This is a genomic window from Nonomuraea sp. NPDC051941, assembly GCF_044593615.1.
This window is the reverse complement of the sequence record NZ_JBIUCF010000009.1, coordinates 226,463-283,621: the sequence shown is the minus strand read 5'-3', so window position 1 is coordinate 283,621 and position 57,159 is coordinate 226,463. Positions and strand designations below refer to the sequence as shown.

The 57,159-nt window shown below is 69.4% G+C and carries 48 protein-coding genes (1 of these 48 running past the window's edge); 37 read left to right on the top strand and 11 right to left on the bottom strand.

What is annotated here, in order from left to right; genetic code table 11:
* Window positions 1–124: 124 nt before the first annotated feature.
* Window positions 125–1,375: an MFS transporter gene (locus tag ACIHFD_RS18395; protein ID WP_397367926.1), complete on the top strand. Its 1,251-nt coding sequence runs from the start codon at window positions 125–127 to the stop codon at window positions 1,373–1,375.
* Window positions 1,376–1,390: 15 nt separating this feature from the next.
* On the opposite strand, the gene ACIHFD_RS18390 is transcribed toward ACIHFD_RS18395, so the two are convergent.
* Window positions 1,391–2,785, bottom strand: a complete 1,395-nt coding sequence (locus ACIHFD_RS18390; RefSeq protein WP_397367919.1) for an FAD-binding oxidoreductase — start codon at window positions 2,783–2,785, stop codon at window positions 1,391–1,393.
* Between the two features lie 142 nt (window positions 2,786–2,927).
* Between ACIHFD_RS18390 and ACIHFD_RS18385 the strand changes: the two genes are divergently transcribed.
* The 5 genes from ACIHFD_RS18385 (at window position 2,928) to ACIHFD_RS18365 (ending at window position 9,833) form a co-directional block, all read left to right on the top strand.
* Entirely contained in the window at window positions 2,928–3,374 is a 447-nt protein-coding gene (locus ACIHFD_RS18385; protein ID WP_397367918.1) for a MarR family winged helix-turn-helix transcriptional regulator, read from the top strand.
* Window positions 3,375–3,548: 174 nt separating this feature from the next.
* Window positions 3,549–6,107, top strand: a complete 2,559-nt coding sequence (gene lanKC, locus ACIHFD_RS18380; protein WP_397367917.1) for a class III lanthionine synthetase LanKC — start codon at window positions 3,549–3,551, stop codon at window positions 6,105–6,107.
* Window positions 6,108–6,184: 77 nt separating this feature from the next.
* Window positions 6,185–6,283 (top strand): class III lanthipeptide, encoded by a 99-nt coding sequence (locus tag ACIHFD_RS18375; RefSeq protein WP_350730711.1) that lies wholly within the window; start codon window positions 6,185–6,187, stop codon window positions 6,281–6,283.
* A gap of 176 nt (window positions 6,284–6,459) precedes the next feature.
* Window positions 6,460–7,746 carry an MFS transporter gene (locus ACIHFD_RS18370; RefSeq protein WP_397367916.1) on the top strand — a complete coding sequence of 429 codons (1,287 nt, stop codon included), beginning with the start codon at window positions 6,460–6,462 and terminating at the stop codon, window positions 7,744–7,746.
* Window positions 7,743–9,833 carry a prolyl oligopeptidase family serine peptidase gene (locus tag ACIHFD_RS18365; RefSeq protein ID WP_397367915.1) on the top strand — a complete coding sequence of 697 codons (2,091 nt, stop codon included), beginning with the start codon at window positions 7,743–7,745 and terminating at the stop codon, window positions 9,831–9,833. The genes ACIHFD_RS18370 and ACIHFD_RS18365 overlap by 4 nt, the downstream gene beginning before the upstream one ends.
* Here the strand turns inward: ACIHFD_RS18365 and ACIHFD_RS18360 are convergent.
* Window positions 9,817–10,668, bottom strand: coding sequence for a BTAD domain-containing putative transcriptional regulator (locus ACIHFD_RS18360; RefSeq protein ID WP_397367914.1), 852 nt, complete (start codon window positions 10,666–10,668; stop codon window positions 9,817–9,819). The genes ACIHFD_RS18365 and ACIHFD_RS18360 overlap by 17 nt on opposite strands.
* Window positions 10,669–10,971: 303 nt before the next feature.
* Here ACIHFD_RS18360 and ACIHFD_RS18355 point away from each other — a divergent pair, with 303 nt between their 5' ends.
* The 3 genes from ACIHFD_RS18355 to ACIHFD_RS18345 are packed head-to-tail and all read left to right on the top strand — an operon-like array spanning window position 10,972 to window position 14,780.
* The gene (locus tag ACIHFD_RS18355) at window positions 10,972–11,289 is read left to right on the top strand and encodes a hypothetical protein (protein ID WP_397367913.1); all 318 of its coding nucleotides are present in this window, start codon (window positions 10,972–10,974) and stop codon (window positions 11,287–11,289) included.
* A 3-nt stretch (window positions 11,290–11,292) separates the two neighbouring features.
* Window positions 11,293–11,571 (top strand): hypothetical protein, encoded by a 279-nt coding sequence (locus ACIHFD_RS18350; RefSeq protein ID WP_397367912.1) that lies wholly within the window; start codon window positions 11,293–11,295, stop codon window positions 11,569–11,571.
* Window positions 11,544–14,780, top strand: coding sequence for an AAA family ATPase (locus tag ACIHFD_RS18345; RefSeq protein ID WP_397367911.1), 3,237 nt, complete (start codon window positions 11,544–11,546; stop codon window positions 14,778–14,780). Before ACIHFD_RS18350 ends, ACIHFD_RS18345 begins: the two co-directional genes overlap by 28 nt.
* 262 nt (window positions 14,781–15,042) lie before the next feature.
* Here ACIHFD_RS18345 and ACIHFD_RS18340 read toward each other — a convergent pair whose 3' ends face one another.
* Window positions 15,043–15,645 carry a dihydrofolate reductase family protein gene (locus tag ACIHFD_RS18340; protein WP_397367910.1) on the bottom strand — a complete coding sequence of 201 codons (603 nt, stop codon included), beginning with the start codon at window positions 15,643–15,645 and terminating at the stop codon, window positions 15,043–15,045.
* A gap of 536 nt (window positions 15,646–16,181) precedes the next feature.
* Here ACIHFD_RS18340 and ACIHFD_RS18335 point away from each other — a divergent pair.
* From ACIHFD_RS18335 to ACIHFD_RS18325, 3 genes are all read left to right on the top strand, one after another.
* Window positions 16,182–16,946, top strand: a complete 765-nt coding sequence (locus ACIHFD_RS18335) for a class I SAM-dependent methyltransferase (protein ID WP_397367909.1) — start codon at window positions 16,182–16,184, stop codon at window positions 16,944–16,946.
* Window positions 16,947–17,320: 374 nt separating this feature from the next.
* Window positions 17,321–18,094 carry a TIGR03084 family metal-binding protein gene (locus tag ACIHFD_RS18330; RefSeq protein ID WP_397367908.1) on the top strand — a complete coding sequence of 258 codons (774 nt, stop codon included), beginning with the start codon at window positions 17,321–17,323 and terminating at the stop codon, window positions 18,092–18,094.
* Window positions 18,095–18,394: 300 nt separating this feature from the next.
* A complete protein-coding gene (locus tag ACIHFD_RS18325; RefSeq protein ID WP_397367907.1) occupies window positions 18,395–19,654 on the top strand; it encodes an SMI1/KNR4 family protein in 1,260 nt (419 codons plus the stop codon).
* Here the strand turns inward: ACIHFD_RS18325 and ACIHFD_RS18320 are convergent.
* On the bottom strand, window positions 19,624–19,821 hold the full coding sequence (locus tag ACIHFD_RS18320) for a hypothetical protein (protein ID WP_397367906.1): 198 nt from the start codon (window positions 19,819–19,821) through the stop codon (window positions 19,624–19,626). The genes ACIHFD_RS18325 and ACIHFD_RS18320 overlap by 31 nt on opposite strands.
* A gap of 217 nt (window positions 19,822–20,038) precedes the next feature.
* Here ACIHFD_RS18320 and ACIHFD_RS18315 point away from each other — a divergent pair, with 217 nt between their 5' ends.
* The 3 genes from ACIHFD_RS18315 to ACIHFD_RS18305 all read left to right on the top strand — a co-directional run bounded on the left by ACIHFD_RS18315 (window position 20,039) and on the right by ACIHFD_RS18305 (window position 24,601).
* Window positions 20,039–20,614, top strand: coding sequence for a GntR family transcriptional regulator (locus ACIHFD_RS18315; protein WP_397367905.1), 576 nt, complete (start codon window positions 20,039–20,041; stop codon window positions 20,612–20,614).
* A 14-nt stretch (window positions 20,615–20,628) separates the two neighbouring features.
* Entirely contained in the window at window positions 20,629–22,101 is a 1,473-nt protein-coding gene (locus tag ACIHFD_RS18310) for a DUF4127 family protein (protein ID WP_397367904.1), read from the top strand.
* Window positions 22,102–22,171: 70 nt separating this feature from the next.
* A complete protein-coding gene (locus ACIHFD_RS18305; protein ID WP_397367903.1) occupies window positions 22,172–24,601 on the top strand; it encodes a pentapeptide repeat-containing protein in 2,430 nt (809 codons plus the stop codon).
* A gap of 136 nt (window positions 24,602–24,737) precedes the next feature.
* Here the strand turns inward: ACIHFD_RS18305 and ACIHFD_RS18300 are convergent, their stop codons facing one another.
* Entirely contained in the window at window positions 24,738–25,988 is a 1,251-nt protein-coding gene (locus tag ACIHFD_RS18300; protein ID WP_397367902.1) for a tyrosine-type recombinase/integrase, read from the bottom strand.
* Window positions 25,989–26,269: 281 nt separating this feature from the next.
* On the opposite strand from ACIHFD_RS18300, the gene ACIHFD_RS18295 reads away from it, so the two are divergent.
* From ACIHFD_RS18295 to ACIHFD_RS18285, 3 genes are all read left to right on the top strand, one after another.
* A complete protein-coding gene (locus tag ACIHFD_RS18295) occupies window positions 26,270–27,754 on the top strand; it encodes an alpha/beta fold hydrolase (RefSeq protein ID WP_397367901.1) in 1,485 nt (494 codons plus the stop codon).
* A 29-nt stretch (window positions 27,755–27,783) separates the two neighbouring features.
* A complete protein-coding gene (locus ACIHFD_RS18290) occupies window positions 27,784–28,275 on the top strand; it encodes a hypothetical protein (RefSeq protein ID WP_397367900.1) in 492 nt (163 codons plus the stop codon).
* Between the two features lie 117 nt (window positions 28,276–28,392).
* Entirely contained in the window at window positions 28,393–30,123 is a 1,731-nt protein-coding gene (locus ACIHFD_RS18285) for a tachylectin-related carbohydrate-binding protein (RefSeq protein ID WP_397367899.1), read from the top strand.
* A 13-nt stretch (window positions 30,124–30,136) separates the two neighbouring features.
* Here ACIHFD_RS18285 and ACIHFD_RS18280 read toward each other — a convergent pair whose 3' ends face one another.
* Together ACIHFD_RS18280 and ACIHFD_RS18275 are read right to left on the bottom strand one after the other, a co-directional pair.
* Entirely contained in the window at window positions 30,137–30,733 is a 597-nt protein-coding gene (locus ACIHFD_RS18280; protein WP_397367898.1) for an HAD family hydrolase, read from the bottom strand.
* Between the two features lie 90 nt (window positions 30,734–30,823).
* Complete coding sequence (locus ACIHFD_RS18275; protein ID WP_397367897.1) at window positions 30,824–34,909, bottom strand: glycosyl hydrolase 115 family protein; 4,086 nt, start codon at window positions 34,907–34,909, stop codon at window positions 30,824–30,826.
* 148 nt (window positions 34,910–35,057) lie between these two features.
* Here ACIHFD_RS18275 and ACIHFD_RS18270 point away from each other — a divergent pair, with 148 nt between their 5' ends.
* The 3 genes from ACIHFD_RS18270 (at window position 35,058) to ACIHFD_RS18260 (ending at window position 38,523) form a co-directional block, all read left to right on the top strand.
* Entirely contained in the window at window positions 35,058–36,050 is a 993-nt protein-coding gene (locus ACIHFD_RS18270) for a LacI family DNA-binding transcriptional regulator (protein ID WP_397367896.1), read from the top strand.
* Window positions 36,051–36,987: 937 nt separating this feature from the next.
* Window positions 36,988–37,392 (top strand): YybH family protein, encoded by a 405-nt coding sequence (locus ACIHFD_RS18265; RefSeq protein WP_397367895.1) that lies wholly within the window; start codon window positions 36,988–36,990, stop codon window positions 37,390–37,392.
* A 735-nt stretch (window positions 37,393–38,127) separates the two neighbouring features.
* Window positions 38,128–38,523, top strand: coding sequence for a hypothetical protein (locus ACIHFD_RS18260; protein ID WP_397367894.1), 396 nt, complete (start codon window positions 38,128–38,130; stop codon window positions 38,521–38,523).
* Between the two features lie 195 nt (window positions 38,524–38,718).
* On the opposite strand, the gene ACIHFD_RS18255 is transcribed toward ACIHFD_RS18260, so the two are convergent.
* A complete protein-coding gene (locus ACIHFD_RS18255) occupies window positions 38,719–38,964 on the bottom strand; it encodes a hypothetical protein (RefSeq protein WP_397367893.1) in 246 nt (81 codons plus the stop codon).
* A gap of 299 nt (window positions 38,965–39,263) precedes the next feature.
* Here ACIHFD_RS18255 and ACIHFD_RS18250 point away from each other — a divergent pair, with 299 nt between their 5' ends.
* From ACIHFD_RS18250 to ACIHFD_RS18220, 7 genes are all read left to right on the top strand, one after another.
* Window positions 39,264–40,400, top strand: coding sequence for a hypothetical protein (locus ACIHFD_RS18250; RefSeq protein ID WP_397367892.1), 1,137 nt, complete (start codon window positions 39,264–39,266; stop codon window positions 40,398–40,400).
* 542 nt (window positions 40,401–40,942) lie between these two features.
* The gene (locus ACIHFD_RS18245) at window positions 40,943–42,181 is read left to right on the top strand and encodes a glycosyltransferase (protein ID WP_397367891.1); all 1,239 of its coding nucleotides are present in this window, start codon (window positions 40,943–40,945) and stop codon (window positions 42,179–42,181) included.
* 496 nt (window positions 42,182–42,677) lie between these two features.
* Window positions 42,678–43,001, top strand: coding sequence for a YciI family protein (locus tag ACIHFD_RS18240; protein ID WP_397367890.1), 324 nt, complete (start codon window positions 42,678–42,680; stop codon window positions 42,999–43,001).
* A gap of 412 nt (window positions 43,002–43,413) precedes the next feature.
* Complete coding sequence (locus ACIHFD_RS18235) at window positions 43,414–44,019, top strand: DUF6596 domain-containing protein (RefSeq protein ID WP_397367889.1); 606 nt, start codon at window positions 43,414–43,416, stop codon at window positions 44,017–44,019.
* 116 nt (window positions 44,020–44,135) lie between these two features.
* Window positions 44,136–44,447: a DUF6069 family protein gene (locus ACIHFD_RS18230; protein WP_397367925.1), complete on the top strand. Its 312-nt coding sequence runs from the start codon at window positions 44,136–44,138 to the stop codon at window positions 44,445–44,447.
* 158 nt (window positions 44,448–44,605) lie between these two features.
* Window positions 44,606–46,036 (top strand): MFS transporter, encoded by a 1,431-nt coding sequence (locus ACIHFD_RS18225; protein WP_397367888.1) that lies wholly within the window; start codon window positions 44,606–44,608, stop codon window positions 46,034–46,036.
* 147 nt (window positions 46,037–46,183) lie between these two features.
* Window positions 46,184–46,468 (top strand): hypothetical protein, encoded by a 285-nt coding sequence (locus ACIHFD_RS18220; protein ID WP_397367887.1) that lies wholly within the window; start codon window positions 46,184–46,186, stop codon window positions 46,466–46,468.
* Between the two features lie 22 nt (window positions 46,469–46,490).
* Here the strand turns inward: ACIHFD_RS18220 and ACIHFD_RS18215 are convergent, their stop codons facing one another.
* Together ACIHFD_RS18215 and ACIHFD_RS18210 are read right to left on the bottom strand one after the other, a co-directional pair.
* Complete coding sequence (locus ACIHFD_RS18215; protein WP_397367886.1) at window positions 46,491–47,084, bottom strand: pyridoxamine 5'-phosphate oxidase family protein; 594 nt, start codon at window positions 47,082–47,084, stop codon at window positions 46,491–46,493.
* Window positions 47,085–47,133: 49 nt separating this feature from the next.
* Window positions 47,134–47,583 carry a VOC family protein gene (locus ACIHFD_RS18210; RefSeq protein ID WP_397367885.1) on the bottom strand — a complete coding sequence of 150 codons (450 nt, stop codon included), beginning with the start codon at window positions 47,581–47,583 and terminating at the stop codon, window positions 47,134–47,136.
* A gap of 180 nt (window positions 47,584–47,763) precedes the next feature.
* Here ACIHFD_RS18210 and ACIHFD_RS18205 point away from each other — a divergent pair, with 180 nt between their 5' ends.
* Together ACIHFD_RS18205 and ACIHFD_RS18200 are read left to right on the top strand one after the other, a co-directional pair.
* Window positions 47,764–48,057, top strand: coding sequence for a hypothetical protein (locus ACIHFD_RS18205; protein WP_397367884.1), 294 nt, complete (start codon window positions 47,764–47,766; stop codon window positions 48,055–48,057).
* A 37-nt stretch (window positions 48,058–48,094) separates the two neighbouring features.
* A complete protein-coding gene (locus ACIHFD_RS18200) occupies window positions 48,095–48,346 on the top strand; it encodes a phosphopantetheine-binding protein (RefSeq protein ID WP_397367883.1) in 252 nt (83 codons plus the stop codon).
* 37 nt (window positions 48,347–48,383) lie between these two features.
* Here the strand turns inward: ACIHFD_RS18200 and ACIHFD_RS18195 are convergent, their stop codons facing one another.
* Window positions 48,384–49,358, bottom strand: a complete 975-nt coding sequence (locus ACIHFD_RS18195) for an acyl-CoA desaturase (RefSeq protein ID WP_397367882.1) — start codon at window positions 49,356–49,358, stop codon at window positions 48,384–48,386.
* A 217-nt stretch (window positions 49,359–49,575) separates the two neighbouring features.
* Between ACIHFD_RS18195 and ACIHFD_RS18190 the strand changes: the two genes are divergently transcribed.
* From ACIHFD_RS18190 to ACIHFD_RS18160, 7 genes are all read left to right on the top strand, one after another.
* The gene (locus ACIHFD_RS18190; RefSeq protein WP_397367881.1) at window positions 49,576–50,907 is read left to right on the top strand and encodes a cytochrome P450; all 1,332 of its coding nucleotides are present in this window, start codon (window positions 49,576–49,578) and stop codon (window positions 50,905–50,907) included.
* A gap of 2 nt (window positions 50,908–50,909) precedes the next feature.
* Window positions 50,910–52,496 carry a peroxidase family protein gene (locus ACIHFD_RS18185; RefSeq protein ID WP_397367880.1) on the top strand — a complete coding sequence of 529 codons (1,587 nt, stop codon included), beginning with the start codon at window positions 50,910–50,912 and terminating at the stop codon, window positions 52,494–52,496.
* Window positions 52,493–54,658, top strand: coding sequence for a hypothetical protein (locus tag ACIHFD_RS18180; RefSeq protein WP_397367879.1), 2,166 nt, complete (start codon window positions 52,493–52,495; stop codon window positions 54,656–54,658). Before ACIHFD_RS18185 ends, ACIHFD_RS18180 begins: the two co-directional genes overlap by 4 nt.
* Before the next feature lie 10 nt (window positions 54,659–54,668).
* Window positions 54,669–54,911: a hypothetical protein gene (locus ACIHFD_RS18175; RefSeq protein ID WP_397367878.1), complete on the top strand. Its 243-nt coding sequence runs from the start codon at window positions 54,669–54,671 to the stop codon at window positions 54,909–54,911.
* A gap of 259 nt (window positions 54,912–55,170) precedes the next feature.
* The gene (locus ACIHFD_RS18170; protein ID WP_397367924.1) at window positions 55,171–55,644 is read left to right on the top strand and encodes a GntR family transcriptional regulator; all 474 of its coding nucleotides are present in this window, start codon (window positions 55,171–55,173) and stop codon (window positions 55,642–55,644) included.
* Window positions 55,645–55,943: 299 nt separating this feature from the next.
* Window positions 55,944–56,450, top strand: coding sequence for a pyridoxamine 5'-phosphate oxidase family protein (locus ACIHFD_RS18165; RefSeq protein WP_397367877.1), 507 nt, complete (start codon window positions 55,944–55,946; stop codon window positions 56,448–56,450).
* A 235-nt stretch (window positions 56,451–56,685) separates the two neighbouring features.
* Window positions 56,686–57,159: the 5' portion of an SDR family NAD(P)-dependent oxidoreductase gene (locus ACIHFD_RS18160; protein ID WP_397367876.1), read on the top strand. 435 nt of this gene lie beyond the right edge of the window; only the first 474 of its 909 coding nucleotides appear in the window; it begins with the start codon at window positions 56,686–56,688; its stop codon lies beyond the right edge, outside the window.

Sequence of the window (57,159 nt, the reverse complement as noted above, 5' to 3'; positions counted from 1 at the left end):
CGCCGTATTGCAGAGGACACAATCCGCTATGTCGGATCAATCACCTCTGTTGCCGATCGCGGCAAATGTGCAGCTCAAAGGTTAAACCTCAAGCTCAGGGCAGCTCGCCAAGCCGGGAAGCGGCCTGGAGATCACTCAGGCGCAGGTCGCGGGCCTGGCCGCGGCCCTTTACGTCGCGGGCGCCTGCTCGGGTGCGCTGTTCTTCGGCTGGCTGACCGACAGGTTCGGCAGGAAGAAGCTCTTCCTCATCACGCTGGTCGTCTACCTGGCGGCGACCCTGATGACCGCGTTCTCCTTCCACGCGTGGTGGTTCTTCCTGTTCAGGTTCATGACGGGGTTCGGGATCGGCGGCGAGTACGCGGCCATCAACTCCGCCATCGACGAGCTCATCCCGAGCCACCACCGGGGGCGCATCGACATCATCATCAACGGCAGCTACTGGCTCGGCGCCGCCGGCGGCGCGTTGCTGACCGTGCCGCTGCTGAGCGGCCTGCCGGTGAACATCGGCTGGCGCGTCGCGTTCGGCCTGGGCGTGGTGCTGGGCCTGGCGATCCTGCTGGTACGGCGGCACGTACCGGAGAGCCCGCGCTGGCTGTTCATCCACGGCAAGGAGAAGGAGGCCGAGGAGATCGTCGGCGGCATCGAGCGGCAGATCGGCGCCGACCTGCCGGAGCCGAAGGAGTCGGTGACCGTGCACCAGCGCAAGTCCATCGGTTTCGTCCGGATCGCCCACACGATGGTGGCGCTCTATCCCCAACGTACGATCCTCGGCCTGTCGCTCTTCATCGGCCAGGCGTTCCTCTACAACGCGATCACCTTCGGGTACGCGCAGATCCTGGCCACCTTCTTCAAGATCGACACGAATGCCGGCTACTACTTCGCCGTCATCGCGGTCGGGAACTTCCTCGGCCCGCTCCTGCTCGGCCGCCTCTTCGACACCGTGGGCAGGATCCCGATGATCTCGGCCACGTACATCGGGTCCGGGCTGCTCCTGCTGGGCACGGCCTGGCTGTTCAACCAGGGCCTGCTGAACGCCGTGACGCTGACCGCGTGCTGGTCCGTGGTGCTCTTCGTGGCCTCGGCCGGGGCCAGTTCGGCGTACCTGACCGTCAGCGAGATCTTCCCCATGGAGACCAGGGCCCTGGCCATCGCGTTCTTCTTCGCGATCGGCACCGCCGCCGGTGGCATCGCCGGCCCGCTGGTCTTCGCCTCCCTTGTCGAGACCGGGGTGCCCGGGGACACGGCGCTCGCGTTCTCCATCGGCGGCATCGTGATGATCGTGGCGGGGCTGGTCGAGCTGCTGTTCGGGGTCAAGGCCGAGCGCAAGGGCCTGGAGGCCATCGCGACGCCGCTCACCGCGGCGCCGACCGCGTGATCGATGTACGGCCGATCAGTCCGTCGAGGCGCTCGACGGCGGGATGTTGTGGTTGATCCGGAAAAGCTGGTCCGGGTCGTATGTCGCTTTCAGCGCGGCCAGCCGCCGGTAGTCCGCCTCGGTGTAGGCCCGCCTGACCCGCTCGGGAGCCGAGTCGTGGTCGAACAGGAACCCCGGAAGCGCGGCGCCGGTGTCCCACCGCCGCAGCCGCTCCAGCGCCTCGTCGGCGGCCTTGCGCACCGCGTCGGCCTGCTCGGCCGGAGCCGGCATCCGCATCCACAGGTGGAAGGCCGCGCCCTGGGTGCTGACCGCGTGCGGGCGGCCGGGCGGCCGGTTCAGCGCCCCGCCCAGGTGACGTAGCTCGATGCCGGGGAACGGGCCCCCGGGCTTCGACGGATCGATGAACGAGACCAGCTCTTCCACGGCCTCGTCGTCCAGTTCGTGCAACAACGCGCTGCGCAGGTGCGCCATGACCGGGTTCTTGGGGTCCTGGTAGATCTCGGTGATCTGCGTGTACGGCCTGGCGTCGCAGGTGTCCTTCTCCGGGCCGAGCGCGCGCAACGGCTCCACCAGCCGCGCACCCTGCTCCTCGTCCCCCATGTGGACCACCCGGACCTGCACGAACGAACGGCCACGGAACTCCTCGGGCAACTGCGGCACGTCAGGGAAGCGCAGCAACGTCACAGAGGACGACATCTCCTCCGGCTGCTCCTTGGCCCAGGCCAGGTAGGAGCCGAGCACGTGGGCAGCGTGCCTGCGATCCTCGACCGGGTAGTAGAGCTCACCACCGTAGACGGTACGCAGCGGCAGCAGCTCGATCTCGGCCGCGACCACGGCGCCGAAGTTGCTCTTGCCGCCCCGTACCGCCCAGAACAGGTCGGGCTCCTGGGTCGGCGAGACGGTGCGGAGCAGTCCGTCGGCGGTGACGATGTCGAGCGAGCAGACGTAGTCGGCGGCGAAGCCGTACGTACGGCCGGCCAGCGGGAGCCCGCCGCCGGTCAGATAGCCCATCACCCCGACCTGGCCGGAGGAGCCGCACAGCGGCGCGAGACCGTGCTCGGCCGCCGCGGTGAGCACCTCACCCCACCGCAACCCGGCTCCGATCCTCGCGGTGCCGGCACGCGGGTCCACCGACAGCTCGCGCAGCTCCCCGGTGGCGATGAACACGGCTCCCTCCGCGGGCACCGACTTACCGTGCCCGGTCGACTGCACCGCGACCGGGCGTCCTGCCTCGGCCGCGAACCGGACGGCTGCGGCCACGTCATCGGCGTCGGCGGCGACCACGACCACCTCGGGCCGGTGCTCGACCGTCAGCAACCAGCCGGAGCAGGCCTCCTCAAAGCCCTCGTCGCCGGGGTAGAGCGTGCGCCCCCGGATCGACGCGCCCACTGCGGAATTCGTCGTCGGCATGTCAGTTATCCGCCTTTCCAGCATGTCAGTTGTGCGCCTTCTCGAAGGCCCACAGCGACGAGAATGTTGGTTAGACCAACGTTGGTGCAGCCAACAGTACACCTAATCGTGGGTGCGGCCAACAATTTGCTAGATTGTCCCCGTGGACACGCCAGAGGGGCCGCCGCCGCAGCGGCTGCGTACGCTGCCGAGCAGGCTGACCAACCATGCGGCGCAGATCGCCAACCGGATCGTGGACCAAGCGCTCGGCCAAGCCGGCCTTCGGCGCTACCATTACGCCCTGCTCGCCGCGCTGGAGGAGTACGGCCCGGCCAGCCAGGCCGCCCTCGGCCGCCGTACCGGCATCGACCGCAGCGACATGGTGGCGACCGTCAACGACCTCGCCGAACGGCAACTCCTCGAGCGCGCACCCGACCCGGACGACCGCCGGCGCAACATCATCACCATCACCGCGGCAGGCCGAAGCCAACTCACCCACCTCGACCGGCTGCTCGCCGCCGCCCAGGACGAGTTCCTCTCCCCGCTCCCCCCGGCCGACCGGCAGAACCTGATCGACCTGCTCACCCGCCTCGTCGAGCATCACGGCTGAGGCCGTTCCTGCCTCTGCGGCACATGGCGGTTTCCCGCGCGGCCCGCAGCGGCCCTTGTGCCCCTGCCCGTGTCCCCAACCGCCTCCACCTGCGTGGCAACGGCCCGGCAACACCCCCCGGATACCAAGGACCCAGCGACGTACCGGTCGGGTCAGTGAAACGGGGACATACCAATGCTCGGCTTCCACAGTTACGCGCAGGCGGATCCTGAGTTCTACGCGCCGCTGTCCTGGCTGCCGGACCCAGGGAGGCGTTTCGCCCCCAGGTCCGTCTCCGACGGCTGGACCTCCGCCACGCATGACGTGTGGACCAGGTGGACCCATCCCGACGTGGTCACGCCGGACCAGGGGTGGAAGGTGCACGTCTCCGCCCGCCTCGAACGCGCCGACCTCGTACTGGACACGGTCGCCCGCGCCTGCCACGCGGAGCGGGTGGCCTTCAAGCACCTGTCGGCCGAGGTGTTCTTCCTGTTCATGCACCACAAGCACGGACCGAGGCCGCAGGCCGGCAAGTTCTGCGCCCTGTACCCCGACGAGCGGAGCGCCCTGCGCCTGATGGAACGGCTGGCCGGCGAACTCGCCGGGGAGGAGGGGCCCTACGTCCTGTCCGACCGCCGTTTCCGCGACTCGCGCACGGTGTACTACCGCTACGGCGCGTTCGAGGCGCGCGGCGGGCTGCGGGCGGACGGCGGCCGGGAGAGCCTGGTACGGGACGGCTACGGCCGCGACGTGACCGATTCCAGAGGCGTCTCCTTCACGCTGCCCCCAGGCATCGGCGACCCCTTCGCGAAGCCGGCCGGGCGGCCGCGCAACGGCCCGCCGGTGATCCACGGCTACGAGATCGTGCAGGTCCTCCAGCCCAGCAACGCCGGTGGCGCCTACGAGGCCAAGGACACCCGGACGGGCCGCACCGTGTTCATCAAGGAGGCACGCGCGCACAACGGCCTGTACTGGGATCGCAGCACGGCCGTCGAACGGCTGCGCCGGGAGCACGGCGTGCTCACCGAGGTGTACCAGGCCGCGCCGGACGCCTGCCCGCAGCCGCTCGACTACTTCCAGGAGTGGGAGCACGAGTTCCTGGTGACGGAGTTCGTCGCCGGAACACCGCTGCACACGTGGGCGGCGCTGCACTCGCCGCTGATCCAGGCCGGCAGGACATCGGCCGACTTCGACGCCTACTACGGCGAATGCGAGAGGGTGCTCGCCGAGCTGGACCAGGCGCTCGCCCGGCTCCACGGAGCCGGGTTCCGCTTCGGCGACCTCAACCCGCGCAACGTGATGGTGACCCCCGACGGCGTCAGGCTGGTCGACTTCGAGTCGTGCACCCACCGCGACGCCCCTCTCATCCCCATGGGGGCGGACGGCTACGCGCCACCGGCCGGCTTCCCCCTGTCCGGCCCGTTCGCCTGGGACGAGTACGGGCTTTCCGCCATCGCGCTGCTGCTGGTCATGCCGATGCACGCGGTGGTCCGGCGCAGCCCCGGCAACCTGCGCTGGCTGCGCCGGGACGTCGGCAAGCACGCCCCTGTCCCCGCCGCGTTGTGGCGGCGTGCGACACGCTTCCACGACGAGCGGGACACGGCGCGGACCGGCTCGCTGCCCGCTCCCGGAGAGCTCGACGAACGGCCACGGGAGAGTCTCGCCCGGTTCGCCGACGAGGTCCGGCTGGGGCTCATGGACATGATCGACGCCGAACGGCTCGACCGGAACTTCCCCACCGTGCCACGGGGATTCGAGACGAATCTGCTCTGCGTCGCCTACGGCCTGGCCGGCATCCTGCACGCCCTGCACGTCACGGGCTCCGCGATCCCTGCCGGGCTGGCCGAGCGCCTTCGTACCCGGGCCGTGGACCACGCGGGCGACCTTCCGCCGGGCCTGCACACCGGGACGGCCGGCGTCGCCTGGGTCCTCGCCGACCTCGGCCTGCACGACGAGGCCGGTGACGTGCTCGCGCACGCTGCCCGCCACCCGATCCTGGAGAGGACGACGACCCTCGGCGAGGGGCGGGCCGGCGTCGGCATGGCCGCCCTGCGCATGCACCGCGGCACCGATCAGGCGCGCTTCCTGGACCTGGCGGTGACGGCGGGCGAGGCCATCGTCCGCACCGATGACCTGCGTCCCACCCTGGGGCCGGGCAACGCCCGCGGGCTGCTGCACGGCCGGGCGGGCATCGCCCTCTTCCTGCACCGGCTGAGCGCGGCGACCGGGAACGACCGCTACGCGCACGCCGGCAGGCGCCTGCTGCACGAGGAGCTCGACCTGGCGATCGAACTACCGGACGGCGCGCTCTCCTTCAGCGACAGCGACCAGACCCATCGCGGCCTGCCCTACCTGTTCAGCGGCTCGGCGGGGGTCGCGCTGGCGTTGAGCCGGTACGCGGCGGGCCCGGACGACTTCGGCGACGCCCGGATCACGACGGCGCTGCCACGCGTCCTCAGCGACGTCCGCAAGAACTGCTGCGCCTTCCCCGGGCTGTACTGCGGTCTGGCGGGCCTGGCGTTCGCGCTGGCGGATCACGCGGAGCTCATGGACGATCCACGCTCGGCGGACGCCGCGCTCGACGTCGCCACCGGCCTCGTCAAGTACGCCGTCGGCGGCCGGCGGGGCGTGCGTTTCCTCGGCGAGGGCTCGCTGCGGTTCAGCGGGGAGCTCTGGAGCGGCGGGGCGGGCATCCTGCTGGCCCTGCACCGGGTGCTGAACCGTCCAGCCGGCCATTTCCTGCTGCTGGACTGACCTGCCCCACCCTGAGCTTCCGGCCGGCGACCGCCGGCCGGAGAAGGTGTCGAGAGAAGGAAGGAGGTGTGTGACCCATGTCGGAAGTTCTGGCCCTTCAGGAGCTTGACGTCGAGCTTGCGGAGGATGCTCCCTGGAGCACGCTGAGCCTGTTCAACTGCAACAACACCAACTGATGCCGCCATCGAGGCGGATGAACGCGGGGCGTCCGATCTGACGCCGCGCCGAACGCGAGCGGCCGGCACCGAGACCAGCGGATGCCGGCCGTCTTGCTTCCCGGTCCCGCGTTCCCAGCGTTCGCACCGGTCTGCCGCCCACGCTCGCCGGCCGGCCTGAAACTTCGGAGAATGGCATGACACGAGATTTCCGGCTCTTCCAGGGCGGCCAGGTCGCCTCGGCTTTCGGCTCGGTGTTCACGGTGATCGCGGTCCCCCTGGTGGCGGTGCAATATCTTGGCGCCTCACCCGCGGAGACGGGTTTCCTGGTCGCGGCGGGGAGCCTTCCCCTACCGCTCCTCGGGTTGTTCATCAGCAGCCTGGTCGACCGGCTGAGCTCCCGGCGGCGGGTGCTCATCGCGTGCGACCTCACGGTCGCCGTGGCCCTCGGCCTGACCATCGTGTCGATGCTCACCGGCAGGCTCAGCATCTGGGCGCTGGGCGCGCTGGTGTTCGTGATCGGCACGGTCGGCGTGATGGTGGAGACCCTGTACCTGATCTATCTCAAGACCATCGTGGGCACCGGCGACATCGTCAAGGCCAGGGCCCGGCTCAATCGCGGCGAGTACGTCGGCGGGACGCTCGGCAGGGCGCTGGCCGGCCCGGCGGCGGCGCTCGGCCCCGTCGTCCCCTTCGTGGTGGACACGGTCTCGCGCCTGATCAGCGCGGGCACCACCGCTCTGATCAGGACACCGGAGCGGCCGGCCCAGCAGGCACGGCAGGAACGCTCCTTCGCCCACGAGCTCGGCGCCGGGTTCAGGTCACTGTGGGGGCAGCCCTTCCTGCGCGCGCTCGTCCCCTTCCTCGTGGGCCAGCAGCTCGTCATGGGGATGACCCTCGCGCTGGTCGCGCCGTACGTGTTGAAGGTCCTGCACGTCCCGGCGCAGTGGTACGGCCTGCTGTTCGTGCTCCTCGGCGTCGCCGGGGTGACGGGGACGTTCCTCAGCGAGCTGCTCTCGCGGCGGCTGAACACCGAACGGCTCACGATGGTGGGCCTGATCGGCGGCGCGATCGGCACCGTGGCGCTTCCGCTGGCGGGCGGGCCCGTGCTCGTGGCGGCGATCACGGCGGGCCTGGGCATCGGGCTCCCGTACCTGTTCGGCGCGATCGCGAACGTCGGGCTGCTCGGCTTCGTCACGATCCGGATTCCCGAAGAGGTCCTGGGGCGGCTGTCGGTCAGCGTGCAACTGCTCACCGCGGCCGGCGCTTTCGCGGGGGCGCTCGTCGGCGGGGCTCTGGGGCAGCAGGCCGGGATCGTCCCCACCTTGTGGGTCGCCTGCGGGGTGTCGGCCGTCAGCATGCTGCTCCTGCTTCCGGTGTTGCGGGTCATGCGGGCGGGCGACGAGCGCACGCCGGACCACGCTCCCGCGGCGGCGGCCGCCGTTCCGGTCGCCGAGGGCGGCGACGCCGAAAGGCCCGCATGAGCGCGCGGGCCTACCCGCCGGCCCGCCGGGGCGAGGACTCCGACGTCGTGCACGGACGGGTGATCCCGGACCCGTACCGCTGGCTGGAGGGTGACGGCGCGGAGAGCCGGCGCTGGCTGCGGGCGCAGCACGAGCTGACGGAGGGGTATCTCAGGTCGTCCAGGCCCCGTCCGTTCTTCGCCGACCTGCTCGACCGGCTGATGACACCGGGGACGGACTCCGCACCGGTCTGGCGCGGGACTCGGGCGTACTTCCTCAGCCGCCGCCCCGGACAGGAACACGCCGCGCTGTACTGCAGGGACGACGGCGGCGAGCGCGTCGTGTTCGATCCGGCACGCCTCGGCGGGCCGGGAAGCGCCGGCGCCACGCTCGACTCCTGGTCTCTCTCTTCGACCGGCCGCCTGCTGGCCTGCCAGGTGTCGCGGGACGGCACCGAGCAGGGCGTGCTGCTCGTCGCCGACCTCGTCTCGGGCGAGATCGTCGACGGGCCGATCGGCGGCGTCCGGTACCCGACCGTCGCGTGGCTGCCCGACGAGTCCGCGTTCTTCTACGTCAGGCGCGGTCTCGACGAGTCTCCTGGCGCCGTACGGAGCGTGTGGCTGCATCGGGTGGGCCGCGACGCCCGGAAGGACACCCCGGTCTTCGGCCTGGGCGGCGATGCCAGGACGAGCCATCGGGTCGCGCTGTACCACGGTCGCTGGCTCGTGGTGTCCGCCAGGGTCGGCACGGCCCCGTGGAACACGCTGCACCTCGCGGACCTGACCGTCTCGCCGCCGGACGAACCGCGGTTCCTGCCGATCCCGCTCGCCCCGGGGGCGCTCGGCTTCGCGCGGGTGAGCCGATCCGGCGAGATCTACCTGCACACCACCGGCGCGGCACCGCGGGGCCGCGTCCGCGCCATGGCCGCCCGCAACCTGGGAACGACGGCCGCGAAGTGGGACGGCCGGTCCTGGCGGGACGTGGTGCCGGAGGACCCTGCCGCGGCGATCTCCGGATTCTCCCTGCTGGAGGACGACGGGACGAACGCGCCCCGGCTGTTCGTGGTGCGCACACGCGACGCGGCGTCGGAGGTCACGGTCTGGGACGGCCGGTCCAGCCGGTGCCTGGACCACGTCGCGCTGCCGGGCGCCGGGACGGTGCGCGAGCTCTCCGTACGGCCCGGCGCACCCGCCATCGCCTGGTTCACCTACACCGACTACACGACGGCGCCCACCGTCCTGCGGTACGCCGGACCTGCGGCGCGAACCGGCGCCGACCGGCGTACGACGTCCCAGGCGACGATCACCACGCGGCGGGAAAGCTATGTCTCGGCGGACGGCACCGAGGTCCGGATCTTCGTGATGGCACCGGCGAGCTGCGCGTCCGGCCCGGATCGTGTCCGGCCGGCGCTGCTCACCGCCTACGGCGGCTTCGGCGCGGCCGTGACGCCGTCTTTCGAGCCGAGCGCCCTGGCCTGGGTGGAGGCAGGCGGTGTGTTCGCCGTCGCGTGCGTGCGGGGCGGGGGCGAGCAGGGAGCGGCCTGGCACCGTGCCGGCATGCGGGGGCACAGGCAGAACGCCTTCGACGACTTCCACGCGGCAGCCGAGTGGCTGATCGGCGAGGGCTGGACGAGCGGTGACCGCCTCGGCGTGATCGGGGCCAGCAACGCCGGCCTGCTGGCGGCGGTCGCCGTGACCCAGCGCCGTGAGCTTTACCGCGCCGCCGTCTGCATCGCGCCGCTGGCCGACATGGCGCGTTACGAGCGCTTCGGGATGGGACCGGCCTGGCGCTTCGAGTACGGCAGCGTGGACGTGCCCGCCGAGCTCGACTGGCTGATGGCGTACTCGCCCTACCATCACGTCGTCCCGGGCGAGACGTACCCGTCGTGCATGTTCGTGGTGTTCGAGCACGACACGCGGGTCGATCACATGCACGCACGCAAGATGGCCGCCGCCCTGCAGCACGCCGCCACCGGACCGGGAACGGTCCTCTTCCACGTCGCCGGCGGCCTCGGCCACCAACCCCGGTCCCGCGGCAAGGGGGTGGCCGTGGGCGCCGACGCGCTCGCCTTCCTCGCCGTGGAGACCGGCCTCATGCGCAGTCGGTGATCGCCACCGGCGGGCCTGACGACAGGCGGAGCAGCATCCGGGGGTCGGTGACGCCTCGCAGCACGCCCGCCTCGACGTGTCGCAACCCTTCCCCTGGCTCGATGCCGAGCTCGTCGATCAAGGTGCGGCGAGCCCGGTGATAGGCGCCGAGCGCGTCCCCGGGGCGGCCGGCCGTACGCAACGCCACGATGAGCAGCTCCCACAGCCGTTCACGCAGCGGATGCTCGCCCACCAGACGCTCCAGACGGCCGACCGCCGTGTCCGTGACGCCCGCCGCCAGGCTCGCGGCGAACTCCCCCTCGTACGCCTGGAGCCGAAGCCCCTCCAGATAGCCGATCTCGGCCAGGGCCCAACCGTGCACCTGGCAGTCCGACACGACGTTCCCGCGCCACAGCGCCAGCCCCGCGCGCAGACTCCGCGACGCTTCGGCGAACCGCCCCTGCGCCGAGAACCGCAACCCCGTCGTCACCGACTCCTCGAACCGTTCCCCATCGACGTCCACCGCATCCGCGCGCAGCAGGTATCCGGGGGCCTGCCGCCGGATGGGCCGCTCGCCGCGATGCCGGGACAGGTCCGCGCCCAGCTTGGCGATGTGAGCGTGCAGCGTGCGTAAGGCCGTGGGCGGAGCATCCTCGCCCCACAAACCGTCCACCAGCTGTTCGGCGGTCACGACCCTGCCCGGGCTGAACGCCAGCAGCGCCAGCAGGCTCCTGCGCCGCGGGGGCAGCACGAGAGGGCAACCCCCACGCCGGACGTCGAGCGGGCCGAGCATCTTGATCGTCGAAGGGCCGGCCTGGTGACCACCAGGCTGGTCGAACGGACGGTACAACACCATGGACACCCTCCGATGACTGGTTCCGATGAGCGCGTCAGGCGGCGGCGAACACCGCGGACAGCGGTCACACCGGGGATCGCCGGGAGCCACCCCCGGTCCACCGACCTGACTCCCTACAGGTCCGGCGTTCCATCGCGTTCCTCCGCGTTCCTCGGCGTTCCTCCGCGTCACCACCGGTCGGCACTCCGCATCCGGCCTTGATCGGTACCGCCAGGACGACTACCCTGATCGCCGTTCTGCCGGAAGGCGGGGGCCGAGCTGCTCGACCACACCGCCATGGAGTTTGGGACTGACTGACTGACGATGAGCGCGGAAGAGGATTTCAAGCAGGTCGGCGCCGAGCTGGCCGACCTGGGTGTACGGATCTCCAGGATGATGGGGAGTCCCGCGCTCAAAGATCAGGCGGGGAAGGTGTTCGCGAGCCTGCAGCGCGACGGCGCGATGGTGTTCCGGCTGGTCAGGGACACCCCCGAGCACGCAGCCGCGCTCCAGCTGGCCGGCGCGTCCCTGTTCGACCCCTCGGGGCAGGGCAGGGCGATGAAGGACTGGGTCGTCGTGCCCCACTCCTCGGCCGAGACGTGGACGGATCTGGCCGAGGCCGCCCTCAGCCGCCCACGCTGATCAATGGTGGCGGCGGTCTTCGAGTTCGACTGGACCGTCTGCTACCCGCGGCTGGTCTCGGACGGCACGCTCTTCGACGCGATGCGGGTCGCCACCGCGCTCGGCACGCCCGACCGCGACTCGGCGACGGTGGTGGCCGGCTGGGTTGCGTGCCTGGTCGGATCGACGTTTGACGGGTTTCTGGGCAGGGTTTGGACCGGTAGGCTTGTGCGCTACAATTCCGCGTTCGACGGCTGGTCAGCCGACGATCTGTCATGTTCCCGGGGGTCGGCGTGGCCTTGACAGTTCATCCGGTCCAGCCTGACGACGAGGGGCGGCCGGTCGGTGGCGTTGGTTTGCGCCTGCAGGTCCTCGGCCCGTTACGGGTGTGGCGGGACGGTGTCGAGCTGGATACCGGTCCCCGGCAGCAGGCGTATCTGCTGGCCTTGCTGCTGGCTCGGGTGGGCAGGCCGATCAGCGCGAGCGAGTTGATCGATCTGATCTGGGGCGACGGCGTCCCCAGCAGCGCGCTCAACATCATCCAGAAGTACGTCGGCGCGTTGCGGCGGCTGCTCGAACCCGCGATCCCCTCCCGTAGAACGGGCTCATACCTGCACCGCCGCGGCAACGCCTACCTGTTCACGGCGCCTTCCGGCATGTTGGACCTGGTCGCCTTCCGGGAGCTCGTCGAGACCGCGAAAGAGGCCCTCGCAGAGCATCGTCACGAAACGGCGCTTGATCGCTACATCGAAGCGCTCGGCCTGTGGCAGGGCCGTGCGGGCGACGGATTCACGCATGGGCCAACCGCGTTGCCGATCTTCGCGGCCCTCGACGACGAGTTCCACGCCGCGTGCGCTGCAGCGGCCGAACTGGCGATGTCGCTGCGCCGGCCGGTGCCTGTGCTGCCGGCGTTGCGGCTGGCCGCATCGATGGCGCCGTTCCATGAACCGGTGCAGGCCGGCCTTGTCGCCATCCTCGGGGCCGCGGGACGCCGTGCGGAGGCACTGTCGGCGTTCCGCACGGTCAGCGACTGCTTTGCCGACGAGCTCGGTGTCGAGCCCGGCCCGGAGCTGCAGGCCGCATATCTGCAGGTACTGGCGCAGCCTCCGACGTCGCCGGTCGTGACGGGTGCGGACGTCGGGGGTGACGGCGCGTCGGCGCGAGCGGCGGCCGGGTTGGTCGGCCGGGCCGAGGAGCTCGCCATCCTGCGGCAAGCCGTCGAGATGGCACTCACCGGCCACTCGGCGCTCGCGATCGTCGAAGGCGAACCGGGCGTGGGCAAGACCCGCCTGCTGCAGGAAATCGCCGCCGAGGCGAGCCGGCTCGGCCCGTTCGTGGTCTGGGGTTCCTGCTTGGAAGGTGATGGAACACCGCCGATGTGGCTGTGGGAGCAGGCGCTCCGTCCGATCCTCGACAGCCTGCCGGCGCCGTTGCGGGAGAAATGGCTCGCCAGTGATCTCGGCGGCCTCCTCGAACCGCGAAACGACAGCGCGGCCGCGCCAACGGTTCCTGACAGCGGCGCCCAGTTCCGCCTGCTCGAACAGGTCGTCACCGTAGTCGGGCAGGCCTCGGCGCAACGGCCCACGCTGCTGATCCTCGATGATCTCCAATGGGCTGACACCGCCTCGCTCCAGCTGTTCGGCCACCTCGCGGCCCGGCTACCCGCCGGCACGGTGATCATCGGCGCGCTCCGTGATCGCGCACCCGTACCCGGCTCTGACTTGTCGCGGGTCCTGGCCGCGGCCAGTCGGCTGCCGGATCACCGCAGGATCCGGCTCGGCCCGCTCGGCTTGACCGAGGTGACCGAGCTCATCCGCCGCGAAATCGGCCAGGACCCGGGCGCTGATGTCGCCTGCGGCATCCATACCCGTACGGCCGGCAATCCGTTCTTCGTCCGGGAGCTGTCCCGGCTCCTGAGCGATGGCGGCTCGCTGCGCGAGGGCGAGGCAGCAGTGCCGGCTGGGGTACCGGCCACCGTACGAGACGTCATCCGCGACCGGATGGCCGGTCTCGACGACAGCGCTCGCGACCTGCTGCATGTCGCCGCGCTCATCGGCCGTGACGTGGACCTCGCCCTGCTCGCCGCCGCAGGCGGCGTCGAGGTCGCGGACTGCCTCGAACGCCTCGAACCGCTGCAGGCGCTCGGTCTGCTGGAAACCAAGCCGGAAAGCCCGCACTCGCTACGGTTCGCGCACGACCTGGTCCGCGAGTCGGTTACCGAGACCACGACGCGGCAGCAGACCGTCCACCTGCATCTGCTGGTCGCCGACGCCCTCGAACGCACCCATGAGGACGACGAGTCTGTCGCCGAACGCCTCGCCTACCACCTCTGGGCCGCGGGCCCGCTCGCCGACCCGGCTCGCACCGCGCAGGCACTGGCCCGTGCTGGGCGCCGTGCGGCGACCAAGCTCGCGTTCGCGGACGCCGCTCGGCACCTGGAATCGGCCGCCCAGATCGCGCGCACGGCCGGCCTGCGGGACCTGGAGCTGTCGGTGCTGTCACTGCTCACCCTTGTTGCCAGCAGGCACGGGGGATACGGCGGTTCGGCGTTCGACCTGCTGGAGCGGGCCGAGTACCTGGCCCGCATGCTCGGCCGCGAGACGGAGGCCGTCCACTTTCTGTTCGTTCGGCTCGTCGGGGCCTACACCTCGATCGAGAAGGACCGTGGGAGGTGGGCTCACCGAGTGTACGAGCAAGGACAGGCGTCCGCCGACCCGACCATCCAGGCGTACGGTCGGCATGCCTGGGGCCTGTACCAGTGGGACATCGGCAACATCGGCGAGGCGTACCGCTTCTTCAGCGCGCAAGGCCACACCAGCCCGCACCCTGGTGCCGGCGACCTCGGACCGTGGAAGGTGCCGAATGAACGGATCGGTTGGCTGGCCGTGATCACCGCGCTGCACGGCGATGTCGAGACGGCTCGGTCCGCGATCGACAAGGCGTACCTGGCCGACGAAGACCTGTTTGCGATGTCGGTCTGGGCCTATTACCACACCATGGCGGCCTCGATGGCCGGTGACGCGCGATGGGTGATGTGGGCGGCCGAGCGGTGGATCGCGGCCGGCGCCGACCGCTCCGGCGTCGCGCACGAGCACTACATCTGGCTGGACTGGCACTGGGCCTGTGCACTCACCGGCGACGACCCGGCCGGCAAGGCGGCAGAGGCCGAACAACTCCTGGCCGCGACCCTCCTCGACCCGCCGCGATGGGGCATCGCATACCACTACGGACTGATCGCCGAGATGTGGCTGGCTGCCGACATGCCCGACGCGGCCGCAACCGCCCTCGACCGAGCCGACCAGGCCCTCACGACCTACGGCCAACGTTTCGCCGAAGGGCTCCTGCTGTTGCTGCGCGCGCGCCTGCTGCACGCCCGCGGCGAACCCGTCGACGTCGTGCGAGCCGCCGCCGAAGCAGCCCGCGCCCGATCGGACGAACGCGGGGCCTACCTCTTCGCGCGCCGCTCCGAGCGGTTCCTGGCCGAAATCGACCAGGAATCGCCGGACATTTGATCGCGCGCTGGACGGTGGGCTGAGCCTCTGATGTTCGGGCGTGTCGAGACCGACAATGAGCGAGGTCTCCGGTAGGTGGCTGACCAAGAAAACCGGAGACGTCGTGACCACCATAGCGGTGACGAGGCGGTACGACCTGACCGACGCACAGCGACCCCGAGGGCAACGAGTTCTGCGTCCTCGCCCCATCCTGCCACGGAGCCTTGACCACACCCCGACACGTCATGGGCCATGGCCTCGGGCGGGTTGGGGGTCCAGGTCGTCACGTTGCATACTGCGGGCGTCCGGTGGGCCGGTAGACCTGGAGCGTTATGCCCTTCGGGAAAGCGCGCGAGTCGACCAGGTCGAGCGCCATGTCCGGGCCGGAGTCGGGGAACAGCCGCGTGCCCTGCCCGACGACCACCGGGACGATGAGCAGATTCATCTCATCGACAAGGTCGTTCTCCAGCAGCCAGCGGATCAGTCTGCCGCTGCCGTGCACCTGCAGCTCACCCCCCGGTTTGTCCTTCAGCTCTGCGATGGCGGCCGCGACGTCTCCGGACAGGACGGTCGTGTCCGCCCATCGCGGTTCGGTGAGCGTGGTCGATGCCACATATTTGGGCCGCGTGTTCAAGGCATCCGCGATGGGGCCGCTGCCCAGATCCATCGTCCCCCAGTAGCCGGCAAAGAAGTCATACGTCCACCGGCCGAACAGGAACGCGTCGGCACGCTGGTAGATCTGGTTGACGAGCGTTCCGGCCTGGTCGTCAAAGTGCCCCAGAGCCCACCCGTCGCGCTTGAATCCGGCCATGCGCTCCTCCTTCGACGGGCCGTTTCCCTGCATCACCCCGTCGACGGAGACTTGCGTGGTGGTCGTCAGTTTCATGATCGTGGTTCTCTTTTCGCTGGTCTGGTCGACGGCCGGTTCGACCGGCCCACCGTACTGATTTCACGGCTTGTAACGCTGGTAGCGCCCTCGGCTATCGGACATCAGGCGACTTCGTGGCCTGGACTGGTTGTTCACCTGGCACGGCTTCAACCTCGCCGCCCCCGGGTGCGGTGGGAGGTGGAGATCGTCGACCCTGCCGCCTCCTGGTCACGGCCGCCGTCGACCGTTATCTCGACCGGACCGGGCGCCAGGACCGGTGACGAAGCCGTCCAGGAGAACCGAGTTGGCCGCGATGACTTGGTTCATGACCTTCACCTTGTGCTACGAGCTCGCTGGCGAACAGATGCATATGTCACCCGGCGAACAGTGAATTCCGCCAGTGGTGCCCTGGATCGAGTGGACACCGACTGCGGATTCTTATGCCTCCGGTGAAGGAGCGCCGGGATCAGCGGCGCACTTCGCCGCGCCCGCTCGGCGCGGTGACCCGAAAAAGCAGTGGCCGCGCGGGCTCGGGGCCACATACGTTCGCCGCCATGATTGACGCAAACTTCGGGCATCCGCGCCTCGCCGCCATCTACGACCCGCTCGATCCGGACCGCAGCGATCTCGACGCGTATCTCGCGATGGCGGAGGAGTTCGGCGCGCGGTCCGTGCTGGACATCGGGTGCGGTACGGGCGTGTTCGCGCTGCTGCTGGCCGAGCGCGGGATTACGGTCACCGGGATCGATCCCGCGCGGGCGTCCGTCGACGTCGCGCGTGGCAAGCCGGGCGCGGAGCGGGTGCGCTGGCTCGACGGCGACGCTGGGGACCTGCCATCCATGCAGATCGACCTGGTGACGATGACCGGGAACGTCGCCCAGGCGATCGCCGATCCGCAGGCATGGCGTACGACGCTGCGCGGCGCGTACGAGGCGCTGCGGCCCGGCGGGCGGCTTGTCTTCGAGACGCGCGATCCGGCGCGGCGCGTGTGGGAGGAGTGGGCGGAGTGGACCCGCGAGACCACGTACCGCATGACGGACATCCCGGGTGTCGGGCACGTCGAGACCTGGGCCGAGCTGACGGACGTGAGCCTGCCGCTGGTGAGTTTCCGGGGTACGCACGTGTTCGCTGCGGACGGGGACGTACTGACTTCGGAATCGACACTTCGCTTCCGCGAACGTACGGAGATCGAGCGGGACTTGCACGAGCACGGCTTCGTCGTTGAGGACGTACGCGACGCACCCGACCGGCCGGGCAGGGAGTTCGTGTTCGTGGCGCGGCGCGATACCGCGGAGCCCGTCCCTCCCGGAATGCCCTAGGGAGCGGCGAGATCAACTCGCTCGCCAGTTGAAGCGCCACGTCACAATGACGGCTGGTCGTTCGCTGCGGTCACCGGAGGGAAGCGGGCTGACCGCCGAACGCCAGGGGTTTCGCGAAGGGTTACGGCTCCAGGCCGCGGAGCGGTTCGCTCGGGGTGAGGCGAGTGTGCTGATCGCCAAGGACCTGCGGTCAGCGTCCGGTCGGTGCAGCGGTGGCGGCGGACATGGAACGAGGGCGGTTCGCGGTCTCAGGGGCCGGCGTCGCTGCCGAGGCTCAGCCAGATGCAGCCCTCAGATAGCCTGACAACGCTAGATCAACTTTACCCGTCCGAACGGGACAAACCCGTTGCCGTCAATGTGTGAAGGTGACACCGATGTTGAACTACGGCCTTGATATGTCCGGCATTGAGCTCGACGTTGCTCTGCCCGACTTGGTGGCTGAAGGGGATGAGCTCGACGCCCTGATATCAGCGCAGGCCGACTGGTCGACGCCTACTCCGGCAGCGGGGTGGACGATCGCCCACCAGATCGCTCATCTTGCTTCAGCTGATGCGAACGTTCTCATCGCTATTCGGACCCCGGAGGCGTTCGACGCTGTGCTGAAGCAGGCGGAGGCCGCGGGCAGCCAATACGCTGATCTCGACGCCGCCGCGGGAGCGGCCAAACCGCGATCGGCACTGCTGGAGCAATGGCGCGCCGGTCGAACCGAGGTGGCGGCGGCACTACGTGACGTTCCGCTGGACCATGGGTTTCCGTGGTACGGCTCGCAGTTGACCACAGCGCTCATGGTGCCGCTTCGACTGATGGAAACGTGGGCTCACGGGCAGGACGTTTTCGATGCGCTGGGTGTCTCACACCGTCCGACGGGTCGGCTCCGGTATGTGGCCTCGTTGGGAGTGGTGGGGCGAGAGCTGTCGTTCTACGCTGCCCAATTGCCTGTTCCGGCAGAGCCGTTCCGTGTCGAGCTGACCGGTCCCGACGGCCAAAACTGGGCATGGGGCCCAGAAGATGCCGCGCAACGGGTTCAGGGCAGTGCCCTCGACTTCTGCCTTCGAGTCACCCACCGCAGGTCCCGAGCCCAGACCGACCTCACGGCGGTCGGCGATGATGCGCAGACGTGGCTTGACATCGCTCGCGTTTTCCTCTGACGCCGGGCGCGGCCCCGGCCGGGGCCGCCCCGTCGCAGACCGGGCGGCACTGCGTGGTGCGCATCTCGCACGACGCCGAGACGACCTGCCACGCCGGCTTTCGCAAGGCGATCGCGGGCTCATCACCGACGCCCCTGACGACGCCTCCAGACCGCCGCGCTCGAACAGCTCCGTGACTGCCACGAGCGCACCGGCATCGGCCTCATCCTGAATGGCCTCTGTGGCGCGAGTCGGTGTCGCCGTACGGCTCCCCATGCACAGGGACGTACCTGTGCGAGGGCGGTGCTAAGTTGCGGTGGCATGGCGACATCCTCCCGGCAGAAGCCGCCGTCCCTTTATGTGATCGATGAGGACTTCGTTCCGCCCGATCGGGGTGACGAGCAGGAAGGGCCTGCGTATGCGGTTCACGCTGGTGATCCGGACGAGGCCGTACGGCTCTTCCACCACTACCGGCGGCTGATGGCGCAGATCCTCGGATACGAGGAGGACCTCCCCGAGCCCGCGAGAGAGGAGGACCTCGCCGCGGTGGAGGAGAAGCTCGGCGTTGTCCTGCCTCCAGACCTCCGCGCGCTGTACGGCATCGCCGACGGCGACGGTGACCTCGTCAACCCGCTGTTCGACCGGCACGAGTGGCTCCCTCTTTCCGAGATCGGCGAACAGGATGACGAGTGGCTCGACATCGCGCAGGAATGGCAGTACGAACCCTGGCGCCAGACGGTGTTCGATAACGAGCCCCCGAATACAGTCCGCAGGTCGCCGCTGCGTCAGGGCTGGATCCGGTTCGCGTTCGACACCGGCGGCAACTGGCTCGCCGTGGACCTGGATCCCGGGCCGAACGGTCGTCCAGGACAGGTCATCAAGGTCGGAGTCGACTACACGAACGGGCCGACGTACGTCACCGACTCGGTGACCACGTTCCTGCGCCGTCTGGTGGAAGCGCTGGAACGCGGTGACTACCGCCATCACGACAGGAGCCTGTGGATCGACGCGGACCTGCCGGATCTGCCCGGCGAACACTCCACGTACAGCGACAGGCGGCCCTCCCTCGCGCAGGCCATGCAGGCCGGTCCACATGTGCAGGAGGTCCGGGTGGTCGAAGTGGAGAATTGCGCGTTCCTCGCCGCGGTGCCCGACGTGTGTTCGCTGGCGCTGTCGAGCAAGGGTTCGCCCGACCTGACCCCACTCGGCGGCCGTCCGGTGGAGTATCTGGAGCTCGATGTGGAGTCGCCCGACCTGACGGCGCCGGCCCGAAACCGGGAGCTGCGTTCGCTGTCGGTCACCTGCGCGCGGCCCGTCGTACTGGCTCCGCTCCGTACGGTGCCGAACCTGTGGGCGCTGGACATCGCGGCGGCATCCGTCGCCGACATCACCACGGTGACCGAGCTGAAGGGACTGCGGTACCTGGAGGTGACCCAGGACCAATGGCGGGAGCTGTCGGAACTCGACGACCTGCCGCCGCTGGCCGTCGTCGGCATCCACCCCCGCCGCCCCGAACGCGAGTGGCCGCTCTCCACAGACTGGGTCACCGTTCATGACGAGCCGCCCTCGTCAACAGCCTGACCCAGTGCCCGGATGGGCCGCTGAGCAGGAGACGCGTGATCGCCGCTCCAACGAGTACGCCGGTAGTCGTCCATGAGCAGGTGAGGCGGCCGGTGGTCGGCGAGGACCGCGACGGCGGCGCAGGTGTCCACGAACTCCTGGACGGCGGCGGCGACGTCCGCCGTCAAGGAGCGACGGGCCACGATGGCCGTGCGCGGTCGTAGCCGGGGGAATCCTCGGCCGTCCACGCGGCTGGTCCGGCTAGGTGGTGCGCACCTCCACCTCGTCGGTGAACGACCAGGCGCTGCCGGCCGGCTCGACGGTGATCCGGACGTAGCGGGCGGTGGTGTTCAGCCCGAGGAGACGGTACGTACGGGCCTGATCGGTCGGCTCACCGTGCGCCGGGTGCTGGACCAGCTCGAGCGGGAGGGGCGGGTCTACCGGGTCCAGGGGTCCGGCACGTTCGCGAGCGAGCCGCGCATCCGCAAGTCCGTCGAGCTGACCTCCTTCAGCGAGGACATGCGCTCGCGCGGCCTGCGTCCCGGGTCGCTCGAGGTCGGCTGCGAGCGGATCCCGGCGGGCGCCGACATCGGCTACGCGCTGCAGATCAGCCCGTCGTCGCAGGTCCTGCACATCCGCCGGGTCCGCACCGCCGACGACGAGCCCATGTGCCTGGAGCACTGCTACCTGCCCGGCGAGCTCGTGCCCGACGACCTGAGGCCGGAGGAGCTGCATGGCTCGCTGTACGAGGCGCTGTCGGCCCGCTACGGGCTGACCCTGCACCGGGCCGAGCAGACGATCAAGGCGACCGTGCTGGATCCGGACGACGCGCAGGCCCTCGGCGCGCCGCCGTTCTCCCCTGCCTTCCTGGTGCAACGCACCGGCTTCGACGCCCGCGGCCGGGCCATCGAGCGCGCCGACTCGCTCTACCGGGGAGATCGCTACTCCTACCAGCTCACCATCTACCGCGACCCCCAGTAGGAAGTCCCACCGCCATGCACATCGCCCTGCTGCCCCTCGACGAGCGCCCGGTCAACACCCGCCTGCCCGCCGACGTCGCGGCCATCGCCGGCGCGCGGCTCAGCCTGCCCGACGCCGGGCTGCTGCCGTCCATGCGGATCCCCGGCAAGGCCGGGCCGCTCGGCGACTGGCTGCTCGACCAGGACGTCGACGCCGCGGTGGTCTGCCTGGAGACGCTGGTGCACGGCGGCCTCATCCCGTCCAGGACCAGCGCGGACGACACACTGACCGTCCTCGACCGGCTCGGCGTGCTGCGCGCGCTCCGCCGGGCCCGGCCCGGCCTGCCCGTCTCGGCGGTCTCGCTGGTCACCAGGGCCAGCGACAGCTACCACGGCGACGAGGAGCCGCCCTATTGGCCGCGGTTCGGCCGCGAGCTGCACGCGTACGGCGGGCTGCTCCACCGCGCGCACCTGGCCGACATCACCGGAGACGAGCCGCCCGCCGACGAGCTCACCGGCCGGATCCCCGCTGAGATCCGGGCCGACTTCGAGCTGCGCCGCCTGCGCAACCACGTCGTCAACCTGGAGGCCCTGCGGCTGCTCGCGGAAGGCGTCGTCGACCCGCTGCTCATCACCGCCGACGACACGGCCGTGCATTCGGCGGGCTCGGTCGAGCAGGGCTGGCTGCGGCACTGGGCCCGGGCCCTCGATCCGGCCGGCACCCTGCTGATGTACCCGGGCGCGGACGAGGTCGGCGCGGTGCTGGTCGCCCGCGCGCTCGCGGCCCGGCACGGCCGCCCGATCCGCATCGGCGTGGTCAGCGGCGACCCGGCCGGGCTCGACGTCGTCGCCGCCTACGAGAACCTGCCGGCCGGCGCGGGCGCGCGACGGCAGATCCTCGCCGCCGGCGCCCAGGTGGTTTCCGCGGACCAGGACGCCGACGTCGCCCTGGTCCTGCATACCCCGGACCCGGCCCGTACCGACTGGTTCGGCAACCCGGCCGGTCCGGACCCCGCGGCGGTCGCGGCGACGGTTCGCGCGGTCCGCGAGTCCGTCGTCCCGGTCGCGCTGGCGGACGTCCGTCACACCAACGGCGGCGACCCGGACCTGATCACGGCGCTGCAGGCGGAAGGCCTCGTGGACGGTCTGGTGGCCTACGGCGGCTGGAACACCGCGGGCAACACGATCGGCTCGGTGGTCGCCGCGGCCGTGGCGACCGTCGTCGGGGACAGGGAGCACACCCTCGACCGCACGGCCGCCCGCCGCCTCCTGCTGCACCGCCTCACCGAGGACTGCGGCTACCAGGCCGTCGTCCGCGCCACCGGCCCCGACGCCGCCGCGGCCCGCGAGCGGCTCCAGCCGATCCTGCACGGGTTCGATCCGGACTGGACGATCGAAGACGTCACGTTCCCCTGGAACCGATCCTTCGAGATCGACTTCACGCTGGTACGGCGGGGCGGCCCGCACAATCGCTCGGCTCATTTCAGAGATCGCCTCAGAGATCGCTGACGATCAAGTAAGCTCACCCGAATTCGGGGGCTTGATCAGTCAAATTCGTCGTGCCTGTTGGAGGACGATCGTGAACGGGGAAACGAACATGAGCCCGGAGGTGCGGCGGCTCGGATCGCCTGGCCTGGTCAGGCAGTCGGACCTGCGGGCCGCGCTGACCATGCTGGCCGCAGGTCCGGCCGGGCTCGTGATCACCGGGGGCGCGGGGGCGGGCAAGAGCGCCCTGGCTCGCCAGGTGCTCGGGCGGCTTCAGGCCGATGGCTGGGGAGCGGCCGCCGTGGTGGGCCGATGGTCTCCGCAAACGCTGTTCCGAGGTGTCACAGAGGCCTTCTTAGGTTGGGGCGAGGAGCTCTCCCCGGAACAAGCGCGCATCATAGGGACCCTCGGCCTGGCTCCGTCGGACGACGCCATGTTGGACACGACCTGCCAACTCCTGAAGAGCTTCCCCCTCGTCCTGCTCTTCGACGACCTGGGCCAGAACCTCGGCGGCACGGGCTACCTGGATCCCGGCTTCGGCGAGGTCTTCGACCGACTGTGCCAGGCCGCCGACCGGGGCCGGGTGCTGGTGACCAGCCGGACGCCGCTACCGCCGTCGACCGCGGGCAACCGGCTCGGTGTCCTGCGGCTCGACCCTTTGGACCTCACCGCGGGAACCGAGCTGGCAGCCGGACTGCCCTTCCTGTCCACAGTGGATCCGGCCACCCGCGAGCGAGTGGTCCGCGCGACCGCGGCGCATCCACGGTCCCTGCAACTGGTCGACGCCTGGCTGTCCGCAAACCCCGAGAGTGCGGGGGCGCGGCTCGCGGCCGTGACTCAGGGGGCCGCACCACTCGACCTCATCATGGGCGAGCTGACAGGGCAACAGCGAGAGACCCTGCTCCAGGCCGCGATCTCCACCTTCCCCGTCACCGCGTACGACCTGGCCGTCGCCTGCGACACCAGCAAGCCGGACCGGAGGGAGCGCCCGAAGCCCAAGCGGGCGGCGCTCGACAGCGTGCAGGCCACCGCGGCCCGGCTCGCCGAGCTCGGGCTGCTCAACGCGTGGGAGGGGTGGGACGGGGACACCGTCTACTTCGCCGACCGCTGGATCGCGGAGATGCTGGCGCCGCACCAGGGCCCGGCGATCGCCGACCGTCACGAACGCGCCATGAACATGCACTACAGCCGGACGCACGGCGACGGCACGTTCGACGACTACGTCGGGGTCTGCCGGCACCTGGTAGCGGTCGACGGGATGGGTGACCTGACACACTTCGTCCTCGCCGTCATCGAGAGCCTGGAGCCAGACTTCGAGTACGCGGGGATGGCGCTCCTGGGAGAGATCGCGCCGTACGTGTCGGCGGCCAACGGCCATCACCGTCCCATCCGTGACAATCTGGTCGCCATGTTGATCCGGCACAACTTCCCGCGCGCCGCGCGAGAGGTGGCCGAACGGTCGCTGTCCGCCGTCAAGGAGTGGGCCGTCACCCACCCGCAGCGCGACGAGGCCAGGTTCTGCCTCGGCGCCGCGTACGACACCTGCGGCCAGGCCCGGTTCGCCGACGGCCAGTTGGTGGCGGCCGAGGCCGTGCTCACGGTCGCGGTGGACATCTACCATGAGCTCGCGGCCGAGCACCCGACCTTCATGGAAGCAGACCAGCGGCTCGCCGACTCGTTGCAGCACCTCGGCGAGGTGTACCGCGCGCTCGACCTGCCGGAGCACAAAGACAAGGAATACGAGATCTGGGCCGAGTGCTCTGCGATCCGTACCCGGCTCTTCCAGGCGAATACGAGCCCGGAAACAGCCATGGAGGCCGGCCTGGCCTTCCGGCGCCTCGCCGACCTGGCCAAGGGCAACGGCGATCGGGACAACGCGCTGAAACTGCTGAGCACCCGCCTCGCGATGACGGAGGCGATGGCGGACATGTATCCGTACGATGAGGAGCTCGCCGCGGAACTCGCCGGCGCGAGGGAGGACGTCGCCGCGCTCGACGCCTACACCACCGACGGTCCTGAACGGGTGGGGCATCTCGACGGGGAGGCCGGCGTGGCGACGGTCATCGGGATCCTGAGGCAGGGGCCGTTCGCCTTCAATCAGTGGCGCGCCGACAACGCGGAGGAGGAACTCGATCTTTCCGGCGCCGATCTGCGCGGATTGGACCTCGACAAGATGGTCTTCGCCGGTGCCAACCTCGCCGGCGCGGATCTGTCGCGAGCCTCCGCCCGCGGCGCCATCTTCTCCGGCGCCGACCTGACCGGCGCCAATCTGGCCGGCGCCGACCTCACCAGGGCGGGGTTCGGCTTCAGCGAGATGGTCAACGCGACCATCGCCTTCACTCGGCTGGGCAGTGCGATGATCCAGCCGGCGACCTTGACCGATGCGGTATTCACCGGTGCGATCCTCGACCACACTTCGTTCCGTGAGTGTGATCTGGACGGTGTCGACCTGCGGGGATGCGACCTGAGCACGCTGGATCTCAAGCGCTCCGGCCTGGACGGCGCGATCACCGGCATGCCGTAGCACCGCCTGGTGACGGCGGGATCGCCGCCCGGTCTCTCGCTACGGACCCCGATCCCGCGGCCGGTGCGCCAGAAATATCGACCTCCAGCATCGCCGCGGTGGTCTCGCGGGTGCTGCGGCGGGACGGTGGCGGCCTTCACGCGTCGTCGAAGTCGGCTTCGAGCTGGTAGGCGACGTGCCCGCCGAGGTCCTGGTCGGGATGGTTGTACCGCAGCGTGGTGGCGATGCTGGCGTGCCGGGCGGCGGCCTGCACCTTGTCGGGTGCGATGCCCAGGGCGAAGGCGTGGGTGATGTACGTGGAGCGCAGCATGTGCGGGTGCAGCTCCGCGGCGCGCTCGGCAGGGATGCCGCCCAGCCGGGCGGCCTCGCGCAGCGCGTCACGGGCCCACCAGCGGTCGATGGGCCACCCGTCGCGCTTGCTGAACAGCAGCTCGGTGGCGGCGCGGCCGGTCAGCAGCGGTTTGAGCAGCTCCGTGGCCAGCGTCGGCAGCGGGAGCAGTTCCTCCATGCCGCCCTTGTTGCGGAAGGAGACGGTCAGATGCCGGACGCCGTGGAAGTCGACGAGCGTGCGGATGTCGCCCACGGTCAGCGAGAGGAGCGAGCCGCTGCGGGTTCCGAGCCCGGCCAGCATGGCCACCGCGGCGGCCGCGTCCGGGCGGGTCTCGGCGAGCGTGCGCGCCCCTTCACGCACCTGCCCGGCCTCCATCTTGGACAGCGGGAACGTGCGGCCCCCTCGGGGCGTGGGCGGCGGCTCCACGTACATGGCCGGGTTGTGGTCGTTCGCACGGCGGCGGTGGGCGTACTTGAAGAAGGAGCGCAGCGTGGTGATGCGCTTGGCGACGGTGTTGGCCGCCAGCGGGGTGCCGGGCTCGCGCACGCCGTGGCGCAGCCGTCCGTTCAGCGCGTCGTCCTTGTAGGCCTGCAAATGGTCCTCGGTGACGGCCAGCAGCCCGGGCGGTCGTCGTTGGCCGTCCAGCGTGTTCAGCCAGGCCAGGAACCCGGACAGGGCGGCCAGGTAGGTGCGGCGGGTCTCGGCGGTCTTCAGGCTCTGCAGCCAGGTCGCCGCCGCGTGCCACGCGACCGGGTCGAGAGCGTCGACGCGGTCGACGTCGTGCCCGGCCACCTCGCCGCGATCGCCGCGGTGGCGGCGCGGCGACAGCCCGGCGATCTCGCCGACGCTGCGCACCAGCGCTCTCGGCGGCGGCGCGACGTCCTGGTCGGGTACGCGCATGGCGGGCGCGGGCAGGCCGGGTTCCGCCGTGGCGTGGCCGGTGGGGCCGTGCGCGGCGTCGCCGGGCCGGAGGATCGCCGAGGGCTGCAACGGTTCGGCGGGGTCGGGGCGGCGGTGGGTTGGGTGGTGTTCGCCGGCGGCGTCGTTCGGGGTCATGGCATGTTCACCCGCCCTACCTGGAGCATCTGGCGATCCTATATTGATGATCGTTTCTGGTGCACGTCGAAGGCCAAGCGGTCACCATGATCTGAACCTCTCCCGGCCACTCTAATAATAGAGCACGCGCTCCGAAATGAGGTATCTTGTGAGTTACCCATTCTGACCGGAGCCATTACCAAAAGTAATGAGGCCGCGGCAGGACAACAGCGATCTGGGACAGGAATTCCATGCGAAAAGGGTTAGTCAGCGCTCTCCTGGCGGGTGTGATGCTCGCTACCGTGACCACCACGGCCGCCTCGGCCAAACCGGACCCCCAGCCGGCCGCCCCCGCCCCGGTCAGCTGGGCGGCGTGCGGCGACCATGGCGGCGAGTGCGCCACGATCAAGGTGCCGGTCGACTACGCGACCCCCTCGGGCCCGACCCTTGACCTGGCGATCGGCCGGCTTAAGGCGCTCAATCCAGCCAAGCGGATCGGCGTGCTGATCGTGCACCCCGGCGGGCCCGACGCCTCCGGGATCAACCCGTTCATCCTCCGCAACGCCATCCCCGCCGAGAGCGCGCTGCGCCAGTACTTCGACCTGGTCAGCGTGGACCCGCGGGGCGTCGCCCGGAGCAACCCGATCCAGTGCGACCGGGACCTGGTGGAGCAGATGCCGGCCACCTACCCGGCCGACAAGAGCGAGTACGAGGCCTGGCTGGCCTACAACGCGAAGCTGTCGCAGAACTGCCGCGAGCGCACCGGCCCGGTGTTCGACCACGTGGACACCACGAGCGCCGCCCGTGACGTGGACGCCATCCGCGCCGCACTGGGCGAACGGCAGATCAGCTTCTTCGCCATCTCGTACGGCACCCAGGTCGGCCAGCAGTACGCGGAACTGTTCCCGCGCAACCTGCGGGCCATGGCGATCGACTCGAACATGGACCACAGCATCACCTCCGCCTTCCGCTACCTGCAGACGACCACCGAGGACTTCGAGGGCTCGTTCAAGGCGTTCGTCACGTGGTGCGGCGAGACGCAGGCCTGCCCGCTCAACGGCGAGAACGTCACGGCGATCTGGGACGGGCTGCACCGCAAGGCGGCCGAGGGGACGCTGAAGGACCCCTCCACCGGTGATCCGATCACGGCCGAGCAGCTGCGCATGTTCCTGTTCGACGGCATGTACGACCCGGCGGGCAGCTGGTTCGAGGTCGCGACGACCCTGAAGGCCCTCGATGCCGGCAAGCCCGCCACCCTCCGCGCCTTCGCCCTGCCGAAGGCGGAGACCGTCAGCTACGCCTACCCGGCCATCTGGTGCTCCGACTGGAAGTGGCAGATCAGCAGCTTCAGGGAGCTCGACCAGTACCGCAAGGCGCTCGAGGCGCTCTACCCGCACACCAAGCTCTCACCGTTCTGGTCGGACGTCGTCTACTGTCTGGGCTGGCAGGGCAAGGTCACCAACCCTCAGCACCGGCTGGACATTTCGGGGGCCCCGCCGGTCCTGCTGCCCAAGGCCCGCCGCGACGTCGGCACCCCGGCGGCCTGGAACTACGCCGCGGCCGCGCAGATCCCCAACGTGAGGATCCTCGAGTACGACGGCGTGGGCCACGGCCAGTACCGCAACAGCACCTGCGCCCGCAACCACATCGAGACCTACCTGACGAGCCTGAAGCTGCCGCCGAACGGCACGCACTGCGCTCCCGAGTACCCCTCGCAACCGCCTGCCTCCGTGCGCCGCCCCCAAGAGGAGCGACCGCTCTCGGTGACCGGCCGACCCCTGCACTGAACTGGTTGACGTCGAATCAGGAGTTTGACATGTTCCGCAAATCTCTGTCGGTTGTGCTTGCGACGGCCTCCGTCATGGCCCTGCAGGCGCTCGCGTCAGCGCCGGCGAACGCGGGCGCGTACGGCTGCACTGGATCACTGGTGCGCAGCTGGCCCCTGCCGCTGAAAGACGCGATAACCAAAAAGACCTACTACCGGAGTGACATCAAGCTCTACTACGACGCGAGAACCGGCTGGAACTGCGCCGTCCTCGCCAAGCGTCCCGGCCTCGCGCGGTACGGCGTGCGCACCCCGATGGACATCTATATGGAGAACGACCTCATGGCCGACGACTACGTGAAGAACGTGAAGGGCAAGAGGGACTCCGATGGCGGGAGCTTCAAGTACTACGCGGGTCCGGTGAAGGTCTACGGCAAGAACCTCTGCGTGACCATCAAGGCCCAACACAGTGACGCCGAGGACAACGGCGGCAAGCCCACGTACAACGGCCGTCTCTGGCTCCTCAGGGTGGCTTGCCACTGAACCACCGATCCGGCCTGCGGGCGCGGTCGGTGGCAGCCTGGCCCCGGGGACATCCGTGAGATCATTTCCTACGATCAGCCCGGCGGCGTCGAGGCGTGAGATCGAAAGGTTGCGGACATGCTGCGTACACATCCGGCCGTTCTGGCCGCGGCAATCGTCGGAGCTTCCCTGCTGTCCACGCTCAACCCGCGACCTGCCGTAGCCGCCTCCGCCCTGACCTGCTCGGCGGTCGTGCCGGTGTACGGCATCGATGGCGGGGGGAAACTGCGCTGGTACGGCCACCGCGCCGGCGCCTCCGGCGAGGATTCCTGGGTCGCCGACAGCGGCAAGGAGATCGGCTACGGCTGGAACACGCTGGCCAAGGTGTTCTCCGGCGGCAACGGCGTGATCTATGCGGTCGACGGCGACGGGGACCTGAGATGGTACCGTCACCTGGATCCGGCGACCGGTGAGCGCGGCTGGGCTCCCGGCGAGCGCACGGTCATCGGCCACGGCTGGGGCGACTTCGTCGACATCGCGTCGGCCGGTTCCGGGGTCATCTACGCCCTCGACAAAGCAGGCGACCTGCACTGGTACCGCCATCTTTCGCCGACAACCGGCGAGGCCCAGTGGGCACCGGGGAGCGGCAAGGTCATCCGCTCGGGCTGGACAGCGATCACCACCCTGATGACCGGACGCGACGGCACCCTGTACGGCGTGAACACCAAGGGACACGTCCGCTGGTACGACCACACCGATCCGGTCGCGGGCGGCACCACCTTCGGCCCGGGCACGGGACTGGTGGCCGGCGAGGGCTGGCAGGATTACCGCAGCCCGTCCGGCGCCGGAGCGGGAGTCGTCTACGCACTCGACGCGTCCGGCCGGATGTGGTGGCAGCATCATGCCGACCCCCTCGCCGGGGCACCGGTCTGGCAGGACCGCCGCCCCTTGAAAGAAGGATTTACCTCCTTCACCACCCTGTTCGCCGACGCCACCGCCTGCTCGCCGGGACAGTCCTTCACTGGTTACTCCCCCGGCGGATCCGGCCAGAGCCTCTACTACAGCCAAGGCCGGGTCGGCGCTGTCCTGACGGAAGGCGCCCGAACCGCCGTCACCTACGGCCGGCAACGCAAGTTCGCCGAGACAACGACCGAGGCGACCGTCTCGACCCGAGCCTGGGTCCGCCTGCTACCCGGCCCGTGGTCACCCTCGGCGCCATGGGCGGCCTCATGGCCGGCGGCCAACATCGCCAGGACCGACGAGGATCTGCTGGACATCGCCACGCAGTACCTCGCGGATGCCCCCTCCAAGGTCCGCGACGGCCTGCGCTACGCGGGCGACGCCCACTACGGCCCCTTACTCCCGGACGGCACCCGGGAAGAGGGCTCGGACTTCAACGACTACCTCGGCCTCACCTGGACCTACGACGACAAGATCGACCCCCCGGAAGCCCGCCAGTTGGAATCGCTGGACTGTTCCGGTTTCGTCAGAATGGTCCTTGGCTACCGCGGCGGATACCCCCTGGGCATCGGCGACACGCTGAGCAAGTCCGCACTCCCCCGCCGAGCCGTACAAATGGCCGATGAGAACGCCCCGGGGGTCACCGTGGTCGACGGTGGAACGGCCAAACCCACGTCCTACGCGGAGCTGCAGACGGGCGACCTGCTGTTCTGGGACGCCAGCACGGACGACGGCACAGCCCTCGACCATGTCGGCATTTATCTGGGAATCGACTCCACCGGCAAACACCGGTTCATCTCCAGCCGCAAAACGGTCGACGGTCCTACGCTGGGCGACGAAGGCGGCCCCTCGACCCTCGACAGCGCCACGCTCTACGACCACTCATGGCGCAAGGCCAAGCGCGCCTGACCTCTGCGGTCCGTTACGAAGTCGCAGCTGGGCCGAGGGCCGGCCGTACGTCGATGACCCGCATGCCCGCAGCCAGCGCCGCGGCCGCTCCCTCATCGGTGTCCTCATAGGCCACGCAGTGCGCCGGGTCGACCTCCAGCCGCTCGGCGGCGAGCACGTAGACATCCGGAGCGGGCTTGCCGTACCGGACATCGTCGCGGGTGACGACCGCGTCGAACAGCGGACGCAGGCCCGTGGCCCGCAGCCCCTCCTCCACTCCGCGCCGCGAGCCGCCCGACGCCACCGCCAACGGCACCCGCCCGTGGTGGGCTCGGGCCACGGCCGCCACCGGCTCGTGCGGCTCCACCACGCCGACGAGCCGGCTGTAGGCGTCGAGCGCGGCAGCGCGCACGGCGGCGTGGTCGAACTCCCGTCCGGTCTCCGCCGTCAGCTCGGTCATCAGGGCATCAGCGGGTAGTCCGGTGCGGGCGCGATACCACCCGGAGTCGAGCTCGATGTCCCACTTCCCCAGCGCCGTTCTCCAAGCGCTCTCGTTGGCGGCGGCCGTGTCGAGGAGGGTGCCGTCACAGTCGAAGATCAGAGCGGCGTACGGTGGATCCGGGTTGAGCATGGGCACACCTGCGAGTCGGGGGACACGATGCCTGCTCCAGCTTAGAGGGGCCAACGCGATGAGATGAGGCGCCCGCTCGGTGTCAGAGCGTCATGAAGTGCTCGCTCTCCGGTCGCTGGGGGTCTGGAAGCCGGTGAGGCCGGGTGTGTCGTCCGTGGTCAAGACGATCTGGTTGAGCAACAGCCCGGCTTCACGAGGCGCCAGCGAGATCGTGTGCTCCCCCGGCCCGAGCGCCAACGCGGCCGCGGCGACGCTCGTGCTGCCGTACCAGGTCTCGAACCCGGTCTCCGGCCCGGACTTGTTCGACTGGTATCTCCACCGCCCATCGACGAGCACGTGGTAGGAGTCGGCGTCGGCGTTCGGGTTGCTCGTGTTGACGAACAGGTAGTACGTGCCACCGGTCCGGATGTCGACGGTGAAGTCGAGCCGCGGTGGTGCTCCCGCCGCGGAGCTCCCGTTCACCTTCTGCGTCGGGCCGGCCCCGAACAACGCCTCGGCCTGGGCCGCCGAGGTCGCCAGCCACTGCGCCTTCGCACCGGCGTCGGCCGGCGGGACGGCCTGGAGACCGTTGCGGGCCAGCGCCCAGCCGTGCGTCCCGTTGTTGCTGTCGACCGCGTTGGCGAAAGCACTCTTCTCCAACGCGTCGGCCGCGTCGAAGACGACCGAACCGTCCCGCTCCAGATAGGCGCCGACCGGCGCCCCCGCGGCCCTGCCCACCGTGACAGGCACCACCCATGCCTCACCACGACCGGCGGTGACGGAGACCTCGGCCGTCCCGACCCGGTGTCCGGTGACCCGCACCTGACCGTTCTGCACCGCGACCGTCACGGCGGTCTCGTTGTCGGAGGCCGCGGACACCACATCCCGCACGCCCTCGACCGTGCTCGTCTCGCCTGCCGACGTCCGGATCGCGGGCAGCCGGCGCAGCTCCGGCATCGTGTCAGGACGAGGCGCCACGGTGGCCCTCTGGGGTGCGGCGATGTTGTTCGGGCTCTCGGGCGGGCCGACGAGGCCGTCACCGACCGAGCCGGCGCGGGTCTCGATGATGATCCGGTCGAAGAGGATCGCCGCGTCCGAGCGGTAGACCACGAGGTCGTGCCACCCCGGCGTGGTCACCTCGACGGTGAAGTTCAGGGGTTCGATTCCGTGCATGACGTTGAATCCCCAGGTGCTGGTGCTCGTACCGGCGACGGAGTTGCCGCGCAGCAGGCTGGGGACCTGGTCGTCGAGTCCGATCGCCGTGCGCGCGGTTCGCGGCGTGCCGTCGTCCTCTGTGCCTTCGTTCAGCGTCGGAATCCGGTAGAAGGTCCCGGTGAACCTCCCGGTGGAGGTGAAGTAGACCCGGTATCTCAGGCGGGCGGTTGCCTCGAAGCCGGAGTCGACCCGGGCCGCGATCTCCGGGAAGCTGCCCATCGACGCCCCGCGCTGCCCCACGCCCTCAAGGGGGGCCCACCGGCTCCCGTCGGCGCCGCGCACGTTCTCGGAGAAGTGCTCGGCCTCGATGGCCACGTAACCGTTGGCCTCCAGGTGCGCCGGCTCGGCGACCCGGCGCAGATCCACGGCTGCCCGCTCCGCGTCGACCGTGAACGTCGCGACCGGGTCGCCGGTCTTGGCGCCGTCGACGGCGTTGAAGACTTTGATCGTCCCCGCCGTGGCCGGGTGGTTCCTGGCGACCGTCACCGTGACGCGTTGCTCCGTCGCGGTCGTGCCCGAGCGCCGGGAAAGGGCGATCCACGGAGCGTCCGCCTCGGCGACCCACTCCTGCGGGTCGGCTACGTCGTCCCGGGAGAACACGTCGAAGAACCGCTTGTCGTCGGGCGCGGCCGAGTTGAACCTCAGCGTGCCCCGGCCAGGCTCCCTGCTCCCCTCGGCGGCGGCACCCACCGCATCGGCAGGTGTGGCCACCCGGGCATACCGGTCGTTGGTGAGCATGACGGCGCCCTCGTTCGGGAAGCCTTCGGGATGGCTGTGGCCGATGGCGTGGTCCCACTTGCCGCCGCTGATCGTGTTCCAGTAATCCTCGTCGGTGAAGATGCGCTCACGGGCCTGCTTCGAGAGCAGTTCGTAGCTTCCCGCGCTGGCGTAGCGGCCCTGGGCGGCGGCGAGCTGGTTCTTCCAGTAGTAGCCGATCTGCTCTGCCATGTTGCGGTAGGACCGGATCCGGTGGAGCACCTGTTGATAGAACGCGGAGCGATAGCGCGGGTCGAGCTTCGCGGAAGCATCCTCGAGAATCGCCACCAGCTTGCCGGACTCGTTGATGTAGCGCTGGAGCTCGTCCCCGTCCGAGGTGGCGCTGAACGGGAAGACCTGACCGTTGTGGATCCTTCCCGAGTTCGCGTTGGACGAGTTGATCTCCCCCCAGAACTCGGCGCGCTTGGTGTTCTCGAGCGCATCGAACCTTTCCAGCGCGTCGGCGACCACGGCCGCGTTGGCGCCCCTCAGCCGGAAGTCCCGCTGCACGTGCTCGGTGAGGAACCTGCTCGCGATGTTCGTGTCGTCATAGCCCTTGACGTCCCACGCGAGCTTGGCGAACAGGTCGAGCTTGATCTCGCCGGGCTTGATGTCTCCGACGTTGAGGATCCAGTAGCGCCCCGCACCGGAACTCCACGCCCGACGCAGCTGCTGCACCATCAAGGACATCGGCGTCGAGTTCAGCCACAGGTAGCTCTTCGGCTCACCCCAGTAGGAGATGTGGTAGTAGACGCCGTTCCCGCCGGACCGGGCGGCTTCGTTCCGGGTGGGCACCTGGCGCAGATAGCCCTGGTTGTCCTCGGCCCACATCAGGGTCACGTCGCCGGGGATGTGGTCCTTCAGCCCGCCGTTGTAGAGATCGTTCATCTCCTTGTAGGGGATGAACACCTGCGGCACGGCGTCGACGCTGCCGTAGACCGCGGCGATCAGCTTGCGCTGCTCGCGGATGACGTCGGCCAGCATCTCGATCTTGTCCTTGAACCCGTACGGGTTGCCGGGCGTGAACACCGGATCGCTGTCGTGCACACCGCGGATGCCCAGGGCGAGGATGTTCTCGAAGGCGGCGTTGGCGACCACCCGCTGGCGCCAGTACTCCAGGATCGCGGGCTTGTTGATCGAATAGTCGAAGGCCGCCACGGCGTCCGGGCCCTTGATGTCGAGCGCGTCCTTGTTGCGGGCGTACCACTGTCGCCACTCGCCCTCGTTGTTGCGCAGCATCAGCTCCGCGTGGGAGGAGGATGCGACCACGCCGAACGCTGCCGCCTCGCGGGCGTTGATCGGGGTCCCCTGGTCGTACGTCCCGGTGTCGGTGACCGCGTTGAACGCCGTCGAAGCCAGATGCATCGCCGGCCAGAGCGTGTTCAGCCCCAGCCGCAGCATCAGCTCGTAGACGTGCCGGTAGTAGTTGACGTCAGGCGTGCCGTTGGCGGTGGGGAACTTCTTCTTCGCCCACGCGACGGTGCGTTCTTCGTCGTTGACGAAGATTCCGCGGTACTTGACGTCCGGCCCGTCGTCGGCCCGGGTCTTGCCTGAGACCTTGATGTCGTCGAGCTTTTTGACCGGTACGTCGCTGTACCAGTACCACGGCGAGACGCCGATCTCCTCGGAGATCGAGTAGATCCCGTAGATCGTCCCGCGGGCATCGCTGCCCGCGATCACCAGTGCGTTGTCGACCCCGGGGACGGGGTTCTTGATGGTCTTGGTCGCGTACGCCTCCCACCTGCCCTTGATCCCGGCGGCCTCCGCGAACTTGCCGGCTCCGACGATCCCGTCGATCAGCCGGCTCTGACCGATCTGGCCGACGATGATCGCGGTCTTCTGACCCGCGGCCCCGGTCAGCAGGGCCGGGAGCTTGCTCCGGTCGGCCTTCGCCAGCCGCGCCTCCTTGGCCGGCTCATCGTCGGCGAACAGGCTCTGCACCTCACCGGGATCGATCGCCCCGGTCACCATGGCGACGTCCTGGCGCAGGTCCTGAACCGCGCGGCGCACCTGTTTGTAGTCCCGATCGGCGTGATCGCCGGCATAGGACGGGTCGATCAGGATCGGAGCGGTCGTACGGCCGTTGAAGATGGTGAAGTCGGTCGATGCCGCCTGCGCCGGCGTCACCCCGACCGACGTCAGCGACGCGGCCAGCAGAGCGCCGGCCGTCACAGCCGCGTACCACCGCCTGGCCCGACCCGAGATATCGCGCTCGTCGTGCTGCACACCTCGACCTCTTTGCCCGGGCTGCGACACTCCGCGCTCCTCTCGTCCGAGACGTCATCGAGTGGCCGGCATGATCGCAACGTAGGTACCTTGCGACAAGTTCTGCAAGGTGTTGCCAAAATTTCCACTCTCGTGGCTAGATGCGTTCGTGGAGCCCACCATCTTCGACGTCGCGCAAGCTGCGGGCGTGGCCGCGTCGACGGTCTCCCGGGCGTTCAACAAGCCCGGCCGGGTCAACGAAGCGACGCGACAGCGGATAGTCGCCGCCGCCGCGCAGCTCGGCTACCAGCACAGACCGCAGAACCGCGCTCTTCCGGGTCTACGCCACCGCACCATCGCCATGGTGCTCTCCGACATCACCAATCCCCACTTCTTCGAGCTGATCCGGGGCGCGGAGCAGCGCGCGAAGGCGTCCGACGTCACTCTGGTGATCGTCAACGCCGAGGAGTCCCGGCGCATCGAGGAGAACCAGATTCGCGACCTGTCCGCCGGCGTGGACGGGTTCGTGCTGGCCTCCAGCCGACTCGACGACGAGGTCCTGCGCGACCTCGCCAAACTGCACCGGATCGTCCTGTTCAACCGGGAGCTGCCCGGGCTGACCAGCGTGACGTTCGACACCGGCGCCGGCTGCCGGCAGATCCTGGAACACCTGGCCTCGCTCGGGCACCAGAGCCTCACCTACTGCGCCGGGCCACCCAGCTCCTGGATAGGCGCGGCGCGCTGGGCGGCACTGAGCGCCGGGGCCGAAACGCACGGTCTGACGGCACACCGGATCGGTCCGTACGCCCCCAACGTCGCAGGCGGCGGGGCCGCCGCCGACGGAGCACTGCGCACCGACGCGACGGCGGTCGTGGCCCACAACGACCTCCTGGCGATCGGCATCATCCGGCGCCTCGCCCAGCGCGGTGTTCGAGTCCCTGCCGACATCAGCGTGATCGGGTTCGACGACATCTTCGCCGCCGACTTCGTCCATCCCTCGTTGACCACCCTGGCCGGGCCCGGCTCGCACGCCGGCCGGCTCGCGGTGGAGCCTTTGATCGAGCAGTTCGCCGCACGATCACAACGCGAGGGCGAGGCGATCCGTCTGCCTACCGAACTGGTGCTTCGCGAGTCATCCGGCCCAGCGAAACGGCGCACCTGAGCGTCGGAGGCGTGTTGTCAAGCGAACCTGCTGGCCAGTCGCGTGAAGGTCGTTAAGGCACGTCAGGCATGTCGAGCATGGTGAGGTCCGGCGCGAAGGTTTCGAGCTGTGGAGAGGTGATCGATCAGCGAGGGGCGGTTGCGACGAGGCGTTGCAGTGCGGCGTGGCGGGTCGGCCCCATGTGGCCTTGCCGCCTGGCCGGCCATGGACACCGGCGTCGCCGACGTGGAGACCGACGAGGGCGCGGTTCACGGCCCATCCGCGGGCGCGGCGCAGGGCCGCGGCGTCCGGGGTCGGCTGGTAAGTGCCGTAGAAGCGGTCGACGGTGCCGTCCGCGGTGAGGACGTTGGCCGGATGCAGGTCGCCGTGGAGCCGTAGCGCCGAGCCGGCCAAGTCGGGCGCGGCGGCGGCGTCTTCCCAGACCGCGCGGACGGCGTCCGGGTCGGGGATCAGCCCCAGCTCGGCGGCCGAGGCGAGCTGTTGGGCGACCCACTCGGAGGAGCCGGCCGTCGGCCCTCCGCGCCCTCGCCTACGACCACGTGGACGCGTGAGCGAACCCCCCGCGGTACAGGGTGTGCATTGTGTACACGTATGGCGCACAGCGAAAGGGACCTGGCCGCCCCGGACGCGGCCGCACCCGAGACGGCAATCGGACAGCCGCCGGCGGAGCGAACTGGGTATCCGTGAGGCGCGCGAGCAGCTCGCCGACGCGCCCGCTACCTGGCTGAGATCACCTACCCGACCAAGCACCGCACCCGCATCGCCGCGGTGATGCCCGCCGACGCGGCCCACTCCCGAAGCCGCGCTGGCTACCGTCCTGTCCGCGCCTACCTCGCGACGTCCAGACCTGCCCCGCGAACGCCTGTACAAGGCCTTCGTAGGCCGTTGCCTTCTCCGGCGACCAAGGAAAGGCAGGCTGTGATATGATCATTTTGTCATGAATAGTCATGACAAATCCCAGCCTTGCGTGGTGCTCTCCGGCGACGCCGACAGCCCCGCCGCCCGCTTCGTCACCGCGATGAACTCCGGCGATCCCCAGGCTCTCGACCACATCTACGAGGACGACGCCGTCCTCGTCCCGGTCCCCGGCCACCCCATCACCGGCCCCGCCCGGCTCGCCGCCAACCGGCACCTGCAGAGCTTCGGGCTCCCGATCGAGGCCCGCCCGAAGCACGTGTACGTGTCCGGCGACATCGCCCTGCTCATCGTCGACTGGTCGATGCGCGGCACCACGCGGGACGGCACCGAGATCGACATGAGCGGCACCGCCACCGACGTCGTCCGCCGCGGCCCGGACGGGCAATGGCGCTACGTCATCGACAACCCCCACGGCACCACCTGACCAGGGCCCAAGCAGCGACAGCTCGGCCGCGCGCCCCTGTTCCGGCGAGGGCTCCGGAGGGGTCCGCCTGAACACCGCGGCGACGGCCGTCGCCGCGAGCAGCACGAGGGCGAGCCCGAACGCGAGCGCCGCCTCGGCGTTCGCGTTCGGGCCGCCGCCCAGGCCGTGCAGGAAGACGCTGCCGAGGACGGCGATCCCCGGCGCGCCGCCAGCCTGCTGGACGACGTTCAGCAGGCTGGCCGACCCGACCCCATGAGGACGGCGGCGCGCCAGGGGGCGGCGAAGAACGCGACGATGGCTATGCCATTCCCGGCCCCGCACACCAAGAGCGCCGCCAGCAGCGGCCGCGGGTTCGCGCCGGAGGAGCACGGCGCCGAGCATCGGCCCGAAGACCACCGACAGGCATGACGGGCCCGATGACGCTCATGGCCCTGGCCAGCTCGGCGCCGGCGAACATGCCCAATCGCCTGCGGGATGATTAAGGCGGCGGCCATGCCTGGCGTGCACGTGCACAGGCGGCACGCCCTCGCGGCGCGGCGCGCCCAGCAGCAGTGCGCGGTGCTCGGCTGCCGCAAGCCGTCCCGGCAGATCGTGAAGCGCTGGCAGGGCGACAACGCCCTGATGGTGACAGCTCCGTCCCAAAAAAGGGCCACGTTCCCGGCCTGTCGGTCACGCCCCGCTACAGCGCCCCGACCTGGACCGCAATCGTAGATACTTGCACCGAGGAGGAGGTGTATGACTGCTGTCACACGTCTAGTGACGTTCGTCGACGTCGATAATCAGGCGGCTGACACTATCTCGGTGTCGGCGCGTCACGAGGCGGAGCTCGTCGACGGAACCCGAGTACTGCTGCTGAATGACAGAGGTTGGGGCTCATCGCAAAGCTGGGCCGCGACGTCGGTAGCAGACGTACAAGAGACGACGCGCGCGGTGGTTGGGCCCGATGAGCCGTTCGGTGGCCGTTCCCAGGAAGACATGGAAGCCGACCATTGGGCCTCGCTCCAGCAGATCGCCCAGCGGCAGGGAGTCATTGTCGACGCGACCACGCTCAGGCAGTTGCCGCACGACGTCGTGCTCAGCCAACAGGTGCTCGCGCGCATCGGTGGCAACCCAGACAATGCCTCCGGCTGAGCCGGGCACCGTCAAGACCTCTACTTGGGTGCCGTTGAGCACTCTGCGATGAGCCGCCAAACCACTCTGATCTGGGATTTCTTTCGTTAAGAACGCCAGCGGTTCCCTATCATGCGGTCATCCGGTACAGGCGATCTGACCGTTCACAATGTTGGGCTGTCGCGAGCGAATTCATAGGCATGGAGCGTCCGCCGCTCAGCACCTCATGGATGAGTTGGTCGACCACTGGACGGTGCTCAGCGGTGAGGCCGGATTGGTCAACGCCAAGCAGTAAAGCACGCGCTTGGCCTTCGCGCTGCTGCTGAAGTACACACGCAGCACGGACGCTCCCTGCGCGGCCGGGACGGCGGACGAGGGCTGCAGGAGCGCGGCGAGCACCAGCGTGACCGCGGCGTACAGCCGATCTCGGGGCCGGGGTGGGATGGTGCGTGGCTCGTTCATGACGAACCACGCTTGCCGCGATCTTCGGTCTCGACCCGGCCCGGCACATCGCTGTCTACCTCGGCAACCCCGACGTCGGAGTGCGCGGCATCCACACCGCCATGTCACCGCCCTCGGCGGAGTCCCCAAGAACCAGAAGGCCACCCTGATCCCCCAAGCCAGCGACACTTTCTCCCCCTTGGCTGCAGCCCTTCACAGAAGCAACAATCTGTGAAGCGTTCTACGTGCGAAACGCGTAACGCTAAATATTTCGCGTTGCACTAACGCCAAAAATTTGATCTTGATGTAGATTGGCGGGCATGATCGAGGACGAGGCCGGACCGGCCGCGCCGCCGGGGGCGGCGCCCGGCGGCGAGCTACGCTGCGGCAATCCGGCCTGCGCCGAGCTGTGGACCACACCGGACGGACTGCCCCGGCCGCTGGAGTACGCCGGCGTCGGCCGCAAGCCCAAGCACTGCTCCCGGCGCTGCACCAACGCCGCCAGCAACGCGCGCAAGCGCTCCTCCGACCAGCGCCGCCAGCAACTGCAGGCCACCTTCGCCGCCACGGTGGCCGAGCACCGCCCCGCCCTGCACACCTACGCCGAGACGGTCAGCACCCAGCTGGCCACCGAGGTCGCGCTCCTGCAGCGCATCGAGAGCGAGCTGCTGGCGCAGGTCGCCGACCTGGAGGAGCAGCTCGAGGACGAGCGCTCAGCCGCGACCGCGGCCGAGCAGCAGGCCGCCGCCGCCGAGCAGCACGCCCGAGCGGCCGACCAGCGCGCCGCCTCGGCCGCCGAGCTGACCGAGGCCGCCGAACGCGCCGCGGCGCAGGCCCGCACGGCCCAGCGGCACGCCGACGAGCGGGCGCAGGACGCCGAACAGCGCGCCGACGAGGCAGAACGGCTGGCCATCGCTGATCGGGCGCGCGCCGATCAGGCCGACCACCTGCGTGCGGAGGCGGCCCGGCAGCACGCCGACGAGCTACGACAGCTGCGCGCCGGACACGACGAGACCCTGGCCCGGGAGCGGGAGCGGGTCTCCACCGCCGAACGTGAACTGGCCGCCCTGCGGGAACGCCACCACGCCACCGCTGAGGAAGCCCAGCGGCAACGCGAACGCGCCGACGGCGCGCAGGCCGCCGCCGAGCAGGCCCGCACCGAAACCGCCACGGTGCGCGCGCAGCTTGAGGCTGCCGAGCAACGCAACACCGACCTCACCCAGCAGGTGTTCCAGGCCCGCCACGCGGAAAGCGAAGCTCGCAACCTCGTGGCGGTCCGCAACAGCCGGATCGAGGCCGCCGAACGCGAACGGGACAACGCGCGCGCCGAGCATCGCTCAGCCGAACAGCGCGCCGAACAACTGCAGACGAACCTGAACCTGCTCCTGCAGAGGCTCCCCTCCCCCGCGGCCGAACCCGTCCCCCCGTCCCCCGCCGAACCCGACCCGGCCGGATGATGACCGACGGCGGAAGCACACCACCGGGCCGCGGGTGCCATCCCGACGATTCCAACGCCGAGCACGGACAACGGCATCACGCGCGTGGCCTGCCGGACGCCCGGCTGCGGGAGGAATTCACCTGGGCAGGCAGGCCGCTCGTCGCGTCCCTCACCGACGTGAGCGCAGTGTGACGACGGGGACGGCGCGCCGTGATGCTCTGTGTCCGGAGCGGCGATAGCCAGCCCGGCTACTCCGGACACGCCGCTGCCCAAGGCCCGCTGGCCGCCACGCTGTCGGCCAGTGCCTCAGGCCCTCCACCCGTGTCCCTGCGACCAGCCCCAAAGTAGCTGTGCGTAGTTGTGGTTATCCACGGGCTGCCGCACGATCATGGCGAGATGGAGGAGGCCACCTACTGGGCGGCGAAGCAACAAAGGGCAAGGGGAATATCCACTCCTTGCCACTACCAACCTATAGCGCATGGGGGGACTTGCCACAAGGCCCCGGTCGTACCCCACAATCACCCTTCGACACCGGAACGCACGGAGATCGGGGACTGCGGAATGCGCGTTGTGTTGGTGACCTACGGGTCGCGCGGGGACGTCGAGCCGATGACGGGGCTGGCGGTGCGGCTACGGGAGCTGGGCGCCGAGGTGCGGGTGTGCGCGCCGCCGGACTTCGCCGAACTGCTGGACGATGTCGACGTGCCGCTGACTCCCCTCGCCTGGCCGATCCGCGCGCTGGCAACGGGGGCGATCCCCGGAAAGGCGAAGGCGGGCCTGTCCGACATCTCCGCCGAGCTGACCGCCATGGCCTATGAGACGGTCGCCGGGGTGGCCGAGGGCTGCGCCGCGGTGGTGGCCACCGGCTCGTTCCCGGCCCTGGCCGGTACGCGCACGGCGGCCGAGAAGCTGGGCGTGCCCTATGTGTTCGCGTCCTTCTCCCCGTGTTACCTGCCGTCGTCGCATCACCCGCCTCTCCGCCGGCCGGGCCAGGTGATCCCCCCTGAGGTGACCGACAACCGGGGGCTGTGGAACCTGCACGCCGAGAACATGGAAGCCCTGTTCGGCGACACGATCAACACCCACCGGGCCTCGATCGGCCTGCCGCCGGTGAGCGGCGTCCGCGACCACGTCTTCACCGGCCACCCGTTCCTGGCGGCCGACCCGGTCCTGGGCCCGTGGCAGGAGACGCCGGAGCTCGACGTGACACAGACCGGCGCGTGGATCCGGCCGGACGGGCGCCCGCTCCCGGCCGGTCTGGAGGCGTTCCTGGCCGCCGGTCCAGAGCCGGTGTACGTGGGCTTCGGCAGCATGCTGGTGCGGGGCGCGAACGCGCAGGAGGTCTCCCGGTCCGTCATCGAAGCGGTCCGGACACAGGGTCGCCGCGTCCTGCTCGGGAGCGGCTGGGCTGACCTGGCCCTGATCGACGACCGGGACGACTGCTTCGTCGTCGGCGAGGTCAACCAGCAGGCGCTGTTCCGCCGGGTGACCGCGATCGTGCACCACGGTGGCGCGGGCACCACGACGACGGCGGCCCGTGCCGGGGCGCCGCAGGTGATCGTGCCCCAGGTCGCGGATCAGCCGTACTGGGCGGGACGGGTAACCGAGCTGGGCATCGGCACGGAACACGACGGTCCGACACCGACCGCCGAGTCCCTGTCGGCCGCACTCCAGATCGCCCTGGCCCCCGAGACCGGTGCCCGCGCGGCCGCCGTGGCCGAAACGGTCCGCACCGACGGGGCGGAGCAGGCCGCGAAACTTCTGCTCGACATGATCGGCCGGAGCGGTTCCGCAGGCTGATCCCCGAAGGTTACACAGGTAGGCACCCCGCCGGTTTGCGCGTGCCCGCGGCCGGGTCGGGGCAGGACGAGCATCGGAACGGAAAGTCCCGTCAGCGGAGCTCAGTTGAGCGGCTTGCCGCGACTTTCCGTTCGGATGCGCCTCGCAGGAGCGTTTTCGCAGGTCACGACTTGCGGCAGGGCGATGGGGCCGTAATGTGCGACGGCGGGGACTGCGCAGCCGGCCGGGGTCGGCTTCGGCGGTGATGCGGGCAGCATAGGCACGGTACGTTTTGCGCTCGGCCGGTCCGACGCCGTCAGCAAGGGCGGCGCTCTGCTCCAGCGCGGCCTGGTGGAGCGCGAGCGGATCTTGCGCTCGACCTGGTCGAGTCGCGGGTTGACTCCAAGGGCGTGACGATCCAGGTCTACCGGCCGGCCGGGCGCCCACGGTATGCAAGGGTCTGAAGTCCCTGACCACCGAACCACGCTGTCTTGACACCACAGGAGATGATCTTCAGATGCGCTACCTGGTTTCCGTGATCGATGACAAGAGCAATCCCGGCAGCACGGACAGGCTGCCTGCCATCAGCGCGTTCAACGAACGACTGATCGCCGAGGGCTACTGGGTTTTCGCGGGCGGACTCGCGGACACCGACGCCGCCACGGTCATCGACAACCGGGGCGAGCAGGCGGTGTTCAGCGACGGGCCTTTCGTGGAGTCGAAGGAGTACCTCGCCGGCGTCTGGGTGTGGGAGGTCCCCGATCTGGATGTGGCGCTCAAGCTCGCCACCGAGGCGTCGAAGGTCTGCGATCGGAAGATCGAGGTGCGGCCGTTCCAGTGAGCGACGTCGAGGGTTGATCATCCGGGCCCACCACGTCGAGTGGGCGCGGGTGGTGGCACCCTGACCAGGCGCTTCGGTCGCCAAGGAGGCAGCGGGCGAGGCGTTCACGACCGCCGTCGAGCGGTGGCCGGCCGACGGCCTGCCCCCAACCCGGGCGCGTGGCTGACTACCACCGCCAGCCACAAGGTCATCGACCGGATCCGGCGCGACGACAAGCACAAGGAGGCTCAGATGTCCTACGACGACGCCCTGCCCGAGCCTGTCGGCGCCATCGACGACGACCGGCTCCGGCTGATCTTCACCTGCTGTCACCCGGAGCTGGCGATGGAGCCCGCCTGGCGCTGACACTGCCCATGGTCGCCGGCCTGACTGTGCCCGAGATCGCCCGTGCTTTCTGAGGCAGGGCACCACCATGGAGCAGCGCATCACCCGCGTGAAAGCCAAGATCAAGGCGGCACGCATCTCCCATCAGATGCCGTCCGCCGACGATCTCCCGGCACGCGTCTCCGGCGTCCTGGCCGTCCTGTTCCTCATCTTCAACCAGGGCTACCTGGCCACCGGCCCCGTACGGCACGAGCCGACCACCGAGGCGATCCGACTCACCCGCCTGACCCGCGCACTCCTACCGCAGGACGGAGAAGCGGCCGGCCTGCTGGCGCTGATGCTGCTCACCGAGGCCCGCCGCCCCGCCCGGGTCTCGTCCGGAGGCGAACTGGTCCCCCTGGCCGAGCAGGATCGCAGCGCCTGGGACACGGAACTGATCGCCGAAGGCCATCGGCTGGTGCGCGAGCGCCTGGCCGCCGCCGGGGTGGCTCCGGGTCGATATCAGATCCTCGCGGCGATCAACGCCGTGCACACCTCCGCCCGCGACATGCGCGACACCGACTGGTCGCAGGTCCTTGCCCTCTACGACCAGCTCGTCCGTCTCGACCCGTCGCCGATCATCGCCCTCAACCGGGCCATCGAGCTGGTCGGCAACACCGGCGAGACCGCCTGCCTCATTTGCCGCCGCGCCTAACTGCAGTAGCGCCCGCGTTTGAAGAGCGCACTTGATACAGCGATGAAAGGCGACGCCGAACGCTGCACTATTGACATGTTCAGACGCCAACCCCTCTCGCCAAGCAATGGCGCAGGATTCGGAGGCGCCGGGTTGCGGCGGCCGTAGAGACGCGTCCTGTTGCCGACTTCCGGTTCGGCGTCGTCCTGTGCACCGCACTCGGATCCGTCCTTGCGGTGGGTGTCGTGCGTCGAGCCGCCCGGCCGCAACAGACCTTCGTCCGGGTCGCACTCGCGCCTGCTCTGAGCCACACGACTACATCGGCCAGGCTCCTGCTCGCAGGTGGTCATGTACTGGCCGCGGCGATCGTCATACCGGGCCTGACATGGCGATCCCGGAGAGCGCCGCGACATCTCCGGCGGTCGCACGCGGCTGAGAAGCGTGCGTAGGTGCCTCCACACCACCGTGGTCGGCACGCTAACGACACACACGCCGGAAGATCTCGACGAAATCTTTTGTGGGCGGTGTCGGATCGGGGCGGGGGTGTTCGTAGTGGGGGTGAGAGGCCGCCCAGGAGGGCGCCCCCGGTAACGGAAGGACGTTCCTCATGACTACCTTGACGGAGCCGAGCACGGTCACCACACGCCGCTCCAGCCGCCTGATGTGGGCGATCCTGGGGCTGGTGCTGCTTGCCGACGCCCTCGACGTGATCGATGCAACCGTCACGAACATCGCCGCCCCCACCATCGCCCGCGAGCTCCACGGCGGTGAAAGTCTGATCAAGTGGTTGGGAACGGCGTACATGCTCGCCATGGGTGTCCTGCTCGTGGTCGGCGGACGGCTGGGGGACAAGTTCGGCCAACGCAGGCTTTTCCTGATCGGCATGAGCGGGTTCACCCTGGCTTCGGCGGTCGCCGGGTTCTCACCAGACCCGGCCCTGCTCATCGCTGCCCGGGTTGCTCAGGGAGCGTTCGGGGCTCTGCTCATCCCGCAAGGCATGGCGATCATGACGAAAGCGTTCAGCCGCGACATGCTCGCCAAGGCGTTCGGGCTGTTCGGCCCGGTTCTCGGCCTCTCCAGTGTCGGCGGCCCGGTCCTGGCCGGATTCCTCATCAGCGCCGACCTGTTCGGTCTGTCCTGGCGCCCGATCTTCCTCATCAACATCATCCTCGGCGGCGTCGGGCTGATCATGGCCGTCAAGATCCTGCCACGGGACGACGACGCCGACCGGTCCACCGTCGTCGACGGCTGGGCCTCCGGCATGCTTGGGGTTACCATACTCGGGCTGCTGTACGGCCTGATCGAGGGCTCGACCAACGGCTGGGGCGTCATTCCGATCGTCTCGATCGTTGTCGGCGTCCTGTTCTTCGCTGCCTTCGCCTACCGTCAGCGCACCGCGACCCAACCGCTCATCAAGCCCTCGCTCATGAAGAACCGGGGTTTCACTTCCGGATTGCTCGTGTGCCTGGTCGCCGTCGCCGCCGGCACCGGCCTGCTCTTCGTGCTGTCGCTGTTCCTGCAGGAAGGGCTGCACGCCAGCCCGAGAGACACCTCGCTCGGCCTGGTGCCGCTCACCCTGGGGCTCGTCGCCGCCGGGTTCGCCGCCATGGGTGGCCTGGTCGCCAAGCTCGGTCGCCGGCTCGTCTTCATCGGCCTCACCGTCGACCTCGTCGGTTGCGGTTGGGTCCTGGTCCTCGTCGCTTACTCCGGGACGAACGTCAGCCTCTGGACGCTGGCTCCGGCGTTCTTCGTCATCGGCATCGGCATCGGCCTCAGCTTCGCCACGATCCCCGTCGTCGCTCTCGGCGACGCGAAACCTGACGAAGCCGGCAGCGCCAGCGGCTCGCTCAGCTCGATCCAGCAACTCGCATCAGCGATCGGCTCGGCCGCGATCACCTCGATCTTCTTCCAAGCCGCAACCTCCGGACTGGCCCACGCCATGAAAGTCAGTCTCATCGTCGTTCTGGCCGTCACCGCCCTCAGCCTCCCGGTCGTCACCCTGATGCCCCACAAGGCACCGTCCGAACCCCACCAGTGAGCAACCCGCCAAACGTGGCGAGGATGGCCGGCCGACAGGGGTACCCCCCAACCCGTCGGCCGGCCATCCTCGCCACGTGGCTGACCACCACCGCCAACCGCAAAGCGATCGACCGGATCCCCATCGACACCCCGCGCGCAGCGGCAGGTGTTCGGAGAGCAGCGCGATGCCCGGTGGCTGTGGGTCAAGACCGGCGAGCGCCGGCAGGGCCAGGAGCTGAACGCGGCCACGGCCGCGAAGGTCGACCAGTACGTGGCCGCGGTGGAGGCGTTCGCGGCGAGCAGCATCTGGACTACGTCGACGTCGCCGGCGTCCAGCAGGGAGTGCATGAGTTTCAAGCTCCCCCACAGCCAGATGTCCTTGCCGCTTCTCGATCGGCACCCGCCGCGGCCCGCAGGAGCAGGCCTTTCCGCGCACCGCGGTGGGGATTGAGGCGTGGGCCACCGGGCGGTGCTCAGGCGGACTGACGCTCTTCCCGCTGCCGGATCAGCTCCTCGACCGCGCTCGGCAGAGTCGTCTCGAAGTCGATCAGCTTCGCCCACGTCGGAGTCACCACGATCCGGACCATGCCGTCGTGATAGAGGGAACGCACCTCCGCCTCCCACTCGACTCGCTGCTCGGGCGTCATCTCGTAGGTGCTGGTCGCCTGGAGATATTCGTCCGGGATGCCATCGACGAAGTCCAGTTCGGCCCGGCCGCGGATGAGCAAGATCTTGGGCGGGTGTACCTCGGTGTCGATCGTCAGAGCGACCATCGGGTTCTCGCTCAAAGCCTGGAGCTTCGGAGCGTTCTTCGAAGTGCTCATGACGATCTCCAAGCCGTTCCAGGCAAAGATGATCGGGATGTTGCGGGGTGTGCCGTCCTTGGCGACATAGGCCAGGCGGGTCACGTCGCGGGCCAGCAGTTCCCGGCTGAGCGGCCGGTTCAGAACCTCGGTTACCTCGTTCGGCTCCACGGTCATTTCTCCTATGATCTTTTTCTTGATCCGCCCCGGCTTTTCTCCGGGCTTGCGGGATCGCGGGTGATTGCTGATGGCGGGAAAGGACATGCGTCTGGTGTGCGCGAGCCGGATCGCCCTGGTCGGCCGCGACGGACCGTCAGCCGAGTTGCTGGGCCAGGCCGACGATGATGCCCTCGGGGCCGCGGACGTAGCAGAGCCGGTAGCTGTCCTCGTACTGCTCCAGCGTGCCGACGAGTTCGGCGCCGTGGGGGCGCAGGCGGGCAATGACGTCCTCAACGTCGTCGACGACGAACATGACGCGGCGAATGCCCAGCGTGTTCGCCGGCGCGTCCTTCGGCTCGGTGCTGATCGCCTTCAGCGTGTGGAACATCGCCAGCTCGATCCCGCCGACGCCGCCCGGGATCCTCAGCATCGCGGCCTCCTGCCGAACCCCGTTGAGCCCGATGACACGCTCCGCCTGCTCCGCCCAACGCCCCTCGATCGGCGCCCTGCCCTCCAACTCCATGCCGAGTTCGACGAAGAACGCGATGGCGGCGTCAAGGTCGTCGACAACGATGAGGACGTTGTCCATCCGCTGGATTGTCATGCTCGGTCTCCTTCATCACGCGGCCGGTTCGTGGCCGCTGGTGTTCCTGGGACGGAGCCGGCATCGCATTCTCGACATCCTCCACGGCTCGTGCCCTGACTTTTTTCAGCGATCGTGCCGCTCCTCGTAGGCGCGCCCCGCCCCAACACACCCACTGCAGGTCAGAGCCAGGTCCGTTGGATGTTCGGCCAAGACCATGGGGATCCCATCGCCTTACTGCTCGGCATCTCCATGGTGCTCGCCCGCGCGGCCGACCTGGCGGAGCGCGGCAACCCGACCGCGCCCGACCTGGCCGACATCGCCTGCGCCGCCGCCGGACAACGGCTGGACGGACTCTGGTCACAGCTCGCCGCTGACACCGGACGCCCGGGAGCCGACCCGGCGGCGCTCGGCGACACCTGGCTGCGCAGCACCGACCTCGACTTCCTCGTCACCGGCACCGCCGGCCCCTACAAGGTCTGGAGCCGATCATGAACACCACTGCCGAGCCGACGCTCGGAGGGCCAGCGAGATGAGCGACACAGCCGACACCCGGCCACGCGGAGCCGCCGAAGAACTGGTCGCCGCCATCTGGTGCGACGTGTTCGACCTGGAGCGGATCGGGCGGCACGACGACTTCTACGACCTCGGCGGTCACTCACTGCTCGCGATCCGGATGGCCTCCCGCCTGCGCGACACCGTGGGACTGACGGTGCCGGTGCGGTTCATCCTCGACAACCCCACGGTCGCCGAGATGGCCCTGCTCATCGAGAGACCCGCCTGAGCGGGCACCGGGCGCTGGGCGCCCGATGGTCATGACGTCATCGCAGGGAGTCGGCCCCGTTATCGGGGCTGTGGTCCGGACTGCGGTCGGTGCGGTGGATCGTCAGGCGATCGGGGTTCGGCCAGCGTACGCCGTGAGCCCAGCCCGCCCGCTCGAACCAGCGGATCAGCCGCGCACTGGGGTCGAACTGGCCCCTGAGCACACCGTGCCGGGCACAGGTCGGCTCCACATGATGCCAGTTGTGCCAGCCTTCGCCGAGCGTCAGCATCGCCACCCACCACACGTTCGACGAACGGTCCCTGGTGCGGAACGGACGGTCGCCGAAGGTGTGCGCGATCGAGTTCACCGACCAGGTGACGTGATGCACCACGGCATAGCGGACCAGACCACCCCACAGGAACGCGCTCCACACGCCCGACCACGACATCGACCACAGCCCGCCCGCGGCGGCCGGGAGCGCGAACGACAGGACGACCACCGCCGGGTAGGCGGCGTCGAAACGCCGCACATCCGGGTCGGCCAGCAGGTCCGGCACCCAATGCCGCCGGCTGGAGCGCTGATGGGCCGTGTAGAACCAGCCGATGTGAGCATGCAGCATGCCGCGCAGCAGTGCCAGGCCGCCGTCGCCGTAACGCCACGGCGAGTGCGGGTCACCCTCACGGTCGGCGTACTTGTGGTGGCGGCGGTGCTCGGCGGCCCACAGCGTGACAGGACCCTCGACGGCCATGCCGCCGGCCAGCATGAGCGCGATCCGCAGCCCCCGGTTGGCCTTGAAGGCGCGGTGGGTGAAGAGACGGTGATAGCCGATAGCGATCCCGAAGATGCTCACCAGATACATCACGACCGCGATGACCAGGTCGCGAAGGCCGATGCCCCACCCCCAGGCGGCCGGCACCGCGAGGGCCAGCAGCAACACGGGCAGCACGACCAGGACGACCAGATACGCGGTGCGGCGGCCGGTGGTGACCGTCACCGTCTCCGCCGTGCCCGGCTGCGGCATGGGTGACGACACGTTTCCTCCCATGAGCGGTACAGGACGATCAGGCTCCTAATTGAACGGCCAGGCCCATGGACTGCGGCAATGTCCTGACAGTAACGGAGCGATTACCCTGAGGAAGCAAAACACTGCACTCGGTCGTCATGAAGAAAAGGCGCGACGCATCCCTAGATTGTGATTGCACAACGTGATCATCGTTGTGCGCTCCGACATCAGGCGGAAGGTCCACGGAATGGGTGCTGTCGATCAGGCGACCACGGGCGGCCATCTCGAAAGATATGACGAGGCGCTGGCCCGGGACCCGATGTCCGCGTTCAGCCTGGTCCGGGAGTGGATGCGTACCGACTGGCGGAGCCTGTTCACCGAGCTGCGCGAGCGCCGCCCCATCTTCGCCACCCCCGCCTTCACGGTCGTGACCCGCTTCGCCGACGTCACCGAAGTGCTCTCCCACGAGCAGGTCTTCTCGGTACGCGCCTTCGGCCCCCGCCTCGACGCCGCACTGGGCGCCCCGTTCATGCTGGGCAGGGACGCCACCCCGATGAACTGGCGCGAAAAAGGCCTGATGCAGCTCATACTCGACCCGCGCGACGCGGCCGACGTCCGCGAGCTGACCGGCCGCCTCGCCGACGAACTGCTCGACGCCGCCCCGCCCGACGGACACCTCGAAACAGTCAACGGGCTGTTCCGCCCCGTCGCCCTCGGCGTATGCGCACGATACTTCGGCATACCCGGCCCCGACCCGCAGACCCTGGGCCGATGGACCCGCGCCATCGTCGCCGACGGCTTCGCCAACTTCCACGGAGACCCGCAGATCCAGACCGCCTCCGTCACAGCAGGCACCGAACTGGTCGCATACCTGCAAAACCGCCTCGCCGACCACCGGGCCACCCTACGAGCCGGACGCGACCTCCCCGACGACATCTTCACCCGCCTCGCCCGCTCCTCCCTGCCCACCGGCGCCTCCGTGACCGACGACCGCATCGTGATCAACATGGCCGGACTGCCACTGGGCTTCGTGGAAAGCGCGCCAGGAGCCATGGTCGAGGCCGTCGAGCAACTCCTGCTACGCCCGCACATACTCGCCCAGGCCACGGCCGCCGCCGCAGACCCCGAACAGTTCGACCCATACGTCTGGGAGGCACTACGGTTCAGCCCGTTCTTCAAACTCCTTCCCCGGCTGTGCGAACGAGACCACGTCCTGGCCGCCGGCACCCCGCGCAGCACGCTGATCCCCGCGGGCACCTTCGTGCTCGCGGCACCGGCCTCCGCCATGTTCGACGCGGCGGTGGTCCCGAAGCCCGACGAATTCCGCCTCGACCGCCCCCGCCACCATCACCTGTTCTTCGGCTCCGGCCATCACGCCTGCCTCGGCGTACACGTCGCCGACGTAGTGATCGCCGAGACCGTACGCCGCCTGCTCCTGCGCCCCGGCGTGCGCCCGCTCCCGCCACCCGCGGGCCACGTCGAACGGACACTCGGGATCTTCCCCGACACCTTCACCCTCGCGCTCGGCACCGAAGAGCTCGGAACCGAAGAGCTCGACACCGACAGGCGGGAAGGCTGACGATGGCGGCAAGCCGATCACGCGCACGCACCATCGCCACGGATGGCCTCGCCAACCGGCTCAGATTCCTGGCCCTGACCAACGGCCGGCCAATCTGGGACCTCCTCCAGAGCAGCCGGCCGATCCGGCGCCGCATCAACGCCTCACTGATCGACCACGCCATCCGCGAGATGCCACCACGCCCCGAGCCGCTGAGCACCATGGCCGACTACACCTCGTGGACCTCCCTGACCGACCGCACCTACAGCGGCAGACACCTGCCCCCAGTCCCCGCCACCGAACAGAACCGTCCCACACCCGAAAGCGCCGGCAACCTGTTCACCCGCGGCGAATCCATGATCCCCTGCCCGCGCTCCACCGTGCTCTTCGCGTACTTCGCCCAATGGTTCACCGACGGATTCCTGCGCGGCGACACCAACACCCCGCGCGACCCACGCAAGAACAGCTCCAACCACCACATCGACCTGAACCAGGTATACGGCCTCAACGAAGCCGCGACGGCCGCACTACGCACATTCGACGGCGGACTGCTCAAGAGCCAACTCCTCAACGGCGGCGAGTTCCCGCCCTACCTGTGCGAGAACGGCAAGATCAAGCCGGAGTTCACCCCGCTCAGCGTCATCCGCTTCGACCAACTCACCGACGCGCAACGCGACACGCTGTTCGCCACCGGCAGCGACCGCGGCAACGGCCAGATCGGCTTCACCATGCTCACCGTGCTGTTCCTGCGCGAGCACAACAGGATCGCGCGGCTGCTCACACAGGAACACCCGCACTGGGACGACGAGCGACTCTTCCAAACGGCCCGCAACATCCTCATCGTGCTGCTCATCAAACTGGTCGTCGAGGAATACATCAACCACATCACCCCCTACCACTTCCGGTTCACCCTCGACCCCCGGCTGTCGGCGACACTGGCCCACGCACCCTGGCACCGGCAGAACTGGGCCTCGGTGGAGTTCAACCTCGTCTACCGCTGGCACAGCCTGATCCCGTCCCACCTGTCAGTAGGCGGGCACGACCTGCCGATGACCCAAACCTTCTTCGGCAGCGCACTGATCCCCGGCCCCGGCCTCGGACGACTCTTCGAGGACGCCTCCCGCCAACGGGCCGGCCGCATCAGCCTGTTCAACACCGACCCCGTCCTACGCGAGATCGACGTGGCCAGCATCGCCGACTCCCGGGCACTCGACCTGGCCCCCTACAACAGCTACCGCGAACACTGCCGCTTCCCCAAAGTGCGCACCTTCGAACAGATCTCCAGCGACCAGCGGGCCAGCAGCGCACTGCGCGAGCTCTACCACGACGTCGACGACATCGACCTGTACGTCGGCCTGTTCGCCGAAGAACCCGGCTCCCCCACCGCGATCCTGCCCCCACTCCTCACCAAAATCATCGCCATCGACGCCTTCTCCCAAGCACTCACCAACCCCCTGCTGGCCCCGCGAATCTTCAACGCCGCCACCTTCTCCCCCCAAGGCATCCGCGTCCTCGCCACCACACGCACACTCTCGGACATCCTGCGCCGCAACACACCAGAAGACCCCACCCCCCGCCACATCAGCATGTCCCACCGGACCCCATCATGACCGCAAAGAACGACCCGACCACCGCACGACTGCGCACCATGGCCCGCGAACTCGTGGACATCGCCATCACCATCCAGGACGCAGCAGCACACACCACCACCGCACTCACCGACAGCGCACTGCTACGCGCCCTCCCCCACGCCCCCTCCGCAGCCCGACCCGCCTACCGCGCACTGCTGAAGGCCACAACAAACAAACAAGGCCTCGGGTACGCATTCACCGGCAACCGACTCGCCACCGCGACCGCCAAAGCCGGCGCCATACTCGGCGCCGAAAGCCTGGCCATACGCGTACTGGCCACATCACTCCGGCTACGCATAGCAGCCGTCGCACTCACCCACCCCGAACTGACCGAAGACCCCATGCTCACCCGGCTCACCAACGCAGCCGCCGCCGACCGCGACCTCGAGGCCATCCGAGCCCTACGCACCCTGCTCAAAGACCGCGGCACAGTACACGCACTCAGCCAACTCGCCCCGATCTTCGGCGAAGTCCTCGCACTACGCGCACTACTCGACGAGAACCCACTCAACGACACCACCGCCTGGCTCATCGCAACAGGAAAGGGCTTCGCCACCGCCGACCCGATCACCGGCATCAGCAACAAAGCCATCGCCATCCTCGACACCGGAGAAGGCGCCGCACGCCGAATCGAACTGACCACAACCGAGTCCGCCCAACTGTGCACACACGGATCACTACTCGGCTTCCTGACCAACATCAGCACCATCGGCACCACCGGACGAGCCCTCATCCAGAGCATCCAAGGACCCGACGGCGTCATCCGCCACGTCCTCCACGCACCAGGCATGCGAGCAGGACGCCCCGACAGCCAATCACCCCAAGACCTGCTCGGCGCCTTCAGCAGCGCCGTCCTGTCCAGCAGCCCCTACAGCCGCGCCCTGGCCCAAGCCGTCACCGACTACGGACCCCCTCCAGGCGCCGAACTCGCACTCATCGGGCACAGCGCAGGCGGAGCAGCAATCATGAACCTCGCGCAGGACCCCGACTTCTGCACCCGCCACACCATCACCCACGCCGTCGCCATCGGCTCACCCATCGACTTCAAACACCCCGCCGACCCACGCACCTGGGTAGCCAGCGTCACCAACCAGCACGACATCATCCCCACCCTCGACGGACAAGGCGCCGGCACCTGCTTCGACCTGCACCCCGACTGGTACGTCGTCGACTACGGCGACTCCACCCACCTGTTCCCCCACTGCCACAGCATCGAGCACTACCTCGCCAACATCACCCACGACCTCCCCGAAGCCCGCGACCACATCGACGAACGCCTCACACCCTTCCGGGGACAGGTCGTGCGATCCCAGGCATACCTCCTGTTCGACCGACCACCCGACCCCGACGAGTTCCCCTTCCTCACCGTGCCCACCCACCCCATGGACACCCCCGAAGGAACCATCGAACTACCCATCAGATCCCGCGACGGCAACGCCCTCACGGCATACTTCACCGCACACCCGACAACCACGGCCGACCTACTGGAAGACACAGGCCTCGGCCCCGCCGTACAAGTGGCAGGCCGCACGCTGATCGCCATACACACCGCCTGGAACCGACACACCAGCGCCGGCCGCTACGGAGAACTGCACATCGGCATCGTCATACCCGGCCCATTCCACCGACGCTCGCGGCCCAACCCGCCGAGACGACGCTCCAGCATCACCGCCTGGCCCGACCTACTGCGAGCAGCGGACCTACGCCACTCCGGCAACTTCCTCATCGGCTCCGCAGTCGACACCACGATCGTCCGCGCCCTCGGCCCACAACTGTGGGGCGGCCAGACGTACCTGACACCCCTCGAACTCCGGCTCAGCACCCGCACCGCCCACGTCACCGCCGACCAGATCCTCACCCTGCGCGGACGACTCGGCCCGGGACTACCCCTGAACGACCCCGGCCTCGTCGGCTACACACGCGACGCCGGTACCGTGCTGCGATCCTCCATACGGACCCGCGGGCAAGCCCGGCTCCACCCAGCGCCATCGCTTCGGCTGCTCATCGAACCACAGTCGACCCACCCACTGGCCAACCAACTCCGCCAACTGGGGCTCGACGGCGCCCGCCCCCTGCTGTGCCTGTCAGCCACCACCCGCCAGACGCTCCGTGACGCCGCCGTCCCGGTACCGCCCATCTGACGGAGGAGCCATGCCCGCCCACATCGCCGCGATCACCGCCCACGCCGAAATCCTGCGCTCAGACGCCCGCGCACTCGCCGCCTGCGCCGAGCGCCTGCGCGCGATCCGGGCACGGCTGAAGGCCGACGGCGAGGCACCGCCGTGGCTGCACGCATCGGTCACCGCCCACCTCGCAGCCTGCACCGCGGCCGCCGCCGACCTGGAGACAGCCGCACAGCGCCTGAGCCGCTACGCGGACGAGGCGAGCCCATGACCGGTCCGAGGCGTTGACGGTTTCCTATGGATGAGGTTGGCGTTTGTAATTTGGTGCTTATCGGAATTTTTACGAACCGTCGCCCTTTACAAAGTAAACCATCGACTTGAGCCGCGACTCTCCGCTTGGTTGAGCGGTGAGCAACGAGGCCGAGGGCCGCCCTGGACCACCCCCGGCTCAGGCCGGTACGTTCATCAGAGCGACGACATAGGCATCCAGCCGCTCCTCCACGGCACGCGTCGTCCACTCTGCACTTCTTCTGAGCACGCCAGCACACCGCCGGCCCCCTCATAGGTGTGAGACCGGAATACAGCGGGGTCGCCCTGCAGCTCGCACTCCGGCACCCGACGCTGGTCAACAAGCTGGTCACGCTGTCGGCCGCCTACCGCAGGGCCGGCTGGTATCCGCGCGCGGCCGGAACCCCTGCCCGCGACATTGCCACGTCCGCATCGCGGCGTCCATCCGCGCGAGCATCCGGGCCGGTCGGTTGCGAGCGGGTACGTCGCTGCCACCCACCCGCACTCTCGCGGCCGGGTTCGGGGTCTGGGGGCATGACGATCCGACGCGTCACCACCACCTCTGCCGCGACGGCTCCCGCAAGCCACCCGGCATCGGCAGCCTGGCCGCTGCGCGTGCAGGGGTGAACGCGCCACCCATGTGCACCGGATGCGCGCCGGCTCGGCCACCGGATCCACGCCTACCAGGATGGCGTACGTCAGTGACCGTTCCGTAGCGGCTCAGTGCTCAGCACGGATGTCCAGATGCGTGCCGCCCGCCAGACTGGCTGTACACCGTCGAGCAAGGAGGTCACGATGCCCAACCCGACCGTGTTCCCGGAGGCGGGGTGACCATCATGGACGAGCTCTCGATCCACTGGACACCGTTGCTTGCTCAAGAGCGGTACCCGCCCGCGGGTTGGCCAGCCGATCGCCGCCGCCAACACTCTGCCTACCGTATTCGACGCAATTCCACCGAACGCGCCACGGAGGCCTCGATGACCGTTATCCACCGGGTCCAGCAGGGGCCGGCGTCATGACCGACGTCGATCTGGACGCCCACGCCCGTGGCCTGATGGACGCCAACCTGTACGTGGTCCTCGGTACCGCAGACGCCGACGGCATCCCGTGGACATCGCCCGTCTACTTCGCGACCGCCGACTACGCCGAGATCTTCTGGGTGTCCAGCCCCGACACGCAGCACTCCCGTAACCTCGCCGCGCGTCCCAGGCTGAGCATGGTGATCTTCGACTCGACGGTGCCGGCCTACCATGGCCGGGCGGTGTACCTGTCCGGCTCTGCCGCCGAGCTGACCGGCCGTGACCTGGAGCGCGGTATCGCGATCTTCCCCGGAGACCCCACCCGGGGTGGGACCACCGTGTCGCTCGAGGACGTCACCGCACCGGCGGCGTGGCGCCTGTATCGCGCGACGATCAGCGAGGCGTTCGTGCTGTGCCCCCGCGAGCCGCGCCAGCCGTGCCCCCTGCACGGCCTCGCCGGCGACCACCGCGCGCCCGTGATGCCCTGGCGCCATCCGGCCTAGTGCTCGACGGCGACAGGCGTCCCGGCGCGCCTCGATCGCGTGGACGACAGCGGCCATGTCCCGCTCGCCGCGCCACGGATCCACCTGCCGCAGGAGCAACGCTGCGGCAGGCCTCGAACAAGGACGCTTTCCGACGTGAGTGGCTGGCCGTTCACCTCACATCCCGGTGACGGTACGGGCAGGCCACATGGTCAGGCCAGGTGCGCTCGCCCTGCGCCGGCAAGGAAGGAAACCGATGGCGAAGTCCGTGTTGTACATGTCGATGTCGCTCGACGGGTTCATTACCGGTCCGGGTGACGGCCCGGGCAACGGGCTCGGGATCGGCGGTATCCGGTTGCACGAGTGGCTCGGCGAGCCCGTCTCCGACCCGCCGTACTTCGACCCGCCAGGGCTGAGCGGGCAGGTGTTCGGCGAGTCGATGGCGACGGGTGCGGTCGTTGTGGGTCGCAAGACGTTCGACTACGCCGGCCACTGGCACGGTGATCACCACGGGGTGCCGATCTTCGTACCCACGCGTGGCGTCCCGCCGGCGCCGCAGAGCGGCTGGGTTCACTACGTGCCCGACGTCGCAACGGCGATGCGCGAGGCCAAGGCGGCCGCCGGCGGCAAGGACGTGATGGTGCACGGTGCCGGGCTCGCGCAGTCGCTGCTGCGCGAGGGCCTGCTCGACGAGCTGGCGATCCACCTGATCCCGGTCGTCGATCTCCTC

Coding starts and splice junctions, on each gene's coding strand:
- ACIHFD_RS18390 (WP_397367919.1), bottom strand. CDS start 2,785: ATGCCGACGACGAATTCCGCAGTGGGCGCGTCGATCCGGGGGCGCACG.
- lanKC (WP_397367917.1), top strand. CDS start 3,549: ATGCTCGGCTTCCACAGTTACGCGCAGGCGGATCCTGAGTTCTACGCG.
- ACIHFD_RS18375 (WP_350730711.1), top strand. CDS start 6,185: ATGTCGGAAGTTCTGGCCCTTCAGGAGCTTGACGTCGAGCTTGCGGAG.
- ACIHFD_RS18370 (WP_397367916.1), top strand. CDS start 6,460: ATGACACGAGATTTCCGGCTCTTCCAGGGCGGCCAGGTCGCCTCGGCT.
- ACIHFD_RS18365 (WP_397367915.1), top strand. CDS start 7,743: ATGAGCGCGCGGGCCTACCCGCCGGCCCGCCGGGGCGAGGACTCCGAC.
- ACIHFD_RS18360 (WP_397367914.1), bottom strand. CDS start 10,668: ATGGTGTTGTACCGTCCGTTCGACCAGCCTGGTGGTCACCAGGCCGGC.
- ACIHFD_RS18355 (WP_397367913.1), top strand. CDS start 10,972: ATGAGCGCGGAAGAGGATTTCAAGCAGGTCGGCGCCGAGCTGGCCGAC.
- ACIHFD_RS18350 (WP_397367912.1), top strand. CDS start 11,293: ATGGTGGCGGCGGTCTTCGAGTTCGACTGGACCGTCTGCTACCCGCGG.
- ACIHFD_RS18345 (WP_397367911.1), top strand. CDS start 11,544: ATGTTCCCGGGGGTCGGCGTGGCCTTGACAGTTCATCCGGTCCAGCCT.
- ACIHFD_RS18340 (WP_397367910.1), bottom strand. CDS start 15,645: ATGAAACTGACGACCACCACGCAAGTCTCCGTCGACGGGGTGATGCAG.
- ACIHFD_RS18335 (WP_397367909.1), top strand. CDS start 16,182: ATGATTGACGCAAACTTCGGGCATCCGCGCCTCGCCGCCATCTACGAC.
- ACIHFD_RS18330 (WP_397367908.1), top strand. CDS start 17,321: ATGTTGAACTACGGCCTTGATATGTCCGGCATTGAGCTCGACGTTGCT.
- ACIHFD_RS18325 (WP_397367907.1), top strand. CDS start 18,395: ATGGCGACATCCTCCCGGCAGAAGCCGCCGTCCCTTTATGTGATCGAT.
- ACIHFD_RS18310 (WP_397367904.1), top strand. CDS start 20,629: ATGCACATCGCCCTGCTGCCCCTCGACGAGCGCCCGGTCAACACCCGC.
- ACIHFD_RS18300 (WP_397367902.1), bottom strand. CDS start 25,988: ATGACCCCGAACGACGCCGCCGGCGAACACCACCCAACCCACCGCCGC.
- ACIHFD_RS18290 (WP_397367900.1), top strand. CDS start 27,784: ATGTTCCGCAAATCTCTGTCGGTTGTGCTTGCGACGGCCTCCGTCATG.
- ACIHFD_RS18285 (WP_397367899.1), top strand. CDS start 28,393: ATGCTGCGTACACATCCGGCCGTTCTGGCCGCGGCAATCGTCGGAGCT.
- ACIHFD_RS18280 (WP_397367898.1), bottom strand. CDS start 30,733: ATGCTCAACCCGGATCCACCGTACGCCGCTCTGATCTTCGACTGTGAC.
- ACIHFD_RS18265 (WP_397367895.1), top strand. CDS start 36,988: ATGAATAGTCATGACAAATCCCAGCCTTGCGTGGTGCTCTCCGGCGAC.
- ACIHFD_RS18260 (WP_397367894.1), top strand. CDS start 38,128: ATGACTGCTGTCACACGTCTAGTGACGTTCGTCGACGTCGATAATCAG.
- ACIHFD_RS18255 (WP_397367893.1), bottom strand. CDS start 38,964: ATGAACGAGCCACGCACCATCCCACCCCGGCCCCGAGATCGGCTGTAC.
- ACIHFD_RS18250 (WP_397367892.1), top strand. CDS start 39,264: ATGATCGAGGACGAGGCCGGACCGGCCGCGCCGCCGGGGGCGGCGCCC.
- ACIHFD_RS18245 (WP_397367891.1), top strand. CDS start 40,943: ATGCGCGTTGTGTTGGTGACCTACGGGTCGCGCGGGGACGTCGAGCCG.
- ACIHFD_RS18240 (WP_397367890.1), top strand. CDS start 42,678: ATGCGCTACCTGGTTTCCGTGATCGATGACAAGAGCAATCCCGGCAGC.
- ACIHFD_RS18235 (WP_397367889.1), top strand. CDS start 43,414: ATGGAGCAGCGCATCACCCGCGTGAAAGCCAAGATCAAGGCGGCACGC.
- ACIHFD_RS18225 (WP_397367888.1), top strand. CDS start 44,606: ATGACTACCTTGACGGAGCCGAGCACGGTCACCACACGCCGCTCCAGC.
- ACIHFD_RS18215 (WP_397367886.1), bottom strand. CDS start 47,084: ATGTCCTTTCCCGCCATCAGCAATCACCCGCGATCCCGCAAGCCCGGA.
- ACIHFD_RS18210 (WP_397367885.1), bottom strand. CDS start 47,583: ATGACAATCCAGCGGATGGACAACGTCCTCATCGTTGTCGACGACCTT.
- ACIHFD_RS18205 (WP_397367884.1), top strand. CDS start 47,764: ATGTTCGGCCAAGACCATGGGGATCCCATCGCCTTACTGCTCGGCATC.
- ACIHFD_RS18200 (WP_397367883.1), top strand. CDS start 48,095: ATGAGCGACACAGCCGACACCCGGCCACGCGGAGCCGCCGAAGAACTG.
- ACIHFD_RS18190 (WP_397367881.1), top strand. CDS start 49,576: ATGGGTGCTGTCGATCAGGCGACCACGGGCGGCCATCTCGAAAGATAT.
- ACIHFD_RS18185 (WP_397367880.1), top strand. CDS start 50,910: ATGGCGGCAAGCCGATCACGCGCACGCACCATCGCCACGGATGGCCTC.
- ACIHFD_RS18180 (WP_397367879.1), top strand. CDS start 52,493: ATGACCGCAAAGAACGACCCGACCACCGCACGACTGCGCACCATGGCC.
- ACIHFD_RS18175 (WP_397367878.1), top strand. CDS start 54,669: ATGCCCGCCCACATCGCCGCGATCACCGCCCACGCCGAAATCCTGCGC.
- ACIHFD_RS18165 (WP_397367877.1), top strand. CDS start 55,944: ATGACCGACGTCGATCTGGACGCCCACGCCCGTGGCCTGATGGACGCC.